This is a genomic window from Nonomuraea sp. NPDC052116, assembly GCF_040680035.1.
In the GTDB taxonomy this organism is placed as follows: Bacteria; Actinomycetota; Actinomycetes; order Streptosporangiales; family Streptosporangiaceae; genus Nonomuraea; species Nonomuraea angiospora_A.
This window is the reverse complement of record NZ_JBFAWA010000033.1, coordinates 1-55328: the sequence shown is the minus strand read 5'-3', so window position 1 is coordinate 55328 and position 55328 is coordinate 1. Positions and strand designations below refer to the sequence as shown.

Below are 55328 nucleotides of genomic sequence, written 5' to 3'. Positions count from 1 at the left end.
CGAAAACGTAACTATCCAATCACCGCCCGCAAAGATCTCTGACAGATAACAGCACGGTAACGGCGGTAGGGGCGCCTACCGGATCGTCCGAAGCGGGTTCCACCTGCGGAGATCACCACGCTATGTTCCTTGCTATCCCTTTACTGACGCATGGGACGCATGTTGCGACCCACGACAGAGCAAGGAGCAGTTCCCTTGAAGCGCATCCTCATCCCCGCCGGTGGTGCCATCGTGGCTACCGGCCTTCTGGCCGCCGGTCTGGCCGGCACCGCCCAGGCCGAAAGCGACGTCGCATCTGACCCGATGGCGACGAGTGCGGCGAACGCCAAGGCCATTGCAGAGTTCTGGGCCGACAACAACGGCGCCGCCCTCCGGGCCGCCAAGGAGTCGAACGTCTGGGACAAGGGCGACGTCGCGAAGCTGCAGAGCAAGGGCGGCTACAGCGCCGACACCAAGCCCGGCTCGACGGCTCCGATCGGCCAGGAAAAGAAGACGACCGTCAAGGTCCAGAACGTCAACATGCCGAAGACCATCGGCAAGGTGTTCTTCGTCAACAGCAAGGGCGAGAAGAAGTGGTGCTCCGCCACTTCGATCCAGTCCCAGTACCGCAACCTGGTCGCCACGGCCGGTCACTGCGTGTACGACACGGCGACCAACTCGGACGTCCTGTCCAAGTGGGTCTTCGTCCCCGGTTACTACCAGGGCAAGTCCCCTTGGGGCATCTACGTGGGTAAGCAGGCCTTCACCCACTACGACTTCGACGTGTACGAGGACTACGACCGCGACTACGCGTTCGTGACCGTGTACAACGGTGTCAAGCTCGGTGGCGGCACTCCCAAGCAGGTCTCCAAGGCCGACTGGGACAAGTACACCGGCATCAAGGACGCCAAGGACGTCGAGATCAGCCGCGAGGAGTTCCTGAAGGGTCAGCTTGACCCGACGAGGACCGAGGCGTACTGGGTCAAGGAGGGCACGGCGCCTGAGGCGACCGGTCCCGACTACCCCGGTGCCGCGGTGGGCAAGGTCGAGACCACCGAGGGCGTCTACAATGACGCCAAGGTCGGCAAGGGCAACGGTTTCAAGTTCGGTGAGCCTGTCACCGAGATCGTTACCGACGCCGAGGCCGCTGCCTACAAGGCGAAGCAGGGCGACAAGCCCACCGACAAGTACCCCGCCAAGGTCGTCAAGGACGAGCGCGGCAACTGGACGATCACGCACTACTACGTCCAGCAGTGGTACAAGGCGGGCTCGGAGGCCAAGTACTACAAGACCGTCTTCTTCACCGTCGAGGGCTTCGCCAAGGACGCGGGCCGTCTCGGTGACAACGTCGGCGGTCAGGGCTTCGCCTGGAACCAGCCCACCGGTAAGCCCGTCCGCGTGTTCGGCTACCCGGCCGCCGCGCACCCCGACGGCAACAAGAACTACACCGGCGTGACTCCGAAGTGGTGCTACGGCACCACGACGAAGAAGCTGCAGGGTTCTGCTGCCAAGAAGATCGAGGAGCACGTGGCCCTCAAGTGCGCCTTCACCGAGGGTGCCGACGGTGGCCCGTGGCTGTACAAGTACAGCAACTCCAAGCGTCTCGGTTACCTGAACGGTGTCGTGAGCACCTTCAACGACCAGGACGGCAACGGTCGCGTGGACTACATCTCCTCGCCGTACTTCGACGGTGAGACCAACGTGGTCTACAAGTCCGCTGCGGCCTCGTGGTCCGGCAAGATTGTCTAAGGTGACGGACAGCGACCGGTCTTAGACCGTTCGTATAACCGTTTCCTGCGAAGGGCCCGGCATCCTGCCGGGCCCTTCGGCGTTCCCGCCGAAAGTGAAGGGCGGTTGGACGCATGGGACGCCCAGACGGTGCCATCAATCCAATGTGATCTGCATCACATAGCCTCTTCGACCGCGATCGAAGGGACACGCGGACCCCGGGAACCGCACTGACAAGTCCCTTATGTTGATCAGGGCAAACGGTCCCGAAGCGAGCCTTCCTCGACTCCTGCGCATCAGCCGTTTAAACATCACAGAACGGTCACGCCCGTCTTGTCGCCTCTTTTCCTGTCAAAGCGGCTACCCGCGAGCAAGATCCACACTGTATGTTCCTGGCTATCCCTTTACTGACGCATGGGACGCAAGAGGCGTTCCACGACAGCGCAAGGAGTTACCGTGAAGCGCATCCTCCTCCCCGCCGGTGGCGCCATTCTGGCCACTGGCCTCCTGGCCGCCGGCCTGGCCACCACGGCTCAGGCTGACGACACCGTTTCCGCCGACGTGCTGGCGAACCAGCAGAAGGCGGCCGAGACCCTGGACTTCTGGACCAAGTCCAACAACCAGGCGCTCAAGAACGCTGTTGCCTTCAACCCCGACGCGCTCGAGGTTCAGAAGATCTCCTCCGGTGGCGGCTATACCTCGGACACCAAGCCGGGTTCCACCGCCCCCATCGGCGAGGAGAAGAAGGCGGCCGTCAAGGTTCAGAACGTGAACCTGCCGAAGACCATCGGTAAGGTTTTCTTCGAGGGCCGCGACGGCAAGCTGTACTGGTGCTCCGGCACCTCGATCCAGTCGCAGTACCGCAACCTGGTCGCCACGGCCGGTCACTGCGTGTACGACATCGCCGGCAACGACGAGGTCGTGTCCCGCTGGGTCTTCGTCCCCGGTTACTACCAGGGCAAGGCTCCTTGGGGCGTGTACGTGGGTAAGCAGGCCTTCACCCACTACGACTTCGACGTCTACGAGGACTTCGACCGCGACTACGCCTTCGTCACCGTCTACGACGGCATCGGCGGCACGCTGAACAAGCCCAAGCTGGTGGACTGGGCGACCTACAAGGCGTACCAGGGCGAGAAGTTTGTCAAGGACGTCACCGTCTCCAAGGACGAGTACGACAAGGGCAAGCTCGACCCCAAGACCACGGACTACTACGACGTGGACCCGGGCAAGGCCGACGAGGCCACTGGTCCGGACTACCCCGGCGCAGTCGTGGACCGTGTCGAGGTTTCCGAGGGCACCTACAAGGACGCCACTGTCGGCCAGGGGAACGGCAAGAAGTTCGGTGAGCCCGTCACCGAGATCGTGACCGACGCCGAGGCCGCCGACTACAAGGCGAACGCTGCGAAGGACGCGGCCAAGTACCCGGCCACGGTCGTTCAGGACCCTCGCGGCAACTGGACGATCACGCACTTCTACGTCCAGAAGTGGTACAAGAAGGGCAACGTCGCTCGTTACATCCGTCTCGAGCCGTACACCGTCGTCCACGAGGTCAAGAGCGTTGGTCGCCTCGGCGACAACGTTGGCGGCCAGGGCTTCGCCTGGAACCAGCCGGCTGGTGGCTACGTCCGCACCTTCGGCTACCCCTACGGCCCGCACCTGGACGGCAACAAGCCGTTCACCGGTGTGACGCCGAAGTGGTGCTATGGCAAGACCGCGAAGAAGGCCCTGCTCATCCCCTCGAAGAAGGTCGAGGAGCAGGTGTCGCTGAAGTGCACCGTTACCGCTGGCTACGACGGTGGCCCCTGGCTGTACAAGTACAGCAACGCCAAGCGTCTCGGCTACGTCAACGGTGTCACCAGCCTCATCGCGGACACCGACGGCAACAAGCGCTACGACACGATCACCTCGGCTTACTTCGACGGTGAGACCAACGTCGTCTACAAGGCCGCTGCGGCTGCGTGGAGCGGCAAGCTCATCCCGTAGTTCGCTGCGGATCGGAACGAAGACTTGTTCGTCGTTCTCTAGCAATACCGAAGGGCTCGGCATCCTGCCGGGCCCTTCGGCCTTTTTGCTGAGAAATCTGGCAACCACCCTTACCAGAGGGACTAAAGGGTCGATAGTGTCTTTACACCCTTTTTGACAACTGTGGAGCCTCCCGTGAAGCGCCTGCTCGTCCCCCTAGCCGCCGCCTGCCTGAGTGCCGCTGCCCTCGCCGTCCCAGCCACCGCCGCACCGAGCTGGGCCACCGATAATCTCCAGCCGAAGCCGGCCGACGCGTACGGCGACGCCTTCTTCTGGCTCGACTCCAACGGAGCCGCCCTGCGCAAGGCCACCCAGTACAACCTGGACGTCAAGAAAGTCTCCAAGCTGGTGTCGGCCGGCAGCAACGGCGCCACTGACGGCAAGCCGGGCATGACCGGCCCGAGCACCACCGCCAAGGCGACGGTGTCCAAGAACGTCAACCTGCCCAAGACCATCGGCAAGGTGTTCTTCCTCGACAAGGCCGGCAACTACCGCTGGTGCTCGGCGACGTCCATCCAGTCCAGGAACCGCAACCTGGTCGCCACCGCGGGCCACTGCGTCTTCGCGAACGGCAAGGACGACGTCTACGACAAGTGGATCTTCGTGCCCGGCTACTACCAGGGCAAGGCCCCCTGGGGCGTGTATGTCGGCGCCTACGCCTTCACGGCGTACGACCTGGACACCTACGACGACTACGACGGCGACTTCGCGTTCGTCGCGGTGCACAACGGATTCTCGCTGGCCGGCGAGAAGGAAGTCTCTCGCAACGACTTCAAGGCGTGGGCCGGCGACAAGTGGGTCAAGCCGCGCGAGATCAGCTCCGTGGAGTTCCTCAAGTGCCAGCTGACCCTCGGCGACTGCTGGTCGGAGGGCGAGGACAAGCCGGCCGACCTCGTGGGCCCCGACTACCCCGGCGCCGTCCTGGAGAAGGTCGAAGTCAGCGGGGACGCGTACAAGGACGCGAAGGTGGGCAAGGGCCAGGGCTTCAAGTTCGGCGAGCCCATCGTGGAGCAGGTCACCAAGCCTCAGCAGGACGCCTACCAGGGCCCCGGCGTCAAGGGCACCGACAAGCTGGGCAACTACACCATCACCCACTACTACACGCAGAAGTGGGTCAAGCCCGGCACGTCGCGTAAGTACTACGAGGCCCGCTACGTCCTCGGGATCGCCAAGGACATGGGCCGGCTCGGTGACGTCGTCGGCGGGCAGGGTGTGGCCTGGAACCAGCCCCTCGGCCAGCCGGTGACCGTCTTCGGCTACCCCTCCGCCCCGCACCCCGACGGCGACCGCCCGTTCACCGGCGTGACGCCGAAGTGGTGCTCCGGCAAGACCGCCACCAAGAGCTACCAGGTCAACACGTTCAAGGTCGAGACCCACCAGCTGCTCAAGTGCTCCATGACCGCCGGCGCCGACGGCGGCCCCTGGCTCATGAAGTACGACAACAACAAGCGCACCGGCTACGTCAACGGCGTGACCAGCCTGTTCCACGACAACGACGGCAACGGCCGGGTCGACTACATCAGCTCGGCGATCTTCGACGGTGAGGTGGCCGACGTGTACAACAAGGCCAACTACGCGGAGACCAAGAAGATCGTCGGCCCGAACGGCGAGCTTCTCCAGTAGACACGACAGCATGTAGACGGCAGCACGAAGAACGGCCCGGGTGACAAGCACCCGGGCCGTTTTCGCGTCATACCGGCGTGAGCTCCCGCGTCCGTGCGCGCAGCGCCAGCACGGCCCGCTCGTTCTTGTACGGCTCCAACCGCCGCCGCAGGTCAGCTGCGTACGACCGCGACCGGGTCGACTGCAGCTCCCCCGCCAGCGCGAAGGCGGTGCCCGCGACCGAGCACGCCTCCTCCAGCTCCCCGCACTGCAACAGCCCGGCGGCCAGCAGCGACAGGTTGAACATCCGCCCGCGGACATAGCGGGAGTCCATGTCAAGGGAACGCCGGGCCTGTCGCACGGCCCGCTCCCCCTCCCCCAGGTCACGGAAGCAGTGGGCGAACTTCGCCGACAGGTAGGCCTCGTCGAAGTAGCTGAGCCAGACGGGCTCGTCGTCGGGCTTACGGGCGTCGAAGGCGGACTCCGCCTCGTGCAGGGAGACCCCGCAGGAGCGGGCGTCGCCCAGGCCGGCGTGGGCGTGGGCCTCCAGGACGTGCGCGGAGGCCAGCAGCGTGTGCACGCCGGCGCGGCGGGCCGCCATCTGGGCGGAGCGGGCCAGGTCGAGGGCGTGGGAGGGCTGGCCCATGTAGATGGCCTGGTGGGCCATTCCGGCCAGGATCTCGCCGCCCAGGGTGTGGTCGTCGGCGCTCCTGGCCAGGCGGAGCGCCTGGATGAGGTAGCGCTGGGCGAGACCGTGCTGCTCCATGTCGTACGCCATCCAGCCGGCCAGGCGGGTCAGCTCGGCGGCCGCGGCGGCCAGGCGGCGGCCGGTGGACTCGCCGTACAGGCCGTCCTTGAGCAGTGGCGAGACGGCGGTGTCCAGATATTTGACCACGGACGAGCGGACCCGGCCGCTGCCGAAACGGTTGTCGAGCTCACCGAACGATCGGGTGACCTCATGGATGGCGGCGATGTCGGCGCGGCCCACCCGCCGCCCGCCCGTACCGCTCAGCTGTCCCCCGGGTGGGGACGTCAGCCAGCGGATGGCTCCCACGGAGCCCGCTCCTATCGCGAAGGTCGAGTCGATCAGGAACCTCCGTCTCTCCACGTCGGCCCGCCATAGCGCAGTCACGGTCGCGACCCCCTCCTGCCACGTGTGCGTGAACTCCTGCCCGAGATCGAGGGGTGTGAGGATCGCCGGCATGCCCAGGTCCTCCGAGGTAACCGGTCGGCCCAGCCGCATCGCGAAGATCTCCGCGAGCAGGTAGGGCACCGGGTCACGTGGCCTCTGACCACCGATCCAGCGCAACACGGAGCTGTGGTCGTATTTGAGGCCCGGAGTGCCACGGGCGGCTCCCCAATCGTTCAGGCACCTGGCCAGTCCTTTGTGGGAGAAGCCCGCTTCCGCGATGAGCTGCTGAAGCAGTCGGTTCGGCTCGCGTTCCATCGCTCTCCTCGTCACAGGAGTTGGGCGCCCACACCTTACAGAGAGCTACTGTTATAGCACCTTGAGTAAAGGTTTCAGGGCGGTTCTCAAAGAGACCACCAACTCCACGACGAAAACGGGAGCCTCCCTGATCCAAGGAGGCCCCCGTACGAGGAGGTCAGACGCGGGCGACGCCGTCCGCGCGGGCCTGGGCCGCGACCGCGGCGGTCACGGCGGGCGCGACGCGCTCGTCGAACGGGCTCGGGATGACGTACGTCGGCGAGAGGTCGTCGCCGACGACGCCGGCCAGCGCGTTGGCGGCGGCCACCTTCATGTTCTCGGTGATGGCGGACGCGCGCACGTCGAGGGCGCCCCTGAAGACGCCGGGGAAGGCCAGCACGTTGTTGATCTGGTTGGGGAAGTCGGAGCGGCCGGTGGCCACGACCTTGGCGTGCCGGGCGGCCACCTCGGGGTGGACCTCGGGGGTGGGGTTGGACAGGGCGAAGACGATGGCGTCGGGCGCCATGGAGGCGATGGCCGCCTCGGACACGGTGGACCCGGACAGCCCGACGAACACGTCGGCGCCCGCCAGCGCGTCCTCCGTCGAGCCGGTGTGGCCGGCGCGGTTGGTGTCGCGCGCGAGGGCCTCCTTGACGGGGTTGAGTCCCTCACGGCCCGCGTAGATCATGCCCTTGGAGTCGGCGACCGCGATGTCGCCGATGCCCGCCTCCAGGAGGATGCGGGAGACCGCGACGCCGGACGCGCCCGCGCCAGCCACGACGGCGCGCAGGTCGCCGAGCGAGCGCCCGGTCAGGCGGGCGGCGTTCTGGAGCGCGGCGAGCACCACGATGGCGGTGCCGTGCTGGTCGTCGTGGAAGACGGGGATGTCGAGCAGCTCCCGGAGCCGGTCCTCGACCTCGAAGCAGCGCGGGGCGCTGATGTCCTCGAGGTTGATGCCGCCGAACGACGGCGCGAGGCGCACGACGGTCTCGACGAGCGCGTCGACGTCGGTGCAGTCGAGGCAGATGGGGACGGCGTCGACGTTCGCGAACTGCTTGAACAGCAGCGCCTTGCCCTCCATGACCGGCATGGCGGCCGAGGGCCCGATGTCGCCCAGGCCGAGCACGGCGGTGCCGTCGGAGACGACGGCGACCACGTTGGAGACCCAGGTGTAGTCGTTGACCAGCGCGGGCGTCTCGGCGATGGCGGTGCAGACCCGGGCGACGCCGGGCGTGTAGGCGAGGGAGAGATCGTCCGCGTCGCGGACGGGAACGGTGGAGCGGACCTCGAGCTTGCCTCCGCGGTGCAGCGCGAAGGCCGGATCGAGATCGAGTTGCTCGACGGGAACGGAAGCAGAAGCGGGCGTGACAGCCACAGCGACCCCTGTAGTCATCGGGAGCGGAAGAAACCTTCGGCGGGCGAGCGCGAGCGGGCTGGCCTCGGTAGCTGCCAGGATCCCCTCGTCGGTCGTCTCAGAGGGGTACGGGGGTCACCCGTCTCCCTATCGTGCCACATGGTGAGATGGACTCGGTGTCAGTGCCGACGCCGTTCCGTTGACGCATCGTTAAATGTCTGATGGCTGACCGGTGCAAAACCCCATTTAAACTGCACAAAACGCAAGTTTCCTGGCTTTTCACATCGAGGAGGCCGTACATGGCCCTCAGCCCCAAGGGCCGCCGTGGCTATGCCGCCGGCGTGCTCGCGTTGACCGCCGCACTGGCGCTGACCGCGTGCGGGAGCGGCGGCAACAGCTCGAGCTCCGCCACGACCGGCGCGAGCGCCTCCGCAGCCGGCGGTGTTCAGCTGGTGCAGCCCGGCAAGCTCACAGTCTGTACGAACATCCCGTACGAGCCGTTCCAGTTCAAGGACGCGAGCGGCAAGATCGTCGGTTTCGACGTCGACATCGTCGACCTGGTCGCGAAGAAACTGGGCGTGACCCAGGAGATCGTGGACATCGACTTCGCGGTGATCAAGAGCGGCGCCGCCATGGCGGCCAAGAAGTGCGACCTGGCCGCCGCCGGCATGACGATCACGCCGGAGCGCAAGGCGAACATCGACTTCTCCGACCCGTACTTCGACGCCACCCAGGCGCTGCTCGCCAAGAAGGGCACCGGGGCGACGTCGCTGGCCGACGTCAAGGCCAAGAACCTCAAACTGGGCGCCCAGGCCAGCACCACGGGCCTCGACTACGTCAAGAAGCAGGGCTTCGACCCGACCGAGTACGCCGACTCCGCCAAGGAGCTGCTGGCCCTGCAGGCCGGCCAGGCCGACGTGATCGTCCAGGACCTCCCCGTGGTCCTCACCTGGCTGAAGAAGCCGGAGGTCGCCGCGAAGTTCGAGCTGATCGGCAGCCTGGACACCGGCGAGCAGTACGGCCTCGGCCTGAAGAAGAACGCCGACCCGGTGCTGCTCAAGACGATCAATGAAGAGATCGCCAAGGCCAAGCAAGACGGCACCTACGAGAAGATCTACGTGAAGTGGTTCGGCAAGAAGCCCGGCGAGCTGGGCTGATCCATGGCCGACCAGCCGAAGACGGCTGAGCCCGCGCGCGCCGGGCTCAGCCCTCGGAAGAAGCAGCAGATCAGCCGCGGCATCCAATATGCCGTCCTGGTCATCGTGCTCGGCCTCCTCGTCCTGTACGCGGACTGGGGCAGCCTCGCACAGAACTTCGCCAAGCCCGAGGTGGCGAAGGAGACGCTGCCGGAACTGTTCACCATCGCGCTGCGGAACACGGTCATCTACACAGTCACCGGATTCGTCCTCGCCTTCTTTGTGGGACTGCTGCTCGCGCTCATGCGGCTGTCGCCGGTCCGGCCCTACCGGTGGATCGCGATCGTCTACATCGAGATCTTCCGTGGCCTGCCCGCGCTGCTGATCTTCATCATGATCACCTTCTTGCCGCTGGCGCTGCCGGGCTTCCAGGTGCCTTTCGGCACATACGGCCAGGTCGCCCTCGGGCTCGGGGCGATCGGCGCGGCCTACCAGGCGGAGGTGTTCCGCGCGGGGCTGCAGGCCGTCCCCAAGGGGCAGGTCGAGGCCGCAAGATCGCTGGGCATGTCCGCCACCCGCGCCCAGTTCACCGTGGTGATCCCGCAGGCCCTCCGCATGGTCATCCCGCCGACCACCAACCAGTTCGTGGCCCTGCTCAAGGACTCCTCGCTGGTGCTGTTCCTCGGCGTGTCCAGCGAGTATGTCGAGCTCGCCAAGTTCGGCAACGACCTGGCCTCCCAGCACTCCAATGCCACGCCCATCATGGTCTCCGGCCTGACGTACCTGATCGTCACGATCCCGCTGGGATATCTGGCGACCCGGCTGGAGGGACGTAAGGGGAGGAACCGATGACGCACGCGATCGAGCTCGCGGACCTGCACAAGTACTTCGGCAACAACGAGGTACTCAAGGGCATCCGCATGACCGTCGATCCCGGGCAGGTGGTCTGCGTCATCGGGCCGTCGGGCTCCGGCAAGTCCACCCTGCTGCGCTGCGTGAACCTGCTGGAGGCGCCCACCAAGGGCAAGGTGTTCGTGGAGGGCGTCGAGCTCACCGACCCCGACGTGGACATCGACGCCGTACGCCGCCGCATCGGCATGGTCTTCCAGCAGTTCAACCTGTTCCCGCACATGACCGCGCTGCAGAACGTGATGATCGCTCAGCAGCGGGTGCTCAAGCGGGGCAAGAAGGAAGCCGAAGTCGTCGCCAGGGAGAACCTGGACAAGGTCGGCGTCGGCGCCAAGTGCGACGCCTACCCGGCGCAGCTGTCGGGCGGCCAGCAGCAGCGGGTGGCGATCGCCCGGGCGCTGGCCATGAACCCGGACCTGATGCTGTTCGACGAGCCCACCTCGGCGCTCGACCCCGAGCTGGTGGGAGACGTGCTCACCGTCATGCGGAAGCTGGCGGAGGAGGGCATGACCATGCTCGTGGTCACCCATGAGATGGGGTTCGCGCGGCAGGTGGCCGACCGGGTGGTGTTCATGGACGGCGGCGTGATCGTCGAGGACGGCGAGCCGGCGCAGGTGATCGGCGACCCGCAGCAGGAACGCACGCGCGCCTTCCTCCACCGGGTCCTGCACCCCGAGGAGTAGGCCCGGCAGGCACGGCGGGGCGCATCCGCCCGTACCACCGTACGGAGCGCCCCGCCCACCGGGACTCAACGCGCCATATACGCCTCGAAGCGCCGCCCAGGGCTCTCTTTACCCGGCGGCGCGCACGGCCCCTGAAACGCCTTCTCAGCCGCGCCTGAGCGCACTCCCCGCCGGAAGAACCGGCCCCGATCGGCGTGGCCCGTGATGTAATACACCCGCATGGACCTCACCTCTTACGCCGAGTGGGCCGTCCGGCTGGTCAACGAGCCCGACCCGCCGCCGGAGCTGAGGCCGCTGCGCGACGAGCTGGCCGCCGCCTTCGACGAGGCCGACGACGAACGGGCCGTGGCCGCGCGGCTCAACGCCCTGCTCGTGCGCTATCCCGTACGCCCCCAGCTCACCGACCACGACGGCGGGGGCTGGCACCTCCACCTGGCCGAGGACTCCGCCGCCTGCGCCGTGATGGGCCTGGCCGCGGTCGTGGCGGAGCTGGGCGCGGACCGGCTCGGCCGGTGCCAGGAGCCGCGCTGCGGCAAGGCGTTCCTGGACACCTCGTCCAACCGTTCGCGCCGCTACTGCTCCTCCCGCTGCGCCAGCCGCGCGAACGTCGCCGCCTTCCGCGCCCGCCGGCGCAACGGCTCCTAACGCCGCCGCAGGAGGGGCCAGTAACGCAGCACGACCCGTCCCACGATGTCCTGGACCGGCCCGAAGTCCCAGCTGTCACGCCGACCGCTGGCCCGCTGGTTGTCGCTCTCCAGCCACCATCCGTCCTGTCCGTGCCACTGCGCCCGTTTCACGATGAGCTGCTCGGGATCACCGGGAAGTCTCGCCACCACGAGATCTCCCGGGTGGACGGTGGCGCCCCGGCGTACGAGGAGCCAGTCGCCGGGAACCAGCGCGGGGCGCATCGAATCGCCCTCGACACGCACTCTCATGGGCTGTGACCCCCTACTCCGCAGGCGTTGGGACCCGAGTAAGGTCGGTTGTGGACCAAGCTGATTCAGCATCAAGGAAGGACTTTCTGATGCTCGCACGACTGCTACGACCCAAGCATGTCGCTTCCGCACACTGCGACCTGCCCTGCGGGGTCTACGACCCCGCTCAGGCCCGCATCGAGGCCGAGTCGGTCAAGGCGATCATGGAAAAGTACGCGGCCAACGAGGACGCGGTCTTCCGCGCCCGCGCGCTGTCCATCAAGGAGGAGCGGGCCGAGCTGGTCAAGCACCACCTGTGGGTGCTCTGGACCGACTACTTCAAGCCGCCGCACCTGGAGCAGTACCCTCAGCTTCACCAGCTCTTCTGGGACGCCACCAAGCTCGCGGGCGCCGCCGGCGCCAAGGGCACGGTCGACGTCGCCAAGGCCGAGGACCTGCTGGGCAAGATCGACGAGATCTCCAAGATCTTCTGGGAGACCAAGGCCGCCTAAAACGGCACATAAGGCTCTGTACGGCAGCAGCCGTACAGAGCCTTTTCCGTTGATGGCGAGTCTGAATCGTCCAAGCACCTCCCAGGGGCGGTAAGTTGCAGTTGGCGTCGGAAACGCGAGGAGGAACGTGACCGAGGAAACCGAGACGCGCGCGGAGGGCGTGGCCGGCATCCGCGACGTGGTGAGCATCAGGCTCCCCGCCGCCAGTGCCTACCTGTCTGTGCTGCGTACGGCTACCGCCGGGCTGGCGGCGCGGCTGGACTTCACGCTCGACGAGATCGAGGATCTACGGATCGCGGTCGACGAGGCGTGCGCCATGCTGCTGAGCGAGGCGGTGCCCGGCACCGACCTCACCGCCGAGTTCGAGCTGACCGGGCATGAGATGCAGGTCAGGGTCGAAGTGGCCACGGTCGGAAGCTCCGCGCCCAAACGCGATGACTTCGCCTGGATGGTGCTGACCGCCTTGGCCGACGACGTCGACGCGGTGACCGACTCCCCAGATCGCATGGCTATCGTCCTGCGTAAGCGCCGAGGCGCAGCGAGGCCGGCGTGACGGAAAGGACTGGAGCCATGGCCACCAGCGAACACGCCGTGCCCGACCGGGTGCGTGCCCGCATGCTCTTCGCCGAGCTGGCCGAGCTGGGCCCCGAGGAGCCGCGCCGCCAGCGCATCAGAGACGAGCTGGTCGAGCTTCACCTTCCCCTGGTCGAATACCTGGCCCGCCGCTTTCGGAACAGGGGCGAGTGGCTCGACGACCTGACCCAGGTCGCCACCATCGGCCTGATCAAGTCCATCGACCGGTTCGACCTCAACCGCGGCGTGGAGTTCTCCACGTACGCCACGCCCACGATCGTCGGCGAGATCAAGCGCCATTTCCGCGACAAGGGCTGGGCGGTCCGCGTCCCGCGCCGGTTGCAGGAGCTGAAGCTCTCGCTGACCAAGGCGATAAGCGATCTCTCGCAGCGCGAGGGCCGCGCGCCGACGGTCGCCGAGCTGGCCTCCTACCTCAAGATGACCGAGGAGGAGGTGCTCGAGGGCCTCGAGTCGGCCAACGCCTACTCGACCGTGTCGCTCGACGCGCCCGACTCCGGCGACGACGACGCCCCCGCGGTGTCCGACTCGCTCGGCATCGTGGACGAGTCGCTCGAGGGCGTCGAATACCGCGAGTCGCTGAAACCGCTGCTCGAACGGCTGCCGCCGCGGGAGAAGCGCATCCTGTTGTTGCGCTTCTTCGGCAATATGACGCAGTCGCAGATCGCCACCGAGCTGGGCATCTCGCAGATGCACGTCTCGCGCCTGCTGGCCCGCACCCTCGCGCAGCTGCGCGAGGGTCTGACCGCCGAAGACTAGCCGTCTCCGTAGAGGGCGTGCGTGGTGGGCGGCGCCAGCAGCGTCGCCAACCCCGCCACCGCGATCACGATCAGCGGGATCCCGAGCTGGGGCTGGCCTGACTGGATGAGCGTGACGGAGATCGGCACCATGAAGATCTGCGTCAGGACGCCGGGCGACCGCCCCCACCGCTCCATCCTGAACAGCCCGCCCCACGCCACCCAGAGCAGCCCCGCTCCGACCAGCACGCCGAACGCCGACTCGGCGATGGCGGTGGTCAGGTTGCCCGGGGTGCTGACCAGGGTCTCCACGGCCACGTAGATGCCGAGGCCGAGCGCCACCAGGCCTTCCAGGGCGACGATGGCGGCGGCGATGACGAGGGTGACCGGACGACGACTCACGCCCGTACCCTACCCCTCGGGTCACCCGGTCCGAGAAATAGGACGTTCGGCCGATAACGCCCACAAGTCCAGCGGATACGCTGGCGATATGCGCGCCATGCTCTTGGTGAATCCCAAGGCCACCACCACGAACGCCCGTACGCGTGACGTGCTGATCCGCGCGCTCGGCGCGGCCGTGGAGCTGGCGGTGGAGGAGACCCGCTACCGCGGGCACGCCGCGGCGCTGGCCGCCACCGCGCGGGCCAAGGGATACGACGTCGTGGCGGTGCTCGGCGGCGACGGGACGATCAACGAGACCGTGAACGGCCTGCTCAACCCGGTGAACGGCGGCGACGTCCCGCCCGGCAGCGAGGGCCGGCCCGCGCTCGTCGTCATCCCCGGGGGCAGCGCGAACGTGTTCGCCCGCGCGCTGGGGCTGCCGAACGACCCGGTGGAGTCCACGGGGGCGGTGCTGGAGGCGCTCAGGGACGGCCGGCGCAGGACCGTGGGTTTGGGGCAGGCCCTATGGGAAGGCCAGAGCCGCTACTTCACCTTCTGCTCCGGCATGGGGTACGACGCAGAGGTTGTACGGGCTGTGGAAGGCCTCAGGGGAACGGGCCGTAAAGCCACGCCTACACGGTACGTGAACACCGCTCTACGGCACTATCTGGCCACGGACAAACGGCATCCGGCGATGACCCTGACCGGCCCGGGGATACCGACGGCCCGCGGGCTGTTCATGGCGATCATCTCCAACACCTCTCCATGGACGTACGTCGGCACCAGGCCCGTGCACCCGACCCCGTGGGCGAGCTTCGAGACCGGGCTCGACCTTCTCGGGCTGCGCCGGATGGGACCGATGTCCATGGCGTCAGTGATCCGACAGATTCTCACGGAGAGTGACGCCCTTCCGGGCGGCCGGCACCTCGTACAGCTGCACGACGAGGCCGAGTTCACGCTCACCGCGGAACGCCCCGTGGCCTTCCAGCTGGACGGGGACTACCTGGGCGAATACGAAACCGTAACATTCCGGTCTACACCGAACGCGTTACAAGTTTTGGTCTAGGTGGTTACATTCGGTCATTGTGTGACGCATCCGACAGCCATAACACCCAAAACTTCCCGTCAACCCTCTTGCGTGCACTCAGCGTGGCTGACAGTCTCAACATTGACGTCGGAACGTAGGACCTTTAACAACCCCAAGGTTCTCCGAGTGTCAGCGAGCGATCCCGGTCCTCACAGGTCCGGGTCTTGTTCGCGCGAGTTAGTGAAACTCTTCACAAAGTAGTAGCCGCACGGAGCCGACCAGAGGCTCCATCTACTAAGGAGTGGACGCATGGACTGGCGCCACCGAGCTGCCTGCCGTGACGTGGACCCCGAGCTGTTCTTCCCGATCGGCAACACCGGCCCGGCACTCATGCAGATCGAAGAAGCCAAGCAGGTCTGCCGTTCCTGCTCGGCCGTCGAAGCCTGCCTGAAGTGGGCGCTGGAGTCCGGGCAGGACGCCGGCGTCTGGGGTGGCCTCAGCGAGGACGAGCGCCGCGCTCTCAAGCGCCGCACCGCTCGCCACCGCGCCCGCCTCACCGCCTGACCCGCCACCGTCATCTGATCTCCACCGTCTGACCCCGCGTCGCCCGAGCCCCGATCGGCTCGCGCGCCGCCGCACCCTCCTCGCCCCGATGCGTCGCCGCCCGGCCGCCGCGCCACCCGCCGGACGCGCCACCGCCCAGCCGTCACCCCGGCCGACGCACCGCCGCCGTTCGACATGCCCGCACCCGACGCGCCGAGCCCTCGTACTCCCGTCGAACCCCGACGGACGCGTACGAACCGGGATCAGGCCGCCGGGAGCGGGATCGACAGCGTGACCTCCGTACCCCCTTCGAGCCGCGGCTCGATGGACAGCCGGCCGGAAAGCTCCCCTTCGACCAGCGTGCGGACGATCTGCAGCCCCAGGCTGGTGGAGGTGTCGAGGTCGAAGCCGGCCGGAAGCCCGCGGCCGTCGTCCCACACCGTGACGTTCAGCCTGTCGGGCTCGGGCTCGACCACCACTTCGAGCCGCTTGGGCCGCCCGTGCTGCATCGCGTTCTGCAACAGCTCGGTCAGCGCCATGGCCAGCGGCGTGGCGATGAGCGAAGGCAGCACGCCGAAGCCCCCGACGCGGCGCGGCGTGACGGCCACCTCCGCGGCCGAGACCTCCCCCGCCATCGCGAACACCCGGTCGGCGATCTCGTCGAAGTCCACGAACTCCTCGGGCGCGTGGGACAGCGTCTCGTGCACGATCGCGATCGACCCGACCCGGCGCACCGCCTCCTCCAGCGCCTCCCGGCCCTCCGGCACCTGCAGCCGCCTGGCCTGCAGGCGGAGCAGCGCGGCCACGGTCTGCAGGTTGTTCTTCACCCGGTGGTGGATCTCGCGGATCGTGGCGTCCTTGGTCATCAGCTCGCGCTCGCGGCGCCGCAGCTCGGTCACGTCCCTGATGAGCACGAGCGCGCCGATGCGGCCGCCGCCGACGATCAGCGGGATGGCCCTGAGCTGCACGATCGTGCCGCCCGACTCGACCTCGGTCTCCTTGGCCGCGCGCCCGCTGGCCACGATCATGAGATCTTCGTTGATCGGCTCGTCGGAGTAGCAGAGCGTCGCGGTGACCCGGCCCAGCTCAGCCCCGACCAGGTCGGCGTGCAGGCCGAGCCGCCGGTAGGCGGACAGGGCGTTCGGCGAGGCGTACGTGACGCGCCCGGCCCGGTCGAGCCGCAGCAGGCCGTCGCCGACGCGCGGCGAGCGTACCAGGATCGGCTCCTCTCCCGAGAACGGGAACCGGCCCTCGGCCACCATCTGCGCCAGGTCGGAGGCGCTCTGGAGGTAGGTCAGCTCCAGGCGCGACGGGGTGCGGGCGGAGGAGAGGTTCGTGGAGCGCTGGATCACCGCCAGGAACCGGCCCTCGCCGCCCTCGACGGTCCGCCGCACAGGGATGGTCTCCTCGCGCACCGGGACGCCCGTGGACCAGTCGGGGTCGCCCTCGCGGCAGATGCGCCGCTCGTTCCAGGCGGTGTCGATGAGGTGGCGCTCTCCCTTGGCGGCGACGCTGCCGACGATGTCGTCGTGGTAGACGGTGGGGCCGGTGGTCGGGCGCATCTGCGCGATCGCGATCCAGCCGCTCTCCCCCAGCAGCGGCGCCCACAGGATGAGATCGGCGAACGACAGGTCGGCCAGCAGCTGCCAGTCGGAGACCAGCGAGTGCAGCCAGTCGAGATCCGCCTCGTCGAGGGCGGTGTGGCGGGCTACGAGGTCGCTGAGAGTCGGCACAGGTGCATCATGCGTGCTTTTCCCCGCAACAACCAAACCGGCTCCCTGGCTGAATGCGCGCCCGGATACGCGGGCAGGACTCCGCATGGCACGGCCGCACACCCGCCCATTCGCACAGTGACGGCATATACGGCATCGTGCACCCAACTCGACATATCGGGAATCTCATATTGTGAGAACCGTCACACCATGAGAGCTGCTCGAACCGCAGACGGGACGAGTCGGAGGTGATCGGCACGGGCAGGTGGCTCCACCCCGACACGGATCACGGACCGGCCTCGGTTGCGATCGCGCTCACCGCTGTGGATATCCTTCACAATCAGCCTGAGCTGCCCGGATCCGTGCGAGCCGGCTACCGTGCCCGCCCGGTGCCGGTCGGCCGCCACAGCCCGCGGTTGACCGCTCGGGCTGATGTGAGTTCCGATGATCTCGCGGTGATCAGACACGCCTTCACCGCCGTGGCAGAAGTGAAGGTGAGAGCGTGACAGACGACAGCCCCCGCGTGCCCAAGTACTACGACGTCAAACGCAGCCTGCTCGAGCTCACGAAGACCCTGCCCGCCGGCGCGGCACTGCCGCCGGAGCGCACGCTCGCCGTACGGTTCGAGACCTCCCGCACCACGGTCAGGCAGGCGCTGACCGAGCTCGTGGTGGAGGGCCGGCTGCTGCGCATCCAGGGCAAGGGCACCTTCGTGGCCCAGCCGAAGGTGGCGCAGGTGCTGCAGCTCACCTCGTACATCGGCGACCTGCGCACGGCGGGCCTGGAGCCGGACACCAAAATACTCGAGATCGGCTACATCACCGCCGACGAGGCCCTGGCCAGGCGCCTGGCCATCAACCCGGGCGGCCGCGTGCTGCGCATCCACCGCCTCCGGCTGGCCAACGGCGAGCCGGTCTCCATCGACACCACCCACCTGTCCGCGCGCCGCTTCCCCCGGCTGCGGCGGGAGCTCGAGGTGCACGCGTCCCTGTACGAGACGCTGCACAACGCCTACAACGTCCGGCTTACGGACGCCGAGGAGATCATCGAGACCGTCCTGGCCACCCCGTACGACGCCAAGGCCCTCGGCGTCGACGTCGGACTCCCCATGCTCCTCCTCACCCGCCACGCCTTCGACGCCGACGGCAACCCCGTCGAGTGGGCCCAATCCCTCTACCGCGGCGACCGGTACAAGTTCGTCACCCGCCTGCGGCGCCCCTGAGCACGCCGGTCCGGCCGTGATCAGCCGTGATCTCTTACGGTGCTGCTCATAGGCTGGTGACATGAGCGTCATCGTCATCACCGGCACCGATACCGGCGTGGGCAAGACCGTCGTGACGGCGGCGCTGGCGGTGCTGGCCAGACGGCGGGGGGCCTCCGTGGCCGTGGTGAAGGTCGCGCAGACCGGGGTCGCGCCCGAAGAGGCCGGGGACGTGGATCAGGTGATCCGGATGTCCGGGGTCGGCACGACCTTCGAGGTGCGGCGGTTCGCCGAGCCGCTGCCGCCCGCCGCCGCCGCCCGCGTCGCCGGGGTGCCGCCCGTGTCGCTTGCCGAGGTGGGGCGGCTCGTACGGGAGCTCGCCGAGAACAACCGGATGGTGGTCGTGGAGGGCACCGGAGGGTTGCTGGAGCGGTTCGACGAGGACGGCGGGACCATCGGGGACCTCGCCCGGGCCCTGAGCGCGCAGGTGCTCGTCGTGGTCCGGCCCGGCCGGGGGGCGGTGAACCACACCGCGCTCACCCTGGAGGCGATGGCGAACCGGGGGCTCGAGCCGACGGGGATCGTCATCGGGCGCTGGCCAGGTGAGCCCGGGATCGTCGAGCGGAGCTGCGTGTGCGACCTGGAGATGCTGGCCGCGCGGCCGCTGGCCGGGGTGCTGCCCGAAGGGGCCGGGGGGATGGGCGGGGAGGAGTTCGCCGAGGTGGCGCGGAGAGGGTTGGGTGCGATGTTGGGGGGCTCGTTCGATCCCGCCGGATTCAAGGCGACGCTCTGAGGGTGGGGAAAACCCCACCATTCATCAGCACACCAGGGCTATTTCGCGTCTCACCCGCTGCTCAATACCGTTGAGCCATGAAAGTCCCCCGTCCGTGGTCGGCGCGGGCGTGGCTCGACACGGCCCACGTGATGATCGGTCTCCCGGTCGCCGTGCTGCTCGGCGGGCTGACGCTCGTCCTCGCCGTGTGGCCACCCCTGCTGATGCGGAGCGTGCCGCGGTTCACGCGGGTGCAGCGGTCCAGGTTCGAGGCGTTCCTGGGCGCGCACATCCCGCCCGTACGCTCCCCGAGCAGCTGGCGCAGCCCGGCCACGTGGCGGCAGATCAGTTATCACCTGCTGTCGCCGTTCGTGGGGTTCGCGGCCGCGGTGCTGGTGGCGATGGCATGGGGAGGGGCGATCGTGGGGTTGCTGTCGTTCCTGCCGCAGAGGTTGCAGCCGCCGCCGATGGAGTTCGAGGAGTTCGACCTCAGGGACGGCAGGGTCGTAGCGATCTACCTGGTGATCGGGCTCGTGCTCCTGCTGCTCGCGCCGGTGCTGGCGCGCGGCATGGCGGCGCTGGACCTGTCGGTGGCGCGTACGCTGCTCGGACCCAGCCGTTCGGAGCTCGGCCAGCGGATCGAGACGCTGACGGAGAGCCGGGCCGGGGTGATCGACGCGGCCGACGCCGAGCGCCGCCGGATCGAGCGCGACCTGCACGACGGCGCCCAGCAGCGGCTCGTCTCCCTCGCCATGAACCTCGGCCTGGCCAGGGCCACCCTGACCGACCTGCCCGAACCGGCCCGCGAGGCCATCGCGCAGGCGCACGAGGAGGCCAAGCAGGCGCTCAAGGAGCTGCGCGACTTCGTACGGGGCCTGCATCCGGCCGTCCTGAACGACCAGGGCCTGGACGCGGCGCTGTCCGGCGTGGCCGCCCGCGCGCCGTTCCCCGTGAAACTCCACGTCGACATCGAACGGCGTGCCACTCCGACCATCGAGGCGGTGGCGTTCTTCATCGTGTCCGAAGCACTGACCAACATCGCCAAGCACGCGGCGGCGACTAAGGCCGAGGTGAGCGTGCGGCGCGAGCGCGAGCGCCTGTACGTGCTCGTGTACGACGACGGCTGCGGCGGAGCCCGGCCGGACGGCGGCACGGGGCTGCGCGGCCTGGCCCAGCGGGTCGACGCGGTGGACGGGTCGCTCCGGCTGTCCAGCCCGCTGGGCGGCCCTACGACGATCGAGGTGGACCTGCCGTGCGAGTAGTGCTCGCGGAGGATTCCGTGCTGCTGCGCGAGGGGCTGATCAGGCTCCTGGACGCCTCCGGCATGGAGGTGGTGGCGGCCGTGGACGAGGCCGAGGGGCTGCTGCGGGCCGCCGCGGAGCACAAGCCCGAGCTGGTCATCACGGACGTCAGGATGCCGCCCACGCACACCGACGAGGGCCTGCGGGCCGCGCTCGTGCTGCGCCGCCAGCAGCCGGGCCTGGCCGTCCTGGTGCTCTCGCAGTACGTCGAGGAGCGCTACGCCGCCCAGCTCCTCGCCTCGGCCGCGACGGGCGGGGTCGGCTACCTGCTCAAGGACCGGGTGGCGGACGTGGCGGAGTTCATCGACGCGCTGCGCAGGGTGGCCGCCGGCGGCACCGCGCTCGACCCCGAGGTCGTGGCCCAGCTCCTGCTGCGCGGCAACAGCGACCCGCTCGAACGGCTCACGCCCAGGGAGCACGAGGTGCTCCAGCTGATGGCCGAGGGCCGTTCCAACGCCGGCATCGGCCAGTCCCTGGTGCTCAGCGAAGGGGCGGTCGGCAAGCACATCGGCAACATCTTCAGCAAGCTCGACCTGTCGCCGGCCGAGGGCGACCACCGGCGCGTGCTGGCAGTCCTGCAGTTCCTCAAGATCAGGAGCCTGCCGTGAGAGCCGCCTGGCTGGCGGCGGGAGCTGTGGCGACCGCGATCGCCCTGCTGCTCTCCGTCGGGGGGCTCTGGCGCGGGGTCGCGCGGGCCAGGATGCCGGAGGAGCACACGCAGAGGTCCATCGCCTTCGAGCACAAGAACGTACGCATCAAGGCGGGCAAGGGCACCCAGGTCGACCTGAGAATCCTGCCGGGCAGGGCGGGCGAGCTGCTCATCGCGAGGTCGCTGCGCTGGTCGAGGAGCCGGCCGACCATCAGCGAGGACTGGGACGCCCGTTCCAGCACCCTGCGGCTCGACGCCGTCTGCCCCGGCGGGGAGCAGCCGAACGGCCCCGTCTGCTGGACCGACTACGTGATCTACGTGCCGCCGGAGACCGACGTCGAGGCCGGCACGGGCAACGGCCGGCTCAGCGTCACCGATCTCTTCGGCAAGGTCCGCCTGTCCTCCGTCGCCGGCGACGTCCAGGTCGACAACCTCTCCGGCACCCTCTGGGCCAGGAGCGGCACGGGCAACGTCAACGCCACGGATCTCGACGTCGAGGCGGCCGACGTGGAGATCGGCTCGGGGGACGTCAACCTGTCCTTCGTCAGCGCCCCCACGACCGTCAACGCGGTGGTGCGGACGGCGGGCGACGTCAGCCTGGACCTGCCGAAGACGGCCTACGACGTGACGGCGGAAGGGATCGACACCAACGTCGACGTCGATCGGAACTCCACCTCACCGCGGAAGATCGTCGTGCGGGCGCCGAAGGGCAGGCTGTCCGTCTGCTGCGACTGAAGATCCTTAAGATCTGTTTACTCTGGTGACTGGTTGGTAAGTTCCCGGCATGGAGTCTGCGAAGCACGCCGGTGACGCCGCTGTCGCCGTTTCCAAGGCCTACGGCGTCGAGACCATGTTCACGCTGTCGGGAGGGCACGTCTTCCCCCTTTACGACGGCGCCGTACACGAGGACATGCGCATCCTCGACGTACGCCACGAGCAGAGCGCGGTCTTCGCCGCCGAGGCGACCGCCCGGCTGACCAGAAGACCGGGCCTGGCCGTGCTGACCGCGGGCCCCGGCATCACCAACGGCGTCAGCGGCGTCGCGACCGCCCACTTCAACGGCTCCCCCGTCGTCGTCATGGGCGGCCGGGCGCCCCAGTCGCGCTGGGGCAGCGGCGCCCTCCAGGAGCTGGACCACCCGCCGCTGCTCAAGCCGATCACCAAGCTGTCGTTCACCGCGACCGACGCCGAGTCCATCGGCCAGGACGTCGAGATGGCCTTCCGCACCGCGGTCGCACCCCACCGCGGCCCGGTCTTCCTCGACTTCTACATGGACCACCTGTTCTCCCCCTCGCCCGCGCACGAGGTGCGGACGCAGACGCCGTCGCCGCTCGAGCCCGATCCCGACGACCTGGCCGCCATCGCGCGGCTGCTGGCCGAGGCCGAGCGGCCCGTGCTGGTCTACGGGTCCGACGTGTGGATGGACCGGGCCGAGGAGGCCGCCCGCGACTTCGCCGAGACGTGGCGGCTGCCGGTCATCCCCAACGGCCAGGGCCGCGGCGTCCTGCCCTCGGGCCACGAGCTGCTGGTCACGCGGGCCCGCGGCCTGGCCCTCAAGCAGGCCGACCTGGTCATCGTGATCGGCACGCCACTCGACTTCCGCTTGGGCTACGGCTGGTTCGGCACCAAGGACGCGCTGGCCCGGGTCGTGCACATCGCCGACGCCCCCTCGCAGCTGGCCACCCACATGCAGCCGGCCGCGTCCGCCGCGGGCGACCTGTCCGTGGTGCTCTGGAGCCTCGGCACCGCCTGCGGCGACGCCGGGGTCAAACCCGACGCGTACGCCTCCTGGGTGTCGAAGCTGGCCGACACGGCCGCCGCGGCCATCGCGGGCGACGCCGAGCTGCTGGCCTCCGACTCCGACCCGATCCACCCCATGCGCGTGTACGGCGAGCTGGGCAAGGTCCTGGCCGACGACGCCGTGGTGATCGGCGACGGCGGCGACTTCGTCTCCTACGCGGGCAAGTACGTCGAGCCGAAGCAGCCGGGCAACTGGCTCGACCCCGGCCCGTACGGCTGCCTCGGCACCGGCCTGGGCTACTCCGTGGCCGCCCGCCTGGCCAGGCCGTCCTCGCAGGTGGTGCTGCTGCTGGGCGACGGCGCCGCCGGGTTCTCGCTCATGGACGTCGACACCCTCGTCCGCCACAGGCTGCCCGTCGTCATGATCTGCGGCAACAACGGCATCTGGGGCCTGGAGAAGCACCCCATGCAGCTCCTGTACGGCTACGACGTGGCCGCCGAGCTCCAGCCGCAGTGCCGCTACGACCAGGTCGTGACCGCGCTGGGCGGAGGCGGCGAGCTGGTCACCAAGCCGTCGGAGATCGGGCCGGCGCTGCGCAGGGCGTTCGACTCCGGCATCCCGTACATGGTGAACATCGCCACCGACCCGCAGGTCGCCTACCCCCGCAGCACCACGGGGGTGTGAGAGCTACGGCTTCGGCGTGGCGCTGGGCGAGGGGCTGCCGGTGCTGTCCTCCGGGCAGACGCCGTCGACGATGACCAGCGTGACCGGTTTGGTCACCTCCTGCACCGTCCCGGCCCCCGGCGCGGTCCGGAGGACCCTGCCGCAGCGCATGCCGTTGGAGGTGGAGGTCCGGTCATCGGGGATGATCTCCTCGAAGCCCGCCGCCTCGACCATCTCCTGCGCCTGCAGGAACGCCATCCCGACCACCTTGGGCACGCGAGCCCTCTTGACGTCCGACGTCGGGGTGCTCGTGGGCGTCTTGGTCGGCGTCTTGGTGACGCTCGGCGTGCTGGAGGGCGTCTTGGTCGGCGTCTTCGTCGGCGGCTTGGCGTCCTCGGTCTCCGCGGGCCTCGGCCTCTGGGTCGTCGGCTCGGGGTCCGGAGTCGGCTCCTCCACGTGGGTCTTCGGGGGCTTGGTCTTGGGGGGCTTGGGACTGCTCAGGTTGGCCACTGACGAGGCGGTGCTCGTCGGGGCAGGCCCGCTGGGGGTCATGCCCGTCAGCGCGACCGCGGTGGCGCCCGCGCCGAGCACCGCCGCGACGGCGATGCCCGCGATGAGCCCGGTCCTGCGCGGCGCCTTGGCCGCGCGGCGGCCGCCCGGACGCCGGTCGGCCATGGTCGTCGTCTCTTCGGCGGGACGCGCCTGATGGGCACCCGTCTGGTACGCCTCCACCGGCGGCGCCATGGTGGCCCCGGTGGCCGGCGCCGGCTGTTCGGGAGCCGGGGCGGGAGTCTGCCCGCTCGCGATGGCCTTGGCCGCCTCGGCCATGGCCCTGGCGGTCGGGAAGCGCCTGGCCGGGTCCTTCGACAGCGCGACCTCGACCAGCGTGCGCACGGCCTGGGGAATGTCGGCGGGCAGCGGCGGCGGGGCCTCGCGGATGTGCTTGAGCGCGATCGTGACCGCGCTGTCGCCGTCGAACGGCCGCTGCCCCACCAGGCACTCGTACGCGACCACGCCGAGCGCGTAAATGTCGACCGCGGGCGTGACAGGGGCGCCTTCGGCCTGCTCGGGGGCGCAGTAGGCGGCCGTGCCGAGCACCATGCCGGCGTCCGTCAGTCGGTTGGCCAGGTCGGAGCGGGCGATGCCGAAGTCGGTCAGCACCAGCGTGCCGTCGCGCTGCACGAGCAGGTTGCCCGGCTTGACGTCGCGGTGCACGATCCCCTGATCATGCACGGCCTGCAGCGCCGACGCGGCCTGCGCGATCAGCTCCATGGCCGCCTGCGGCGGGATCCTCCCCAGCCTGGCCAGCAACCGGTCGAGCGGCTCGCCGTCGACGAACTTCATCACCAGGTAGACGGTGTCGCCGCTGATGCCGTAGTCGTAGACGTCGACGACGCCGCCATGGTTGATCGTGGCCATCGCCCGTGCTTCCCCCTGAAAGCGAGCGACGAACCCGGGGTCCTGCGTACGACCGGGAAGCAGCACCTTGACGGCGACGGTGCGGGCCAGGACGATGTCCTCTCCGCGCCACACCTCGCCCATGCCGCCGGCGCCGATGCGGGTGTCCAGCCGATACCGCCCCGCCAGCGTCGTTCCTTGGGCCACCATGACTCCCCCGTTACCCCCCTAAACCAGTAACCTCTTGCACCCCGCGGCTCTCCAACAAAGCGAACTTTCGTCGCGGACAGGTCACACAGTGGTCACGGAACTCAGAGAGTGTACGACCCACCTGTTTCACATGCCACTCAAATGTCTTAAGCCGTACCACACCCTATCCTGGGGCCTTATGCCCGCACTTGTCCGCGTTTCCGGGAAGTCAGCTGACCCGTTGGACAGGTGCGACCGCCGTAGGCTGACCCCATGACGCTCGCTCCGGGTCTGCGCGCCCAGTTGCTCATCATGGTCGAGGTGGAGGACACCGCGAAGAAGGTCGGCAGCGGGGACGTGCCGGTGCTCGCGACGCCGCGACTGCTCGCGCTGGCCGAAGCGGCGACCGTACAGGCTCTGGACAAGCACCTCGCGCCGGGCGAGACGTCGGTCGGCACCAGGGTCGAGCTCGAACACCTGGCCGCCAGCCCGCTGGGCACGCACGTGCAGATCGGCGTCGAGCTCACCGAGGTCGACGGGCGGCGGCTGGTCTTCGCCTTCGAGGCCCACGACAAACACGCCGTCGTGGGCCGCGGCACCATCGAACGCATCGTCGTCGACCGCGCCAAGTTCTTGGCTCGGTCGCGCCGCCGCCTGGACTGAGGAGCGGCGGGAGCGAAGCGACCAGAGCGACGAAGGAAGGCGGCGGCGCCCCAGCGACCGAGCCCGCCTCCACGGAGTGGAGGCCATGAACACGACCTACTCGATGACGGCGATCAGGTCGCCTTCCTGGATCACGTCGCCCTCGGCCACCTTGAGCTGCGCCACGACGCCGTCTTCCTCGGCGAGCACCGGGATCTCCATCTTCATGGACTCGAGGATGACCAGCGTGTCGCCGTCGGAGACGGTGTCGCCCTCCTTGACGACGACCTTCCAGACGTTCGCGACCATCTCAGCGCGTACCTCAGCCACCGGAACTCCCCTCTGTCATCAATGTACTCACCTTAGGCCCGCATCCGCCCAACCAGACCAGTGTCGTAGACACCAGTGACAAACTCCGCGTTGTCCAGCAGCTCCGCGCAGAACGGCAGATTGTTCTTGGGCCCTTCGACGACGAACGCGTCCACCGCCTTGCGCCCCTTCTCCAGCGCGTCGGCGCGGGTCTCGCCGTGGACGCAGAGCTTGGCCAGCAGCGGGTCGTAGAACGGGGTGACCGTGTTGCCCGCCGCGTAACCGGAGTCGACGCGTACGCCCGCTCCGTCCGGCTCCACCCATGCGGTGATCGTGCCAGGTCCGGGGAAGAACCGCTGGGGATCCTCCGCGTAGACCCTGAACTCGATCGCGTGCCCGGTGGGCGCGGGCCGCACCTCGGGGCTCTCGCCGGCCGCGACGCGCAGCTGCAGCTCGACCAGGTCGAGCCCGGTGACCAGCTCCGTGACCGGGTGCTCCACCTGCAGCCGGGTGTTCATCTCCAGGAACACGAAGTCCTGCCTGTCGGAGTCGACCAGGCACTCGACGGTGCCCGCGCCGAGGTAGCCGACGGCCTCGCCGGCGCGCACGGCGGCGGCCAGCATGCGCTCGCGCAGCTCGGGGGTGATGCCCGGGGACGGCGACTCCTCGACGACCTTCTGGTGGCGGCGCTGCACCGAGCAGTCGCGCTCGCCCAGGGCCACGACCCGGCCGTCGGGCAGGCCGAGGATCTGCACCTCGACGTGGCGGGCCCGCTCGATGTAGCGCTCGAGCAGCACGGCCGGCCCGTCGAGCGCGTCGCCCGAGAACCTGGCGGCCGCCCTGGCCGCCTGCTCGAACGCCTTGGCCAGGCCCTCGTCGTCGTGGGCCACGCTCATGCCGATGCCACCGCCGCCGCCCGCGGTCTTGACCATGACCGGGTAGCCGATGGCGTCGGCGGCCTTGAGCGCCAGCGACAGGTCGGTGACCGGCTCGCGGGTGCCCGCGGCGACCGGCACGCCGGCCTTCTCCATGAGGTTCCGGGCGTTGATCTTGTCGCCCATCTTGTCGATGGCCTCGGGCGCGGGACCGATCCACACCAGCCCGGCGTCGATCACGGCCCTGGCGAACGCGACGTTCTCCGCGAGGAACCCGTAACCCGGGTGAATCGCCTTGGCGCCGGTCGCGCGGGCCGCCGCCAGCACCTTGTCGGCGTCGAGGTAGCTCTGCGCGGGGTCGGCCGGACCGATCAGCACGGCCTCGTCGGCCTCCCGTACGAACGGCAGGTCGCCGTCGGCCTCCGAGTGGACGGCGATGGCACGCAGCCCCAGCCGCTGGACCGTGCGGATGACCCGCCGCGCGATCTCCCCTCGGTTGGCGACCAGAACGGGTCCGAGCGTCTCAATTAACACGCCGACCACACTAAAGCCGCGACCGCCGCGACTCCTTCCCCCTAAACCACCGATCCGGCGATCATGATCTGTAGGAACCCCACAATTCCGTACGGGCTAGACCCGCCCGCGGTCGATCACCCGGGTGAGCGCCTCGATCGCGTGGGGATCGTACGCGCTGCCCGACGACAGCCGGATGCGCTCCAGCGCGGCCCCCGCGCGGTCGCGGTCGGTCGAGGGCCCCACCAGGTCGTCGTAGGCGTTGGCGACCTTGATGATGCGGCTCGACAGGGGCGGGTCGTCGGTGATCGGATCGCACTGGCGCCGCACCACGTCGGCCACCCGGTCGAGCACGCCGGTCTGCCTGATCACCTCGGCGCCCAGCTCGGCGATGCGCCGCGCCTGGTCGGGCTCGGTGAGGACGGTGGCGCCGCCGGGGATCGGGTCGCGCAGCGAGAGCTGGCCGATGTCGTGCATCAGCGAGGCGTACTCCAGCTCCAGCAGCTCGGGCTCGGACATGCCCAGCTCTCTGCCGATCGCCACGGCCAGGCGGCTCACCCGGCGCGAATGGCCGGGCTCGACGTAGCCGCCGACCTCCGTGACCCGCGACAGCGCGCGTACGGTCTGCAGGTAGGTGGCGCGGATCCCGGCGTACTTCCTGAAGGCCACCTGCGTGACCAGCAGCGGCGCCGCGAACACCAGCAGCGCCACCAGGTCCATGCTGTGGGTGGCCAGCGCGAGCAGCACGCCCGACGAGGCGACGGCCGCGCCCAGCGGGAAGGCCATGTTGACCTCGTCGCGCACGGCCACCCGGAACGAGGTGCGCAGCCGCTCGGCCCGCAGCAGCGCGGCGATCAGCACGTCGATCAGCAAGGTGATCGCGATGAGCGTGACCATCACCGCGAGCGCCGGCCACCAGGTGCTGGTCGGCGGTTTGGTCAGCAGGTAGAGCGGGTCGGCCAGCGGCCGGAACGCGAAGGCCAGCAGCGCGCCGGTGAGCAGCCGCCGTGCCATCGCGTCCAGCCGCGGCGGGCGGCCGACCGCCAGGTGCGGGAGCGCGCCGGCCGCCATGCCGACCGCGATCACGGCGACGACCTGCAGGGCCGAGTGGCGCAGCGGGTTTTGGCTGAGGTCGAGCAGCAGCGTGTAGCCCAGCGCGGCGGCGGCGCCGATGGGCGCGACCTCCCTGTTGCCCGGCATGGTGAGCCTGGCCAGCTCGCCGACCGCGATCAGCGCCCCGAACCCGACCGCGATCTCCGTGCGATCGAGCCCGACGGCCGCGGTGTGGGCGACGCCAGCGATCGCGACCAGCCCCGCCGCGCAGATGAGCAGCAGCTGGCCGGAGTCGAGCCGGCGGAAGACCGTGTTCGCAGAGCGTTCTGCGCGCCTCGGGCGCTCCGTGGTGATCATTGGCCGGTCACGACCTCGATGGGCATGGTCGGGTCGTCGTGGTCCTTGATCGGGGTCTCGTCGGGCGGCGGCGCCTCGACCTTGCGCGGCGGCTGCCACGGCTCCCGGTCGAGCACCCGGATGAAGGCCGCGACCATGACGGGGTCGAAGTGGGTGCCCGCGGTCTTGCGCAGCTCCTCGAGCGCCTCCGGGACGGGCCTGGCGCCCCGGTAGGAGCGGTCGGAGGTCATCGAGTCGAACGCGTCGGCCACCGCGATGACCTTGGCGAACTCGGGGATCTCGTCACCGGCCAGCCCCATCGGGTAGCCGGTGCCGTCGTGGCGCTCGTGGTGGTGCATGATCCCGGCGTAGGCCTCGTCGAGGAAGCCGATGCCGCGTACGATCTCCAGGCCCCGCATGGGGTGGAGCTGGATCGCGGCGAACTCCTCCTCGGTGAGCGGCCCGTCCTTCTGCAGCACCTTGGTGGGCACTCCGAGCTTGCCCACGTCGTGCAGCATGCCCGCGTAGCGGATGGCCCGTACGCGCTCGGGGCCCATGCCGATCTCCTGGGCGATCATGGAGGAGGCGAGCGAGACCCGCGTGCAGTGGCCCCGCGTGTAGTAGTCCTTGGTCTCGACGGCCTGGCAGAGCGCGGCGATCGTGGCGTCGTACGAGCGCTGCTGCGCGTGATACTGGCCGAACGCCCACCGCGCCACGAACAGCGGCAGCAGCACCAGCACCGCCGAGATCGACTGCACGGTCGCCCAGAGCCCGGCCACCAGCAGCCCGAACGTGCCGTACCCGAGATAGGACAGCAGGAACTGGGCCATGCCGCGCAGCGGCACCTCCGTGGCCCGCACCCGCGTGGCCAGCCCGATCATGGTCAGCGTGAGCACGATGTTGAGCGGCACGAAGACCGCCATGGCGGCGGCGTAGGGGCCGATGAGATCGTCGAAGGCGTTGACCTGGGGCACGCCGACCTGACCGTGGAGCGCCTCATACACCCACCCGGACACGTAGCCGCAGATGGCGAACTGCGCCCCGTTGAACAGCCGCTTGATCAGCGGCAGCCCGGGCCGCACGCTCACCATCGCGGTCAGCCCCACCAGCGCCGCGCCGTCGGGCCCGATCAGCACCACCGCCGCCAGCGAGGCGGAGAAGCTGACCGACACCGCGAACTGCTCCACGTTGAGCAGCGTCGGCATCGACTCGCACACCAGGAACAGCAGGGCGAGCACGAGAAGGACGTCGAGGTCCTCCGGGGCCACGGGAGCCCCGGAGACCATGACGCTGCGCACCATGAGAGCGACCGCCGCGCCGATCACGGCGACCAGATAGACCCTTGCAGGCCACGGCAGATCACGCATTGCGGCCCCCTACGGACATCAGGTCCAGGACACCCCTGGGGGAAGCACTCCCCCAGCGATCAGCATGACCACAGGAGTGAGCATGACGACGGCCGTGAGCAGTCGGGCGACCATAGACTTGAACATCCACATGCCTCCACGTCGAGTTCTGGGGTTCAACGCTACAGAAGACGACGTCGCCGCATGGGCGGAGTCGGAAATCGCAAGCAAAGCGTAATCAAGCCACTACTTCACGCGACGATTTCGGGCCCATTCGACGGTTTTCTTCACACCTGTCGGCAGGTCCGTACGCGGCTGCCAGCCGAGCCCTTCGTGGGCCGGCACCGGATCGACCGCCATCGCGGGCAGGTCGCCCACGCGCGGCGGCGCGAATCCGGGCTTGTCCTGAGCGCCCGCCGCGTCGGCGATGAGCGAGTGGAGGCGGCGGTCGGTGGTCTGGATGCCGGTGCCGAGGTTGAACCTTTGGCCGTCGCCGCGCTGCCCGAGCGCCTGGACGAAGCCGTCGACCACGTCCTCGACGTAGATGTAGTCGCGGGTCTGGGTGCCGTCGCCGTAGACGACCGTGGGCGTGCCGCTGAGCAGCGCGTCGGTGAAGATCGACACCACGCCCGCCTCGCCCTCGGGCGACTGGCGCGGGCCATAGACGTTGGAGAGCACCAGAGTGGTGTATTCGATGCCGTGGAGCGCGCGGAAAGCGGCGAGGTACGTCTCGCCGCTCAGCTTCGAGGCGGCGTACGGCGAGCGCGGGTCGGTGGGCGCGTCGCCGGGCACGGGGATCGTGCCGGGCCTGCCGTAGACGGCCACGGACGAGGCGAACAGCACCTTGCGGGCCCGCCCTTCGTGGGCCGCGGCGAGCACGGACGCGGTGCCCTCGACGTTGATCCGGGCGTCGCGCCTGGGCTCGGCCACGCTCTTGCGCACGCTGATCTGCGCGGCCAGATGGCAGACGACCTCCGGCTGCAGCTCCGCGACCAGGCCGGTCAGCGCGGGGTCGAGCACGTCGAGCACGTGCAGCCGGAAGTGATCGCTGGAGGCGGCCCCTGCCAGGTTTTCCCTGGACCCCGATGACAGGTCGTCGACCACGTCGACCTCATGCCCCTCAGCGAGGAGGCGATCGACGAGATTGGACCCGATGAACCCGGCACCCCCGGTGACCAACACGCGCATGGGGGAATCCTAGTCGGCCAGCTCCGCTCTCACCTGTGCGATGCGGGCGAGCACTTTGGAGCGCAGATCGCCGGGGACCGGGTCACAGCCGCAGTGCTTGTGCACGAGCGCCTTGATCGCCTTGTCCAGGTCGTATTCCTGGAGGCACGGGCCGCATTCGTCGAGATGCACGCGGATCTCGACGATGTCGGTCTCGGTCAGCTCGCCGTCGAGATAGGCGTAGACCTTGTCGAGCACTTCGCGACAGTCGGTGTCATGCGGGTTGCCACAGCTCATTTCGATCCCTCCGCCGGGACCAGACCCCGCTCACGAGCATAGTCCTCAAGGAGGCCCCGGAGCTGCCTGCGTCCTCTGTGCAGCCTCGACATCACGGTGCCGATCGGAGTGCCCATGATGTCGGCGATCTCTTTATAGGGGAAGCCCTCGACGTCGGCCAGGTAGACCGCGATCCTGAACTCCTCCGGCAGCGCCGCCAGCGCCTGCTTGATGTCGCCGTCGGGCAGATGCTCGAGTGCCTCGACCTCGGCCGACTTCAGCCCGCTCGAGGTGTGCGACTCCGCCCGCGCGAGCTGCCAGTCCTCGATCTCCTCCGTGCCGGACTGCTTCGGCTCACGCTGCTTCTTGCGGTAGCTGTTGATGAACGTGTTCGTCAGGATCCGGTAGAGCCACGCCTTGAGGTTGGTGCCCTCCTGGAACTGGTGGAACGACGCGAACGCCTTGGCGAAGGTCTCCTGCAGCAGGTCCTCCGCGTCCGCGGGATTCCGGGTCATCCGGAGCGCGGCGGAGTAGAGCTGTTCGAGATACGGCATGACATCGCGCTCGAATCGCTCGCTTCGCTGCTCCAGCGTCTCCGCGCCTGTCGCGGGCACCGGACCCACCCCCCTAAGATCACCGGTGGCCGGCTGTTGCGGAACACCGTACTCAGGGGAGGATACCCGCTGGCCGGTGCCTTGCCGGTCAGTGGGGAGGGGTCTTGCCATAGTGAGCATGCTCGTCGCAACACGCCCGCGCACTTGTCTGTTCCCGCAAGATAGAAGGTACGAAGGACCCGGTGCGGGGAACGTCCATACGTACCGGCTGGTAGCCCTTTACCCGGAACTCAGGAGTCGCGTGTGCTGCCCATTCCGGCCGAGGAACTGAACGGCTCAGGGACGCTTGGGCCGTACTGGACCTTCTACCGCGCCGTCGCCGCCGAACAACTCAACCGCTGGCTCCCCGGCCAACCCTCCGTCGTCCTCGATCTCTCCGGCGGCCGCGGGCGTTGGTCCGGCCAGGTGGCCAGGGCAGGGCACAAGGTGATCGAGGTGCTCGACTTCCGCCGCACCGTCGACGGGCGGTCCGGCCTGCGGGACGCCGACCGGGTCCGGCACGTACGCGCCGACGATCTGGCGTTCCTGCCGGACGCGAGCGTGGACGCCGTGCTCGCGGAAGAACGCGTGATGTCGATCGAGCTGATGGCCGAGTCGGCGATGAGCGACGTGGCCAGGGTTCTGCGGCCCGGCGGGCGGGCGCTGGTGTGCGTCGACTCGCTGGTGCTGGGCATGGCGATCCTGGCCGAGCAGGAGCAGTGGCAGCACCTGCGGCAGACCGGCGAGGTCATGCTCGTGCCGTGGCCGGACGGCAGCATCACGCGGTGCTTCAGCAGCGGGCAGCTGCGCGAGCTGCTGATGGGCGCCGGGCTCGAGGTGGAGTGGATGCGGCCGCGCACGGTGCTGTCCCCGTCCACGGTCGATCACGTGCTCGGGGCCGACGCACGCGCGCTCAACTACCTGGTCCGTACGGAGCTGGAGGCCCATCCGGACGACGACGACACGGTCGGCATCCATCTGGTCGCCAGCTGCCGCAAAAGCTGACTCCGCCTGGCTGTAGAGAGGTGTGCCGCCGTTCTTCGTGTCCGGCGGCATCCCGGCTCGCTCAGCGGCGCCGCTCCCGCTTGCCCTGGCACTGCACGCACCGCGCGGCCTCCGGACGGGCCTCCAGCCGCCCTTCCGGCACCGGCTTGGCGCAGTCGAGGCACCGGCCGTACACGCCTTGTTCCAGGCGCTTGATGGCCTCGACCACGGCGCGCCGCTGAGATGTGGCCACGGTCAGCATGGCCTGGGCCCGATCGGCGTCGGTCAGGTCAGAACCCGCGTCGGCCGCCGAGTGCTCGCGCACGGCGACGGGGTCGCCCTGGAGGACCCCGATCGATCGGTCCAGTTCCGCGAGCATGTCTTCCAGCCGCTCACGAGCGGTCGTGACGTCCACGAATCCGCACCTCCGGGTGAATCACGGCAACCCGCGGCTAGGACTCCCCGGTTGTCCCGCCCGGTGCAATTAGGGGCATTTATGGCGGTGACACCGAGTAAACGGATGCATCGCTTTCCTCACCGGATGCCCACTTACCGTGCTTCTTACACCTTTAGAAAAGTGCGGTTTCCTCCTCTTCCGGTAGAGGTTTGATGAGGTCCGGGCCATTGTTTCTGACGTTGTTGACGTCCGTGGAGACCGGATACGCCGTGAGCCGCCCCTGCTCGGCGGGCACCAGCAGCCGCGTGGCCTGCCCGACGTCGGTGACCTTGGGGTCGAGCCACTCGGCCCAGCGTTCGCGCTCGATCATCATGGGCATCCTGTCGTGGATGCGGCCGAGCTCGTCCTCGGCGTCCGTGGTGATGACGGTGCAGGTCACCAGCCATTTGAGGGGATCGTCATCGGCCCGGGACGGGTCTTTCCAGAACTCGTACAGGCCCGCCATCGCCAACACCCCGCCGTCCTCGGGATGGATGAAGTACGGCTGTTTCTTTTTCTTCTCGCCTTCGACCGGCATCCACTCGAAATAGCCGTCGGCCGGAAGCAGGCACCTGCGCTTGGCGAACGCCTGGCGGAACGACGGCTTCTCGGCCACCGTCTCGATCCTGGCGTTGATCAGCCGTGACCCGATCGACGGATCCTTCGCCCAGGTGGGCACCAGGCCCCACTTCACGACCCTGAGCTGCCGCACCGCCCGCTGGGCCTCCTTGGGCACCCGGCTCAGCACGGCGTAGACGTTCTTGGTCGGCGCGACGTTGTAGTCGGCCCCGAGTTCCGTGTCGGGGTCGCCGTCCTGTTCGACCTCGAACTCCTCGAGCAACTCGTGTTTCTTGCGCGCCGACGCGTATCTACCGCACATAACCCCACACTGCCACGTACGGTACGGCTTTCGCTCGCCTGCCCGCCTCGGGGCGTCTATGGAAACAGGAAGCCCACCCCCGCCGGCACACCTGATGACCGACGTTGTCCACAGGCGCGACGGCACGCTCGCCGCCATCCACAGGCTGTGACCCTCGCCCTACCACTCCCAGTACTCTTTGACCATGCCCGCTCCGACCACGCCCACGCCGCACTGGCCCGCGCCCACGGCGACCTCTCCGGTCACCGCCACCGTCCCGCTGCCCGGCTCCAAGTCGGTGACCAACCGCGCGCTCGTCCTGGCCGCGCTCGCCGACGGCCCCGGCGTCGTGCGCCGGGCGCTGCGCAGCCGCGACGCGGACCTGATGGCGTCGGCCCTGCGGGCCCTGGGCGCCACGCTGGAGCCCGCCGGCGAGAGCGCCGCGGGGGTCGACTGGCACGTGACGCCGGGCCCGATCCGGGGCGGCGCGAGCATCGACGCGGGCCTGGCCGGCACGGTCATGCGGTTCGTCCCACCGGTGGCCGCCCTGGCCGACGGCCCGGTCGCCTTCGACGGCGACCCGCACGCCCGCAAGCGCCCGATGGGTCCCATCCTCGACGCCCTACGCTCGCTGGGCGCCAGGATCGACAACGACGCGCTGCCGTTCACGATCAGCGGGCCGCTGGCGGGCGGCGAGGTCACGCTGGACGCGTCGGGCTCGTCGCAGTTCGTGTCGGGGCTGCTGCTGACGGCGGCGCGGTTCGAGAAGGGCATCACGATCCGCCACGTCGGCCCGCCGGTGCCCTCGCAGCCGCACATCGAGATGACCGTGGAGATGCTCAGGGCGGTGGACGTCACGGTCGACGACAGCGAGTCCGACGTGTGGCGCGTCGAGCCCGGCCCGATCGCGGCCAGAGACATGACGGTGGAGCCCGACCTGTCCAACGCGGCCCCGTTCCTGGCCGCCGCCCTGGTCACGGGCGGCACCGTGACGATCCCCACCTGGCCGGAGCGCACCACGCAGCCCGGCGACGCCCTGCGCGGCCTCCTCACCGCGATGGGCGCCACCGTGACCCGCTCCCCCGACGGAGCCGACCTGGTGGTCACGGGGCGGCCCACGGGCGAGATCACCGGCATCGACGCCGACCTCCACGAGGTGGGCGAGCTGACGCCCACGATCGCCGCCCTCGCCGCGCTCGCGACCACGCCGAGCCGCATCCGGGGCATCGCCCACCTGCGCGGCCACGAGACCGACCGGCTGGCCGCGCTCGCCACCGAGATCAACCGGCTGGGCGGCGACGCCGAGGAGACCGCCGACGGCCTGATCATCCGCCCCCGCCCGCTGCACGGCGGCACCTTCCACAGCTACGACGACCACCGCATGGCCACGGCCGGAGCCGTGATCGGCCTCAGGGTGCCCGGCGTGGAGGTGGAGAACATCGCGACGACCGCCAAGACCCTGCCGGAGTTCGTCCGGATGTGGGCCGGCATGTTGGAGGCCCGGTGACCCGGCGGTACCTGCCCTCGGGCGCGGGTTTCGCACCGGAAACGCCGGGCACGTCGGAAAAGGGCGGTCCGTGAGGGTCCGCCGCCTGTACGGCGAGGAAATGATCCACCGACACGACGCCACCCCGGCCTGCCCGCGGCGGCGTCAGATCCCCCATCAGCACCGGCCGGCCGACGACGCGTCTCCGGCCTGACCGGGGGCGACCGCGCAGGTCATCGAGCGAAAGCGAGCGAGGACATGGGAGCAGACCGCTGAAGAAGCGGGAGTACGACGAGGACGACGTACGGGTCAGGCCGGGCAAGGGCTCCAGGCCGCGGACCCGGATCCGTCCTGCGCACGAGGACGCCGTCCAAGGCTTCGTGGTGGCCGTGGACCGCGGCCGCTACACGACGCTGGTCGAGCCCGAACGCCCGAAGGGGTCCGCGCAGAAACGCAAGCAGCAGCCGCAGCGGCGCCTGGTGGTGGCCATGAAGGCCCGCGAGCTGGGCCGCAAGGGCATCGTGGTGGGTGACCGGGTGGCCCTCGTCGGCGACGTCTCGGGCCGCCCCGACACGCTGGCCAGGGTCGTCCGCGTGGAGCCCCGCACGTCGATGCTGCGCCGCTCGGCCGACGACACCGAAGACACCGACGGCATCGAGCGGCCTGTCGTGGCCAACGCCGACCAGCTCGTCATCGTCACCGCCCTGGCCGACCCGCCGCCCCGGCCCCGCATGATCGACCGCATCCTGGTGGCCGCGTTCGACGCCGAGATCGACACCCTGCTCTGCCTCACCAAGTCCGACCTCGCCCCGCCCGACGAGCTGGTGGCCCTCTACGAGCCGCTGGGCGTCCCGCACGTCGTCGTGCACAAGGGCGGCTCCCTGGAGGAGCTCCGCGACCACCTGAAGGGCCGCGTCAGCGTCCTGGTCGGCCACTCGGGCGTCGGCAAGTCCACCCTGGTCAACGCCCTGGTCCCGGACGCCAACCGCGCCGTCTCCCAGGTCAACGCCGTAACGGGCCGCGGCCGCCACACCTCCACCTCGGCCGTGGCGCTGGAGCTGCCGGAGAGCGGCTGGATCATCGACACCCCGGGCGTACGCAGCTTCGGCCTGGCCCACGTGTCCATGGAAACGGTCCTGGCCGCGTTCCCGGACCTGGTGGAGGGCACGGTCGACTGCCCGAAGGGCTGCACGCACCTGGGCCCGGAGTGCGCCCTGGACGCCTGGGTCGCCGCCGGCAACGCCGACCCCACCCGCCTCAAATCCCTCCGCCGCCTCCTCTCCAGCCGCGAAGGCACACTCGACGACACTCCCTAACGCGCGCAGACGCGCCCGGCGACGCCACACGGACCTCCGCGCACCGACCAGGACCCGCCCGCCGACGCCGCAGACGCCCTCTGCACACCGGCCACGGCGCTCCCGAAGGCGCCGCCGCCGTCCCGCCACCCCGCACCCACCACCGAGCACCCCGGCCGGTGAAACGCCGTGCAGCGGCGCACAACGCGACGCACCCGCCGACGCCCCCTTGTGCGCCGGCCACGGCGCTCCCTGAGACGTTGCCTGACCGCCACTCGCACGGCTCGCGCCCGACCGCCAAGCGAAGCGCCCTGGGGGTGACGCAGTGCACCGCGGTCGGCGGTCGAAGGGCTGCGTTGCCATCGTCGCCGGCCCCGCCGTTCGCCGAGAGAGGGCCCGGTAGCAATCGCGGACAATCCAACGAACCCATCTCTGTGTGCTGAAGGCGCGAGAGGGTGCGATGGCCCTGAGCGGTTCGTCATCAGTGGATCGCTTGGTCACGGCGTCGGCGACCTTGTCGTCCAGCAGCGCGTAGAGACGAGGGCAGAGCCGCAGAGGGCTGCTCTTCCTGAGCTGGAGCGAGGGTGGTACCCCTACCGAAAACCGAGACTTCCACAGCGGACAGACGGGCGTGGGTCAGCCTCCGCTTCGGCGGCGGAGCGCCGGGCCGAGCGCCTGCTGGGCGGCGAAGAGAGCGATCCCGGTGATCGCGCACGCCGCTGCCAGAGCCGTTCGTCCGGCATGGTCGAGCAGTACGGTGCCGGCCAGCGGGCCGAACACGGCACCGACGCTCCAGGTGGCGGAGGCGATGCCCATGTACCTGCCGCGCAGGTCCGCCGGTGCGAGGTCGGCGAAGGTGGCGCCGAACATCACGGCGATGCCGATCTGGCCGAGGGTCCAAACCAGGACCGATCCCGCGTAGCCGACACCACTCTCTACGAGGGCGCCCAAGCCGACGCCGGCACCGGCCAGGAGCATGGACACGGCCAGCACCGAGCTGGGGTCGCGACCGGCAAGCAGCCGTACCGCCAGTGGTTGGCCTACCACGATGACGATCCCGTTCAGAGCCAGCACGGCGCCGTAGGTCGCGGGGCCGTGACCGTCTGCCGTCATGACGAGCGGTAGCGTCGCGAAGGTCTGCAGGAACAGGGTGAAATAGGCGACGTAGACCAACACCATGACGATCATCAGCCGGTCGCGCAGGAGCACCGGCAGCAGCGCTCGGCGGGGCTGATTCGGTGTCGCCGGCCGGGTCTCGGGAATCCGGCGCCAGACGATCAGCGCCGCGATGATCAAGGCCGTGGCATTGATCCAGAACAAGAGTCCATACCCATACCGGGCCAGGACCCCCGCGGCGATCGTGGCGATGGAGAAGCCGAGGTTGGCCGCCCAGAACAGCAACCCGAAGGCCCGGACCCGCTGGCTCGGATGGAGGTCCGCCACCACAGCCGACCCAACCGGGCGGAACAGGTCCGCCATCAGCCCGACACCGAGTGCCGCCGCCCAGATCACCGGCACCGTGTCGGCCGAGCCGAGCGCGACAAGCGTCACGGCGGTTCCCAGGAACCCCACCAGCATGGTGTGGCGTCGTCCGATCCGGTCGCCCAGCCAGCCGCCGAGCACCTGGGATCCGATGCCTCCGGCTCCCGTCGCCGCCACCACCGCGCCGGCGGTCGTCGGCGTCAGCCCTTGCTCCTGCGTCAGATAGAGCACGAGGAACGACTGCGCGACTCCGCCGGCGCGGCTCACGAAATGAGTCGCCGCCAGGGACCAGACCAGGCTGGGCAGGTCCGATCGCAGGCGGGACAGTCGGCGGCCGAGCGGTATCGCGGTCGGAGCGGGCGTGTCGTAGGTCGTCATGCCGATGACACTAAGATCACCTAGGACATCAAGAAAAGCGATTACTTTCGATCAAATCAATCGCGATTCACGATAGTCTGACGTTATGGCTGACGTTGAGCTGCGCCACCTGAGGACGATGGCCGCTATCGCCGAGGAGGGAACGTTCGGCCGAGCGGCGGTTCGCCTCGGCTACACCCAGTCGTCGGTGAGCCAGCAGATCGCCGCGCTGGAGAAGGCCGTCGGTGGCGCCGTCTTCGACCGGCCCGGAGGTCCCAGGCCGGTACGGACCACTCCTCTTGGCGAGGTGGTCCTGGCCCACGGGCGCGATCTGCTCACGAAGTCGGAGGCGCTGGCCGACGCCGTCGATCGCTTCAAGGCGGGCAACGGCCGGATCGACATCGGCACCTTCCAGGGCGCGACCAAGCTGATCCTGCCGGCCGTCGTGCGCCGGCTGCTGAGCGAGCACCCCGGCTGCGACATCCGGCTGTCGGAGGTGGGACCGGAGGATCCGAGGATCGGAGATCTTGACCTGCTGTTCCACTACGATCGGATCGACGGCGACGTCGAGCACGTCGAGCTGCTCGACGAGCCGTACCTCCTGGTGGCCGGCGCAGGTGCGTTCCCCGATGGTCCGGTACCGGTGAAGCTGCTCGACGACGCTCCCATGGTCGCCTGGCCGCCCAACGTCCACCAAAGATGGCTGGAACGGGAGCTCGCCGGCGCGGGCGCCCGGCCGCGGATCGTGTTCCGAACGGCCGGTCACGACACCGTCGTGTCGATGGTGCGGGTGGGCCTGGGCTCAGCGGTGTTGCCCTGGCTCGCCCTCCAGGGATCCGATGTCTGGTCCGACGACCGGCTCAGCATCCATCGACTGCGACCGTCGCCCGCCTGCACGTGGTACCTGTACTGGCCGGCCGGACGCACCCAGTCGCCCCTCGCGGCCCGAGCCATCGACATCGCCGTCGAAGCCGCCACTGAGCTGGCCGGCCAGATGTGACATCGGACGAGTCGCGGGAGTGCGCGACTCTCGCCGCGTGGAAGGGCTCAGCGACAGCGCATATATCGCTGCAAGCGATTGATTCAATCGAAAATCATGGCTTTTCGCGATGGGTCCGCGAGGCTTAGCGTGCCGGACATGAACGGTCATCAAGATCGCCCCGAGCAACTCCTCAAAATCAACGGCGTAGAGCTCTGCGCTCAGACATTCGGCGACCCTGCCGCACCCGCCCTGCTGCTCATCGGCGGCGCCGAGGCGTCGATGGACTGGTGGGACGATGAGTTCTGCGAGCGCCTCGCCGCCGGCGGGCGGCACGTCATCCGGTACGACACCCGGGACACCGGCCGCTCCACGACCTTCCCGCCCGGCGCACCGCCGTACGGAAGCGACGCCCTGCTCGACGACGCCGTCGGCCTGCTCGATGAACTCGGCATCGCGGCCGTCCACATAGTCGGCGTCTCCATGGGCGGCGGCATCGCCCAGCACCTGGCGGTGCACCACCCCGGCCGGGTCGCCTCCCTGACGCTCATCGCCACCAGCCCGGGCGGGCCCGGCCACCCCGATCGCCCTGACCTGCCGCCGATGAGCGCCGAGCTGGCGAAGCGGTTCGCCGAGGGCGGTGACGAGGCGCCCGACTGGTCCGACCGCGAGGCCGTCATCGCGTACTACATCGAGGGTGAGCGCACCTTCGCGGGCGCCATCCCCGTCGAGGAGGAGCGGCTGCGCCGCGTCGTCGGCCGTGTCTGGGACCGCAGCCCGTCCCCGGCGTCGGCGCAGAACCACTGGCAGCTCGCCGGCGGCGAGCCCGTCCGCGCCCGCCTCGGTGAGATCGCGGTGCCCACGCTGGTATTGCACGGCACCGCGGACCCGCTGCTCCCATACGGGCACGGCGAGGCGCTGGCACGGGAGATCCCGCAAGCACGGCTCGTCCCGCTCGAAGGCATGGGGCACCAGATGCCGCCGCCGGAGCTCTGGGACATCGCGATTGCAGAGATCCTTTCGGTCTCCGAAGGAGAGCACCCGTGAACCGGCTGCGCTCGGCACTCTGGCTGCCGCTCTTCGACGAGCTCGCCGACCCGCGGGCGGTGGCGAACCTGGCCGCCGAAGCGGAGGAAGCCGGGTGGGATGGCTGCTTCGTGTGGGATCACCTGTCCTGGCGGGCGCCGGTCCAGCAGGTCGCCGACTCGTGGATCGCGCTGGCGGCGATCGCGACCGCGACCGAGCGGCTGCGGCTCGGCCCGATGGTGTCGACGCTCGCCCGCCGGCGGCCGGCCAAAGTGGCGCGGGAGACCGCGACACTGGATCAGCTGAGCGACGGCCGTCTCACCCTCGGTGTCGGTCTCGGAAGCGACCGGTTCGGCGGCGAGCTGTCCAAGACCGGGGAGCAGCTCGACGACCGGCAGCGGGGGCGGATGCTCGACGAGTCCTTGGCGATCCTGGCCGCCGCCTGGTCCGGCGAGCCGGTGCGCCATCGCGGCGAGCACTACACCGTCGACGACATCACGTTCCTGCCGCGGCCGGTTCAGCGGCCCGGTGTGCCGGTGTGGGCCGCCGGATTCCCCGGCAACGTCAAGCCGATCCGCCGGGCCGCCCGGCTAGACGGCTTCTTTCCGATCAATCTGGAGCACCCGGACCAGCTCGCCGAGGTCGTCGGCACCCTCACCGAACTGCGACATGGCGAGATGGCCTCGTACGACATCGCCATCAGCCTGCCCTCCGACGTCGACCCACTGCCGTATGCCGCCGCCGGCGCGACCTGGTGGCTGACGGAGTTCGACCCGGGTGTACGGCTCGACACGGTGCGCGGTGTACTCCGCGACGGCCCAGCGAATCCGGGCGCGTAGCTGCCTATCCGCCATGGGACGGCCACGCCGTTCGCCAAGAGTGCGCCACCGCCCCGCACCGCATCATCGCGCTCCACACCGCCGCGCCATCGCCACCGTCCTGCCGCACGCCGCCGCACCGCGTCGCACCGCCACACCGCACCCCCGTCGCCGCGCCGTCGCCGCGCCCCCACACTGCGCCGTGGCCCCACCACCCACCGCCAGCCAGCCCCGCCCCAGCCCGGCGGGCGCCTCACCCCGCGCCGTTCCGCCGTACGGGGTGGTGGCGACACGCGCGAGATGGACACCGTTACCAGAAAAGGGGTGTTGGTGACTGATGTTCTGTATGGCGGACACGGTAGCGTGGGCGACCGTGCAGGGTTACAACGATGATCTCCGGCTGGCCCACGTCATGGCGGACGCCGCCGATGACCTGACCATGCGGCGGTTCAAGGCGGTCGATCTCAAGGTCGACACCAAGCCCGATCTGACGCCGGTCAGCGACGCCGACCGCACCGTGGAGGAGGCCATCCGGGGCACGCTGCGCCGCGCCAGGCCGCGCGACGCCGTGGTGGGCGAGGAGTTCGGGAAGACCGGCTGGGGCGCCCGTTCCTGGATCATCGACCCCATCGACGGCACGAAGAACTACGTGCGCGGCGTCCCCGTCTGGGCGACCCTGATCGCGCTCATGGAGTACGGCAGGGTCGTCGTCGGCCTGGTGTCGGCCCCCGCGCTGGGCCGCCGGTGGTGGGCGGCGACCGAGGGCGGCGCGTGGACCGGCAAGAGCCTGACGAAGGCGTCCCGGATGCGGGTGTCCTCCGTGTCGAGCCTGGAGGACGCGTCGTTCTCGTACTCCAGCTTCGGCGGATGGGAGAAGACGGGCAAGCTCGACAACTTCCTCGACCTCAGCCGAGCCTGCTGGCGCACCCGGGCCTACGGGGACTTCTGGTCGCACATGATGGTCGCCGAGGGATCGGTGGACCTGTCGGCCGAGCCCGAGCTGTCGCCGTGGGACATGGCGGCGCTCACCGTGATCGTCGAGGAGGCCGGCGGCAAGTGGACCGACGTCTCCGGCGTGAAGGGCCTGGAGGGCGGCAGCCTGGTCTGCACGAACGGCATCCTGCACACCGAGGTGATCGACCGCCTCAACGGCACCTCGATCATCTCCTGAGTCCCGCCCGGGACTGGATGGCGGCGGTGGCGGCGTCCAGCGCGGCGCCGTCCTTGATCGTCACGTTGTCCTCGTAGCGGACCCCGCTCGGCGGGTTGTCGTGGCCGATGGGGTCGGCGTCCCAGAAGTTGCCCCGGTAGATCACGTTCTCCAGCGGCGGCCCGACCTCCAGGACGGAGGTGTTGTCGGCCCGCATGACGACGTTCCCCTCGACCGTCACCCACGAGGCGCCGTAGTCGGTGTAGAGCCCGAAGTTGTACGGCGTCCGCGTGTCCTTGATGACGTTCCCCTGGACCAGGGCCTGGTTGTCAGCCGAGTCACCCTGCACCCCGGACAGGTAGATGCCGCCCCCGTCGGCCAGCGTCCCCATGGTGTCCACGGTGAGGTTGCGCAGGACCTGGATCCCCTCCCCGGGGCCGACGGTGATGCCGCAGTGCGGGACGTCCGTGACCTCGTTGTTGGCGACGACGCATCCGTACGTGCCCATCACGCCGATTCCCGGTGAGCCGCTGTATTCGAGCCCGATGTGGTGAACCTTGTTGTCCTCGACAGCGGCGTTCCGCGTTCCGGACATCACGATGCCGCCGCCCGACAGGGTGTCGAAGTCGCAGGTCCGCACCACGACCTCGGCGCCGCCGGAAACCCCCAGCCCCGTCGCCCCGAGCCGGGTGAACCGGCAGCCCTCGACCTCCGCCCCGACCGCGTCCTCGAACGTCACGCACGCGGGAATCGTCACGGACGCGGTCGGATACGTCACGGACGCACCCTCGCCGAGCACCGCCGTCTCGACACCGCCGCCCTCGTAGTAGCCGTTCCCGTGATAGTGCAGGAACCCCTCCGGGCGGCTCGGCCGCAGCCACGTCGCGTCCGCGAACACCAGCCCCCTGAACGCCACGTCCCGCGCCCCCGCCACGCTCACCAGCGTCTCCAGGACCGGCGCCACCACCCACGTACGAGCGGGATCCTCGTCGGGGAGGGGCAGGTAGAGCAGCACGTGGCGCCCGGGCCGCGAGCGGTCGAGCACGAAGGTCCCGGGCTCGCGCAGGAAGCTCGGGTCGTTCTCGATCCTGGTCGGCAGCCCCGGACCGCTCGACGTCTGCCCCGCCCAGACCGAGTTGTACAGCTCGGCGGCCCACCCGAACGCCGGCTGCGCCATCGTGACCACCGTGTCCCCGGACACCGACGCCACCCCGCAGCGCGCCTCGGTCCACGGATAGACGCCCCGGTGGACGAACTCGACGTCCCCCGGGCTCCGCCACCCGAGCGGCTCGTCCGTGACGTAACCGGTGGCGGTCGCCCGAGCGTCGCCGGGCAGGCCGGCGATCCAGGCGCGCTCGGCCCGGCGGCCGTCCACGTAGAGCTGGCGGGTGTCGAGGTCGCCGACCTCCGCCGTCCAGACGCCGTCCCGCACCTGCCAGCCCGTGATCGGCCGGCCGCCGCTCACCACCGCCTCCTCCTGCTCGGGAGCGCCGTAGCCGTACGCCTGGTAGACCGTCCCGGAGTCGGCCTCGCCGAGCGAGAACGGCTCCGTCAGCACGTGGGTCCCGCCCCGGAGGTGGACGACGGCGCCGCCGGCCGCCTCCCGGGCCGCGGAGCGCGCGCGTTCGAGGGTGGCGAACGGGTGGTCGGCCGAGCCGGGACCCGAGTCGTCGCCGGAGGGTGCGACGTGGAAGTGGAACATCACAGACCGCCTTTGCTGTTTATGCCGTACACGTAGTAGACACCATAAACAGGAGGAGGCGACATGACAACCGACCCCGAAGTCGAACTGCTCTGGCGGGAGGAGGATCGCGAGCCGCGACCCGGCCTGAGCCTGGGCAGGATCGTGCGCGCCGCCATCGAGATCGCCGACGCGGAGGGCCTGGAGGGCCTGTCGATGCGCAAGGTCGCCGACCGGCTCGGCTTCACGACCATGTCCCTCTACCGCCACGTCCCCGGCCGCGACCAGCTCGTGGACCTGATGGTCGACGAGGCCTACAGCGAACAGGCGAGCACCCCCGAAGAGCCCGGGACAGGGCAGGGATGGCGGGTGCGACTGGAGACCGCGGCCAGGCAGGGCTGGCAACTGCGCCGGCGGCACCCCTGGGTGGCCGAGGTACGCGGCACCCGCCACCTCCCCGGCCCCAACGCCATCGCCTACTACGAGCACACGCTGAGCACCCTCACCGGCACCGGCCTGCGCCCTTCCGAGGTGATCGCCGTCGTGGGCATGCTGGGCCGGTTCGTGGACGCCGAGGCGCTTACCCTGGTCGAGACCCGGCGCGAGGAGCGCCGCAGCGGCGTGTCCGAGCAGGACTGGTGGGGCAGCCGCGACGCCCTCTACGAGCGCCTCAACAGTTTCCCCACCCTTTCCCGCCTCTGGATGGAGGGCGGTTGGGACCACCCCGAGGACTCGTTCGAGTTCGGCCTGCGCCGCCAGCTCGACGGCGTCGAGGCCCTCATCCGAGAGCGTGACGAAAGTCGTGATGAAAGCTCAGGATGCCCCGAGTGCGGCACCCCGCTGGAGCCGGCGCCGTCCGGCCGCCCCCGCGTCTACTGCTCCCGCGCCTGCCAGCAACGCGCCTACCGCAGGCGCAAGAACGGCTAGAGCGCGAGCACGGCCCGGACCGCGTTCATCAGCCCGTCACGATAGGACCCGCCGAACAACACCACATGAACGAGCAGCGGATGCAGCTGGTGCAGCGGCACCCGCCCCCGCCACCCCTCCGCCAACGGAAACTCCTCCTGGTAGGCCCCCAGCACCCGATCGAGGTACGGCAGCCCGAACAGCGCCAGCATGGCCAGATCGGTCTCCCGATGCCCGCCATGGGCCGCCGGATCGATCAGCACGCCCGACCCGCCCGACCACAGCACGTTCCCGTTCCACAGGTCCCCATGGATCCGCGCCGGCGGCTCCGCAGGCCCCGCGACCTCGGCGAACCTCTCCATCGCCCGCTCGACCAGCGCCGCGTCAGAAGCAGGCAGCCGCGCCTGCCGCAGGAAAGGCAGCACCCGCCGGGAGGCATAGAAGCCTGGCCAGTCCGGGCAGGGCGAGTTGTCCATCGGCAGGTCGGCGATGAACCCCGGCCACGGCGCGCCGAAGCCGGCCGCCCCCGCCCGGTGCAGCCGGGCCAGCGAACGCCCGAACCGCTCGGCCGCCGCCGCGCTGGGCGCCTCCTCCCGTACCCAGGACAACACCAGCCGATCGGGCCCCACCTCCACGACCTCGGGCACCACGGTGGCCTCCCCCAGCCACCGCAGCCCGGCCGCCTCCGAGGCGAACACCTCGGAGGCGGCCCCGGTCTTGGCGAACACCTCGCGCCCGTCGTCCAGCACGCCCTTCAGCAGCCGCCGGCCGTGCGACGAGCCGAGCTCTTCAGCTGATCTCATCGGCGATGTGCTTGGCCAGCCCCTCGGAGGCCGACTCGACCAGCGCGAGCACCTCCTCGAACCCCTCGGGGCCCCCGTAGTACGGATCGGGCACCTCGGCGCCCTCCTCCGCCGCGGGATCGAACGACCGGAACAGCCGCACCTCCGCCCCCACCGGCGCCATCCGCCGCAGATTGGCGAGGTTGTCCTGGTCCATGGCCAGCACCAGGTCATACCGGTCGAACCAGTCCTTGGTGAACTGCCGGGCCCGGTGCGCCGAGCCGTCATAGCCGTGCTGTCCGAGGATGGCCAGCGCCCGCTCGTCCATGGGGTCCCCGGCGTGCCAGCCGCCCGTTCCGGCGCTCTCCACGGTGACGCGGTCGCCCAGCCCGCGCTCGGCGAGCGTCTGGCGGAGCACCACCTCCGCCATGGGGGATCGGCAGATGTTGCCCATGCACACCAGGCATACGCGATAAGTCATAACTCCCATCATGGGGGCGACCGGGCCCGTTCACCGAACGTTCACCCTTGTCAGGGGGCTGCGGTCACCTTCGGTGCATAGCTTTCTTAGCGACTAAGGACCAAGTGGGAGGAAACCCAACCGTGAAGTATGCAGGCCGGCTCGCCGCCGTAGCCGTTGTCGGCGCGCTCTCCCTCGCTGCGTGCGGCACAGACAACAATGCCCCCGCTGGCAGCACGACTTCCGCCAGTGCACCCGCCGCGGGCAATGACAATGGTCTGAGCGGTACGATCAACGCCGCGGGCTCCTCTGCCCAGGCCAACGCGATCACCGAGTGGACGAAGAACTTCACGGCCACGAACCCCGGTGTCACCCTCAACTACCAGCCCAGCGGCTCCGGCGCGGGTGTGCAGGCGTTCATCCAGGGCACCGTGGCCTTCGCCGGCTCCGACTCGGCGCTGAAGGATGACCAGCCCGCGCAGGCCGACGCCCGCTGCAAGACCGGCAAGGCCATCAACATCCCGATGGTGACCGGCCCCATCGCGGTGGTCTACAACCTGCCCGGCGTCGAAGGCCTGCAGCTGTCGCCGAAGACCCTCGGCGGCATCTTCGACAGCAAGATCACCAAGTGGGACGACGCCGCGATCAAGGCCGACAACCCCAGCGCCAAGCTGCCCTCCACCCCGATCCAGGCGTTCCACCGCTCGGACGAGTCGGGCACCAGCGACAACTTCACCAAGTTCCTCAAGGCCACCGCCGGCTGGGCCTACGAGCCCGCCAAGGCGTGGCCCGCCGAGGCCAAGGGCCAGGGCGCGAAGGGCTCCGACGGCATCGCCTCCTCCGTGAAGGACACCGAGGGCGCGATCAGCTACGTCGAGCTCTCCTACGCCGAGAACTCGTCGCTGCAGAAGGCCAAGGTCTCCAACGGCGCCAACGAGTTCGTCGAGCTCACCCCCGAGAGCGCGGCGAAGACGATCGAGACCGCCACGATCAAGGGCACCGGCAACGACCTCGCCCTGTCGATCGACTACGCCACCAAGACCCCGGGCGCCTACCCGATCGTCCTGGTGACCTACGAGATCACCTGCGAGAAGGGCCTGTCGGCGGAGGAGACGAAGCTGGTCAAGGGCTTCCTCACCTACACCGCCAGTGACGAGGGTCAGGCGGCCCTGAAGGAGCTGGGTTACGCCCCGCTGGCCGGCGACCTGCTCACCAAGGTCCGCACCGCTGTCGAGGCGATCTCCTAGCCACCGATGGCCAACGATCTGAAGACCCGTGACGGCGGACCGGCCATGAGCCGGTCCGCCTCGCGGCGCAGCCATGGTGAAGGCCCCTTCCGCTTCCTCTCCACGGCGGCGGGCGTCCTCCTGCTGGCGATCATGGCGGCCATCGCCGTGTTCCTCATCAGCGAGGCGATCCCCGCCCTGCAGGCGAACAAGGCGTCCTTCTTCACCGAGCTGACCTGGGACCCCAACGGCCAGAAGGTGTTCGGCATCGCCGCCCTGGCGTTCGGGACCGTCCTCAGCTCGACACTCGCGCTCGTCATCGCCACCCCGATCGCGGTCGGCGTCGCGCTGTTCATCTCCCACTACGCGCCCCGCCGCCTGGCCTCGGGGCTCGGCTACCTGGTCGACCTCCTCGCCGCCGTGCCCAGTGTGGTCTACGGCCTGTGGGGCCTGGCGTTCCTGGTGCCGCTGATCCGAGAGCCGTCCCAGTGGCTCAACGAGACCTTCGGCTGGTTCCCGCTGTTCGCCGGAGAGGGCGCCATCGGCGGCAAGACCATGCTCGCGGGCTCGATCGTGCTGGCGATCATGATCCTGCCGATCATCGCGGCGATCTCGCGTGAGGTGTTCCTCCAGGCGCCGAAGATGAACGAAGAGGCGGCATTGGCGCTCGGCGCCACCCGCTGGGAGATGATCAGGATGGCCGTGCTGCCGTTCGGCCGCCCGGGCGTCATCAGCGCCGCCATGCTCGGCCTCGGCCGCGCCATGGGTGAGACCATCGCGGTCGCGCTGATCTTCCCCGCGACCTTCGACATCACTTTCGAGATCCTCACGCCCCACGCCAACAGCATCGCGGCGAACATCGCCAACGGCTTCGGCGAGGCGACCCAGATCGGCCGCGGGGCGCTGATCGCCTCCGGTCTGGTGCTGTTCGTCATCACCCTGCTGGTGAACATGGGAGCGCGCCTGATCATCAACCGCCGCAAGGAGTACTCGAGGGCCGGCGCATGACAGCAATCCAGCACATCTCGACCAGCCGCCGGGTCAAGGACAAGATCGTCCAGGGCCTGGTCTACCTGGCGTTCGGGCTTGCCGTCGTGCCGCTCATCTCGGTGCTCTGGCTGGTCATCTCCAACGGCCTGGCCCGCTTCGACCTCGAGTTCCTGACCCACTCGATGCGCGGCATCGGCGCCCGTGACGCGGGCGGCGGCGCGTACCACGCGATCATCGGAACGCTGGAGCAGGTCCTGCTCGCCTCGGCCGTCTCGGTCCCCATCGGCCTGCTCACCGCGATCTACCTGGTCGAGTACGGCAACGGCGGCCGGCTGAGCCGGTCGATCAGCTTCTTCGTGGACGTCATGACCGGCATCCCCTCGGTCGTATCCGGTCTGTTCGTCTTCGCGTTCTGGATCCTCGTCCTGGGCTTCCAGTTCTCCGGCTGGGCCGGCGCGCTCGCGCTGTCGATCCTGATGATGCCGACCGTGGTCAGATCGGCCGAGGAAATGCTCCGGCTGGTGCCCAACGACCTGCGAGAGGCCTCGTACGCGCTGGGTGTGGCCAAGTGGCGCACGATCATGAAGGTCGTGCTGCCGACGGCGCTCACCGGCATCGTGACCGGCGTCATGCTGGCCGTGGCCCGCGTCGCCGGCGAGACCGCGCCGCTGCTGATGACGGTGTTCTTCACCAACTCCATCAACAGCGATCCGTTCACCGGACCGCAGATGGGCCTGCCGCTCTTCGTGTTCGACCAGGCGGCCCGCCCGAACGACACCGCCATCGACCGGGCGTGGACCGGCGCCCTCACGCTCATCCTGATCGTCATGCTGCTCAACCTGGTGGCGCGCCTGATCGCCTGGTGGCGTGCGCCCGCCAGGGGCCGATAGGGGGTAACCGCCGCAATGTCCAAGCAGATCCAGGTCTCGGGTCTCGACGCGTACTACGGGTCGCACAAGGCGATCGAGGACGTGTCGATGACCATCGAACCCCGTTCGATCACCGCGTTCATCGGCCCGTCCGGGTGCGGCAAGTCGACGTTCCTGCGCACGCTCAACCGCATGCACGAAGTGATCCCGGGCGCCCGGGTGGATGGCAAGGTCCTGCTCGACGGCGAGGACCTGTACGCCCCCACCGTCGAGCCCGTCTCGGTACGCCGGATGATCGGCATGGTCTTCCAGCGCCCCAACCCGTTCCCGACGATGTCGATCTACGAGAACGTGGCCGCCGGGCTCAAGCTCAACGGCCGGGTCGGCAAGTCGCAGCTCGACCAGGTCGTGGAAGAGTCGCTCAAGGGTGCCAACCTCTGGAACGAGGTCAAGGACCGCCTGAACAAGCCGGGCGCCGGCCTGTCGGGCGGTCAGCAGCAGCGTCTCTGCATCGCCCGGGCCATTGCGGTCAAGCCGCAGGTCCTGCTGATGGACGAGCCGTGCTCGGCGCTCGACCCGATCTCCACGCTGGCCATCGAGGACCTGATGGCCAAGCTCAAGGACGAGTACACGATCGTCATCGTCACCCACAACATGCAGCAGGCCGCCCGGGTCAGCGACAGGACCGCGTTCTTCAACCTCGCCGAGCAGGGCAAGCCCGGCAAGGTGATCGAGATGGACGAGACGTCCCGCATGTTCACCAACCCGTCCCAGAAGGCAACAGAGGATTACATCACGGGGCGCTTCGGCTGATGACCCAACAGCAGGCGGCATCCACGGTGTTCGGGGACGCGCGGACGAAGCCCGTACTGCTCATCGCCGACCCCGACGGCGCGGTCGTGGAAGACCTCACCACGGCGCTCGAACGGGAGGGCGTGTCCGTCACAGGCACGCCCGACGGGGCTCAGGGCCTTCTCCAGGCGGGAGCCCTGCAGCCTGACGTGGTGCTCGTCTCGGCCACGCTGCCGGTCATAGACGCGGTGGAGTTCGTCCGCGCGGTACGGCTGGCGCGCGCCGTACCCGTCCTGCTCGGCGTCGGCGAGGGCCACGCCGAGCAGGCGGTACGCGCGCTCGCCGCCGGCGCGGCCGCCTGCGTGGCCCGGCCCTACCGGGTGGCGGAGCTGCTGCCGTTCATCCAGGCGGCCTCGCCCGGCGCGCGCCAGGTGCTCGCCGTCGGCGGGGTCGAGTTGGACGTGCAGGCCTATCAGGTACGGGTGGGCGGCCGAGCGGTCCACCTGCCCCTGAGGGAGTTCGAATTACTGCAGTACCTGATGCGCAACGCCGATCGCACGGTGACCCGCGAGCAGATCATGCGCCACGTGTGGCACGCCGCGGCCAACACCTCGACGAACACGATCGCGGTGCACGTCAAACGCCTGCGCGCCCGGCTGGGCGACGAGGACGACCAGCTCATCCAGACCGTCCGGGGCGTCGGCTACCGTCTGGTCACGCCGGGCACTTCCGGAAATCCTGCATAATCCGCTTCGTCACGCCTTCGACCGTCGCTATGCCGTACCCCACCTCGGGACTTCCCTCGGTGAGTACGGCAACGGCGTAGGCGTGGCCGTCGCCCCTGATCAGGCCCACGCTGACCGTGGCCCAGAGCTTGTTCGAGACGTGCTTGAGCCAGCCGTTCTTCAGCGCCACGCGGTCGCCCGCGCACGCGGCGGCGCTGATGCCCCAGTTCTGGCCCGCCACGACGTGACCCATGAGCTTCAGCACCTGATCGCGGTCCTTGGCCTTCAGCGGGCTCTTGCCGGATACCAGGGCCCGCATGAGGCGGATCTGGTCGTCCACCGACGTTCGGGTGATTCCCCAGCAATACAGGTCAACACACTCGCCTGGGACGCCCTGGGTATGTTTGAGGCCCAGCTTCCTGCCGGCCTTGGTGAAGCCGGGCGCGCCGCCGATGCGTGACCAGAGGCGGTCGGCGGCGTGGTTGTCGCTGTGGCGGATCATGATGTCGGCGTCGTGCCGGACGGCCGCCGGCAGCTTCTTCCACGAGGTCCGCAGCAGCAGCACCATGAGGATCTGCACCTTGGCCGTGCTGGCGGTGATCAGGCGCTCGCCCGGGTGGTAGCGGTAGAGCCGGCCGGTCGTCAGGTCCTTGATCATGGCGGTGACCTGCCCGGACCGGCCCGCGAGGTAGCGGTCGAGCCGCTTGCCGATCCGCTCGGCCGGGATCGGCGCCAGGTTCTCCTCGGCCGAGACCCGCTCCAGCCGCGCCCCGAGGGCCGCCTCGCGTACGCCCAGGACCGCTTCCCGCCGGGCGGGCGCGGGCGGCTGTGCCCGGACCCGGCCAGGCATCGGTAAGAGAGCTGTGAGCAGGGCGAGGGCGATGACCACTCGTGGTATCGCCTGGCCGCGGCCCGCGATCATTGACGCATTATCACGAAAAATCGTGACCGGCCGCTAGATGTCCGCGGCGATCAATTTCGCGATCGAATCGTCGTCGCACGTGGCCCAGAAGTCCCCCACGACATCCTCCAGGTGCTGGAGGGACTCGGCCCGGAACAGCACGTCCTGATATTTCGTGATGTCGTAGTGCGTCGTCCCCATGGCGGACAGGTCCAGCGGCCTGACGTCCATGCCACGGAACTCCTCGATCTCCCCGTACGACGAGAGGATCCCCGCGCCGTACGCCCTGAGCTCGCCCCCCTCCGCCATGACCCCGAACTCCATAGTGAACCAGAAGACCTTCGACACGAACTCCAGCGCCTCCTCGGACTCCACCCGCCGCGCGGCCTGCCCCGCCAGGTGATACAGGGCGGCGTACCGGGGGACGGCCAGCGCGTTGGCATGGCCGATCACCTCGTGGACGACGTCGGGCTCCGGCGTGTAGAACGGCACGGAGTGGTGCCGGATGTACTGCGTCGAGTGGAAGAACCCCTCGGCCAGCACCCCGTAGAAGTCGCGCAGCGGCACCAGCCCCGCGGCGGGCAGATACCGGAACCCGGTCAGCGGCTCCAGCAACCGCGAGACCTCTTCGAGCTGCGGGATCCGCTCCTTCGGCAGCCCCAACTGCGCGGCGCCGTCCAGGTACTCGGCGGTGGCGTACTTGGCGTGCTTGACCGCCAGCTCCCTGGTGACCAGGGCCCAGACCTCGTGCTCCTCCTCGGAGTACTCGGCCGCCGGAATGGGTGTCCCCCGACGGTGGTTGACGGCCAGCCCCGCGATCGCGTTCCGCCGCGCCCGGTAGACCGTGTCCGCGAACCCCGGATGGGACGCGGCCAGCTCCACCACCACCGACCCGTCCTCTTGGGCTGCGACAGGGGCGAAGTACTGTGCTTCCTCGAACATGCACCAAATGACAGCAATTCCGCGTTCTCTTGACAATAGCGACCAGTTTTGCTGCGCGATATGCTTGATTTCGCCTCCCCAAACTCACATCTTCTGCTCGAGTCGCACAGTTCAGGGAGGGTCCGCCATGGACGATCTCGACGCCAGGTTGCTGGTGACCATGCGCGCCCATCCCCGCGTCGGCCTGACGGAGCTGGCCCGGCTGCTGGGGGTGGCGCGCGGCACCGTACAGGCCCGGGTGGAGAAGCTGACGGCGAGAGGCGTGATCGAGGACTTCGGCCCGACCGTGTCGCCGGCCGGCGCCGGCTACCCCATCCTGGCGTTCGTCTGGCTGCAGATCGCCCAGGGGCGGCTGTCGGAGGCGGTGGAGGCGCTGCGTGCCGTACCGCAGATCCTGGAGGTGCACGGCACGAGCGGCCAGCACGACCTGCTGTGCCGGGTGGTCGCGCACACCACCGAACACCTGCAGGAGATCATCGCCAGCATCCTGGCGTCCCCGGCGGTTCAGCGCACGGACACGACCATCGCCCTGTCCACCCAGATCCCGTATCGCATCGAGCCCCTCCTCGAAAACCGCTAGGACCTCGGCGGCATCCAACCTGATGGAGGGGTGCCATGAAGAAGCTCATAGTGATCGCCGCCGTGGTGGCGGCGGCCGGCGCGGCCCTGGTCCCGCTGTGGACCGCCGTCCGCGCGCCGGACCAGCGGCCCCGCCCGGCTCCTGGCGAGACCGCTGCCTACGCGTACCTGTGCGACAACGCCGAGGACGAGGGGCCGCACGACGAGTGCGCCCACTGGTCCGTGGTGACGTCCGGCGGGAGGACGTGGCAGCTCACGGACGCGGTGGAGCGGGGTTACGTGGACCTGACCGCGGACGGCCGCTACCTGGCCTACCAGCGGGCCGGCGACGGCCGCCTCGTGGTCCGGGACCTGGTGGGGGGAACCGTCCGTGCGGTCCAGGAGGCCGCGCCCGGAGTGGACGGGGACCGGCTCGCGTACCGGCCCGCGCTGCTGGGCAAGGGGCGCTGGCTGTACGTGGACTACGTGGCGGGCTGGGACGGCGTGGACGAGCCTCCGAGCTTCGTCGTGGACGTCGCCACCGGCCGCACGGTGTGGCGACTGCCTGGGGGCTCCTGGCTGGACCGGCTCGACGACGACGGATCGAGGCTCATGGTCGAGGACGACAAGTCGTTCTCGGTCATGGACGCCTCGGGGACCACCACAAGGCCGCTGCCGGCCCGCCTCCGCGCCGTCGAGGCGACGGGCACCCTGACCCCGGACGGGACGGGCCAGGCCGCCCAGGTCGTCTCCAGGAATTTCCCGGCGGGCGGCGCCGACATCCGCCCGGCCCGGCTGGTCACCATCGACACCGGGACCGGAAAGGCGCTCCATGACGTACGCCTCTCGCTCCCGTTGAAGGACAGGGCGAGCAGTTGCGAGGTCAGCCGGTGGGCCGGCTCTCGGGAGGTTCTGCTGAAATGCGGGACGGCCGAACTGTTCCACGAAATCATCTTCCGCGTGGACACCCGGACGGGGCAGCACACCAAGGTAGGAGAGACGCGGCCGCCCAGGTCACACCTGGTCGAGCTGGTGCGGGCGGCGGATTAGCCCGTAAAACAAGAAATGGCCCCACGCACCGGCGTGGGGCCATTTCTATAAAGATTGTCCGGCGGCGACCTACTCTCCCACACCCTCCCGAGTGCAGTACCATCGGCGCAGAGAAGCTTAACTTCCGGGTTCGGAATGTAACCGGGTGTTTCCTTCCCGCCATAACCGCCGTAACCCTCCGAAACACACAAGCACAACTGCTTGCTGTCTCAGAATCACATAATGGACGCGAGCAACGACTAGAAAAGTCTGCTTTGTGGTCAAGTCCTCGGCCTATTAGTACCGGTCAGCTCC

Annotated in this window: 55 protein-coding genes and 1 rRNA gene; 34 read left to right on the top strand and 22 right to left on the bottom strand. The window is 69.3% G+C overall.

Going from position 1 to position 55328, the window contains the following annotated elements; translation table 11 throughout:
* Positions 1–195: 195 nt before the first annotated feature.
* From AB0L65_RS45860 to AB0L65_RS45850, 3 genes are all read left to right on the top strand, one after another.
* The gene (locus AB0L65_RS45860; protein ID WP_364259783.1) at positions 196–1728 is read left to right on the top strand and encodes a hypothetical protein; all 1533 of its coding nucleotides are present in this window, start codon (positions 196–198) and stop codon (positions 1726–1728) included.
* Positions 1729–2163: 435 nt separating this feature from the next.
* Entirely contained in the window at positions 2164–3690 is a 1527-nt protein-coding gene (locus AB0L65_RS45855) for a hypothetical protein (RefSeq protein ID WP_364259780.1), read from the top strand.
* 174 nt (positions 3691–3864) lie between these two features.
* Positions 3865–5352, top strand: a complete 1488-nt coding sequence (locus AB0L65_RS45850; protein ID WP_364259778.1) for a hypothetical protein — start codon at positions 3865–3867, stop codon at positions 5350–5352.
* Between the two features lie 67 nt (positions 5353–5419).
* On the opposite strand, the gene AB0L65_RS45845 is transcribed toward AB0L65_RS45850, so the two are convergent.
* Together AB0L65_RS45845 and AB0L65_RS45840 are read right to left on the bottom strand one after the other, a co-directional pair.
* On the bottom strand, positions 5420–6778 hold the full coding sequence (locus AB0L65_RS45845; RefSeq protein ID WP_364259775.1) for a hypothetical protein: 1359 nt from the start codon (positions 6776–6778) through the stop codon (positions 5420–5422).
* A 157-nt stretch (positions 6779–6935) separates the two neighbouring features.
* A complete protein-coding gene (locus AB0L65_RS45840; protein ID WP_350729308.1) occupies positions 6936–8132 on the bottom strand; it encodes an NADP-dependent malic enzyme in 1197 nt (398 codons plus the stop codon).
* Positions 8133–8410: 278 nt separating this feature from the next.
* Between AB0L65_RS45840 and AB0L65_RS45835 the strand changes: the two genes are divergently transcribed.
* The 4 genes from AB0L65_RS45835 (at position 8411) to AB0L65_RS45820 (ending at position 11484) form a co-directional block, all read left to right on the top strand.
* On the top strand, positions 8411–9268 hold the full coding sequence (locus tag AB0L65_RS45835; protein ID WP_363976615.1) for an ABC transporter substrate-binding protein: 858 nt from the start codon (positions 8411–8413) through the stop codon (positions 9266–9268).
* A gap of 3 nt (positions 9269–9271) precedes the next feature.
* Complete coding sequence (locus tag AB0L65_RS45830; protein ID WP_364259772.1) at positions 9272–10099, top strand: amino acid ABC transporter permease; 828 nt, start codon at positions 9272–9274, stop codon at positions 10097–10099.
* A complete protein-coding gene (locus AB0L65_RS45825) occupies positions 10096–10839 on the top strand; it encodes an amino acid ABC transporter ATP-binding protein (RefSeq protein ID WP_364259769.1) in 744 nt (247 codons plus the stop codon). Before AB0L65_RS45830 ends, AB0L65_RS45825 begins: the two co-directional genes overlap by 4 nt.
* 219 nt (positions 10840–11058) lie before the next feature.
* Entirely contained in the window at positions 11059–11484 is a 426-nt protein-coding gene (locus AB0L65_RS45820; protein WP_364259766.1) for a CGNR zinc finger domain-containing protein, read from the top strand.
* Here the strand turns inward: AB0L65_RS45820 and AB0L65_RS45815 are convergent.
* Positions 11481–11846, bottom strand: coding sequence for a S24 family peptidase (locus AB0L65_RS45815; protein WP_364259763.1), 366 nt, complete (start codon positions 11844–11846; stop codon positions 11481–11483). The genes AB0L65_RS45820 and AB0L65_RS45815 overlap by 4 nt on opposite strands.
* A 17-nt stretch (positions 11847–11863) precedes the next feature.
* Here AB0L65_RS45815 and sodN point away from each other — a divergent pair, with 17 nt between their 5' ends.
* The 3 genes from sodN (at position 11864) to AB0L65_RS45800 (ending at position 13615) form a co-directional block, all read left to right on the top strand.
* A complete protein-coding gene (sodN, locus tag AB0L65_RS45810; protein WP_350729297.1) occupies positions 11864–12265 on the top strand; it encodes a superoxide dismutase, Ni in 402 nt (133 codons plus the stop codon).
* A 127-nt stretch (positions 12266–12392) separates the two neighbouring features.
* The gene (locus tag AB0L65_RS45805) at positions 12393–12818 is read left to right on the top strand and encodes an anti-sigma factor (protein ID WP_127936220.1); all 426 of its coding nucleotides are present in this window, start codon (positions 12393–12395) and stop codon (positions 12816–12818) included.
* Positions 12819–12835: 17 nt separating this feature from the next.
* On the top strand, positions 12836–13615 hold the full coding sequence (locus AB0L65_RS45800) for an RNA polymerase sigma factor SigF (protein ID WP_176573444.1): 780 nt from the start codon (positions 12836–12838) through the stop codon (positions 13613–13615).
* On the opposite strand, the gene AB0L65_RS45795 is transcribed toward AB0L65_RS45800, so the two are convergent.
* A complete protein-coding gene (locus AB0L65_RS45795; RefSeq protein WP_364259760.1) occupies positions 13612–13995 on the bottom strand; it encodes a hypothetical protein in 384 nt (127 codons plus the stop codon). The genes AB0L65_RS45800 and AB0L65_RS45795 overlap by 4 nt on opposite strands.
* An 88-nt stretch (positions 13996–14083) precedes the next feature.
* Here AB0L65_RS45795 and AB0L65_RS45790 point away from each other — a divergent pair, with 88 nt between their 5' ends.
* Positions 14084–15040, top strand: coding sequence for a diacylglycerol kinase family protein (locus AB0L65_RS45790; protein ID WP_350729293.1), 957 nt, complete (start codon positions 14084–14086; stop codon positions 15038–15040).
* A 270-nt stretch (positions 15041–15310) separates the two neighbouring features.
* Complete coding sequence (locus AB0L65_RS45785; RefSeq protein WP_185068358.1) at positions 15311–15565, top strand: WhiB family transcriptional regulator; 255 nt, start codon at positions 15311–15313, stop codon at positions 15563–15565.
* Positions 15566–15807: 242 nt separating this feature from the next.
* Here AB0L65_RS45785 and AB0L65_RS45780 read toward each other — a convergent pair whose 3' ends face one another.
* Positions 15808–17277, bottom strand: coding sequence for a histidine kinase N-terminal domain-containing protein (locus AB0L65_RS45780; protein ID WP_350729291.1), 1470 nt, complete (start codon positions 17275–17277; stop codon positions 15808–15810).
* Positions 17278–17758: 481 nt separating this feature from the next.
* Between AB0L65_RS45780 and AB0L65_RS45775 the strand changes: the two genes are divergently transcribed.
* From AB0L65_RS45775 to AB0L65_RS45750, 6 genes are all read left to right on the top strand, one after another.
* Positions 17759–18478, top strand: a complete 720-nt coding sequence (locus tag AB0L65_RS45775) for a GntR family transcriptional regulator (protein ID WP_350729287.1) — start codon at positions 17759–17761, stop codon at positions 18476–18478.
* Between the two features lie 61 nt (positions 18479–18539).
* Complete coding sequence (bioD, locus tag AB0L65_RS45770) at positions 18540–19250, top strand: dethiobiotin synthase (protein WP_364259756.1); 711 nt, start codon at positions 18540–18542, stop codon at positions 19248–19250.
* 77 nt (positions 19251–19327) lie between these two features.
* Positions 19328–20491, top strand: a complete 1164-nt coding sequence (locus AB0L65_RS45765) for a histidine kinase (RefSeq protein WP_364259753.1) — start codon at positions 19328–19330, stop codon at positions 20489–20491.
* Complete coding sequence (locus AB0L65_RS45760) at positions 20482–21138, top strand: response regulator transcription factor (protein WP_350729282.1); 657 nt, start codon at positions 20482–20484, stop codon at positions 21136–21138. Before AB0L65_RS45765 ends, AB0L65_RS45760 begins: the two co-directional genes overlap by 10 nt.
* Positions 21135–21914, top strand: coding sequence for a DUF4097 family beta strand repeat-containing protein (locus AB0L65_RS45755; RefSeq protein ID WP_364259750.1), 780 nt, complete (start codon positions 21135–21137; stop codon positions 21912–21914). Before AB0L65_RS45760 ends, AB0L65_RS45755 begins: the two co-directional genes overlap by 4 nt.
* Before the next feature lie 49 nt (positions 21915–21963).
* Positions 21964–23604, top strand: a complete 1641-nt coding sequence (locus tag AB0L65_RS45750; RefSeq protein ID WP_364259747.1) for an acetolactate synthase — start codon at positions 21964–21966, stop codon at positions 23602–23604.
* Between the two features lie 3 nt (positions 23605–23607).
* On the opposite strand, the gene AB0L65_RS45745 is transcribed toward AB0L65_RS45750, so the two are convergent.
* Positions 23608–25191, bottom strand: a complete 1584-nt coding sequence (locus AB0L65_RS45745; RefSeq protein WP_364259745.1) for a serine/threonine protein kinase — start codon at positions 25189–25191, stop codon at positions 23608–23610.
* 252 nt (positions 25192–25443) lie between these two features.
* Between AB0L65_RS45745 and AB0L65_RS45740 the strand changes: the two genes are divergently transcribed.
* Positions 25444–25833, top strand: a complete 390-nt coding sequence (locus tag AB0L65_RS45740) for a thioesterase family protein (RefSeq protein ID WP_364259742.1) — start codon at positions 25444–25446, stop codon at positions 25831–25833.
* Between the two features lie 96 nt (positions 25834–25929).
* On the opposite strand, the gene AB0L65_RS45735 is transcribed toward AB0L65_RS45740, so the two are convergent.
* The 7 genes from AB0L65_RS45735 to AB0L65_RS45705 all read right to left on the bottom strand — a co-directional run bounded on the left by AB0L65_RS45735 (position 25930) and on the right by AB0L65_RS45705 (position 32310).
* Positions 25930–26142 carry a biotin/lipoyl-binding carrier protein gene (locus tag AB0L65_RS45735; RefSeq protein WP_364259739.1) on the bottom strand — a complete coding sequence of 71 codons (213 nt, stop codon included), beginning with the start codon at positions 26140–26142 and terminating at the stop codon, positions 25930–25932.
* A gap of 32 nt (positions 26143–26174) precedes the next feature.
* Positions 26175–27530 carry a biotin carboxylase N-terminal domain-containing protein gene (locus tag AB0L65_RS45730; protein ID WP_364259737.1) on the bottom strand — a complete coding sequence of 452 codons (1356 nt, stop codon included), beginning with the start codon at positions 27528–27530 and terminating at the stop codon, positions 26175–26177.
* Positions 27531–27626: 96 nt separating this feature from the next.
* The gene (locus AB0L65_RS45725; protein ID WP_350729270.1) at positions 27627–28919 is read right to left on the bottom strand and encodes an HD domain-containing phosphohydrolase; all 1293 of its coding nucleotides are present in this window, start codon (positions 28917–28919) and stop codon (positions 27627–27629) included.
* On the bottom strand, positions 28916–30265 hold the full coding sequence (locus AB0L65_RS45720) for an HD-GYP domain-containing protein (protein WP_363976654.1): 1350 nt from the start codon (positions 30263–30265) through the stop codon (positions 28916–28918). The genes AB0L65_RS45725 and AB0L65_RS45720 overlap by 4 nt, the downstream gene beginning before the upstream one ends.
* 225 nt (positions 30266–30490) lie before the next feature.
* Positions 30491–31432: an NAD-dependent epimerase/dehydratase family protein gene (locus tag AB0L65_RS45715; protein WP_364259734.1), complete on the bottom strand. Its 942-nt coding sequence runs from the start codon at positions 31430–31432 to the stop codon at positions 30491–30493.
* A gap of 9 nt (positions 31433–31441) precedes the next feature.
* Positions 31442–31708: a mycothiol system anti-sigma-R factor gene (rsrA, locus tag AB0L65_RS45710; RefSeq protein WP_350729266.1), complete on the bottom strand. Its 267-nt coding sequence runs from the start codon at positions 31706–31708 to the stop codon at positions 31442–31444.
* Complete coding sequence (locus tag AB0L65_RS45705) at positions 31705–32310, bottom strand: sigma-70 family RNA polymerase sigma factor (protein ID WP_173526616.1); 606 nt, start codon at positions 32308–32310, stop codon at positions 31705–31707. The genes rsrA and AB0L65_RS45705 overlap by 4 nt, the downstream gene beginning before the upstream one ends.
* Before the next feature lie 234 nt (positions 32311–32544).
* Here AB0L65_RS45705 and AB0L65_RS45700 point away from each other — a divergent pair, with 234 nt between their 5' ends.
* Positions 32545–33285 (top strand): methyltransferase domain-containing protein, encoded by a 741-nt coding sequence (locus AB0L65_RS45700; RefSeq protein ID WP_357750681.1) that lies wholly within the window; start codon positions 32545–32547, stop codon positions 33283–33285.
* A gap of 61 nt (positions 33286–33346) precedes the next feature.
* On the opposite strand, the gene AB0L65_RS45695 is transcribed toward AB0L65_RS45700, so the two are convergent.
* Positions 33347–33679: a TraR/DksA C4-type zinc finger protein gene (locus AB0L65_RS45695; RefSeq protein WP_350729262.1), complete on the bottom strand. Its 333-nt coding sequence runs from the start codon at positions 33677–33679 to the stop codon at positions 33347–33349.
* Positions 33680–33833: 154 nt separating this feature from the next.
* A complete protein-coding gene (locus tag AB0L65_RS45690; protein WP_364259731.1) occupies positions 33834–34580 on the bottom strand; it encodes an SOS response-associated peptidase in 747 nt (248 codons plus the stop codon).
* Positions 34581–34764: 184 nt separating this feature from the next.
* Between AB0L65_RS45690 and aroA the strand changes: the two genes are divergently transcribed.
* Together aroA and rsgA are read left to right on the top strand one after the other, a co-directional pair.
* The gene (aroA, locus tag AB0L65_RS45685; RefSeq protein WP_364259728.1) at positions 34765–36066 is read left to right on the top strand and encodes a 3-phosphoshikimate 1-carboxyvinyltransferase; all 1302 of its coding nucleotides are present in this window, start codon (positions 34765–34767) and stop codon (positions 36064–36066) included.
* Positions 36067–36317: 251 nt separating this feature from the next.
* Positions 36318–37361: a ribosome small subunit-dependent GTPase A gene (gene rsgA / locus AB0L65_RS45680; RefSeq protein WP_364260048.1), complete on the top strand. Its 1044-nt coding sequence runs from the start codon at positions 36318–36320 to the stop codon at positions 37359–37361.
* A 615-nt stretch (positions 37362–37976) separates the two neighbouring features.
* Here the strand turns inward: rsgA and AB0L65_RS45675 are convergent.
* Positions 37977–39200: an MFS transporter gene (locus tag AB0L65_RS45675; protein ID WP_364259726.1), complete on the bottom strand. Its 1224-nt coding sequence runs from the start codon at positions 39198–39200 to the stop codon at positions 37977–37979.
* Between the two features lie 85 nt (positions 39201–39285).
* Between AB0L65_RS45675 and AB0L65_RS45670 the strand changes: the two genes are divergently transcribed.
* From AB0L65_RS45670 to hisN, 4 genes are all read left to right on the top strand, one after another.
* Positions 39286–40179, top strand: a complete 894-nt coding sequence (locus AB0L65_RS45670) for a LysR family transcriptional regulator (RefSeq protein WP_364259723.1) — start codon at positions 39286–39288, stop codon at positions 40177–40179.
* 138 nt (positions 40180–40317) lie between these two features.
* A complete protein-coding gene (locus AB0L65_RS45665; RefSeq protein WP_364259720.1) occupies positions 40318–41205 on the top strand; it encodes an alpha/beta hydrolase in 888 nt (295 codons plus the stop codon).
* The gene (locus AB0L65_RS45660) at positions 41202–42023 is read left to right on the top strand and encodes an LLM class flavin-dependent oxidoreductase (protein ID WP_364259717.1); all 822 of its coding nucleotides are present in this window, start codon (positions 41202–41204) and stop codon (positions 42021–42023) included. The genes AB0L65_RS45665 and AB0L65_RS45660 overlap by 4 nt, the downstream gene beginning before the upstream one ends.
* 352 nt (positions 42024–42375) lie before the next feature.
* Positions 42376–43173: a histidinol-phosphatase gene (gene hisN, locus AB0L65_RS45655; protein ID WP_364260045.1), complete on the top strand. Its 798-nt coding sequence runs from the start codon at positions 42376–42378 to the stop codon at positions 43171–43173.
* Here hisN and AB0L65_RS45650 read toward each other — a convergent pair.
* Positions 43163–44854, bottom strand: a complete 1692-nt coding sequence (locus AB0L65_RS45650) for a right-handed parallel beta-helix repeat-containing protein (RefSeq protein WP_364259714.1) — start codon at positions 44852–44854, stop codon at positions 43163–43165. The two genes, hisN and AB0L65_RS45650, sit on opposite strands and share 11 nt — an antisense overlap.
* Positions 44855–44917: 63 nt before the next feature.
* Here AB0L65_RS45650 and AB0L65_RS45645 point away from each other — a divergent pair, with 63 nt between their 5' ends.
* Positions 44918–45760: a TetR/AcrR family transcriptional regulator gene (locus tag AB0L65_RS45645; RefSeq protein ID WP_364259711.1), complete on the top strand. Its 843-nt coding sequence runs from the start codon at positions 44918–44920 to the stop codon at positions 45758–45760.
* On the opposite strand, the gene AB0L65_RS45640 is transcribed toward AB0L65_RS45645, so the two are convergent.
* Both AB0L65_RS45640 and AB0L65_RS45635 read right to left on the bottom strand, forming a co-directional pair.
* On the bottom strand, positions 45757–46542 hold the full coding sequence (locus AB0L65_RS45640) for a fructosamine kinase family protein (protein ID WP_364259708.1): 786 nt from the start codon (positions 46540–46542) through the stop codon (positions 45757–45759). The two genes, AB0L65_RS45645 and AB0L65_RS45640, sit on opposite strands and share 4 nt — an antisense overlap.
* On the bottom strand, positions 46529–47002 hold the full coding sequence (locus AB0L65_RS45635; RefSeq protein WP_364259705.1) for a low molecular weight protein-tyrosine-phosphatase: 474 nt from the start codon (positions 47000–47002) through the stop codon (positions 46529–46531). Before AB0L65_RS45635 ends, AB0L65_RS45640 begins: the two co-directional genes overlap by 14 nt.
* Before the next feature lie 122 nt (positions 47003–47124).
* On the opposite strand from AB0L65_RS45635, the gene pstS reads away from it, so the two are divergent.
* The 5 genes from pstS to AB0L65_RS45610 are packed head-to-tail and all read left to right on the top strand — an operon-like array spanning position 47125 to position 51604.
* The gene (gene pstS, locus AB0L65_RS45630; RefSeq protein ID WP_350729250.1) at positions 47125–48228 is read left to right on the top strand and encodes a phosphate ABC transporter substrate-binding protein PstS; all 1104 of its coding nucleotides are present in this window, start codon (positions 47125–47127) and stop codon (positions 48226–48228) included.
* Positions 48229–48234: 6 nt separating this feature from the next.
* Positions 48235–49215, top strand: a complete 981-nt coding sequence (gene pstC / locus AB0L65_RS45625; RefSeq protein WP_350729249.1) for a phosphate ABC transporter permease subunit PstC — start codon at positions 48235–48237, stop codon at positions 49213–49215.
* Complete coding sequence (gene pstA / locus AB0L65_RS45620) at positions 49212–50087, top strand: phosphate ABC transporter permease PstA (RefSeq protein ID WP_364259702.1); 876 nt, start codon at positions 49212–49214, stop codon at positions 50085–50087. The genes pstC and pstA overlap by 4 nt, the downstream gene beginning before the upstream one ends.
* Positions 50088–50102: 15 nt before the next feature.
* Positions 50103–50879: a phosphate ABC transporter ATP-binding protein PstB gene (pstB, locus tag AB0L65_RS45615; protein WP_364259699.1), complete on the top strand. Its 777-nt coding sequence runs from the start codon at positions 50103–50105 to the stop codon at positions 50877–50879.
* Entirely contained in the window at positions 50879–51604 is a 726-nt protein-coding gene (locus AB0L65_RS45610; protein WP_364259696.1) for a response regulator transcription factor, read from the top strand. Before pstB ends, AB0L65_RS45610 begins: the two co-directional genes overlap by 1 nt.
* Here AB0L65_RS45610 and AB0L65_RS45605 read toward each other — a convergent pair.
* Complete coding sequence (locus tag AB0L65_RS45605) at positions 51573–52505, bottom strand: serine hydrolase (RefSeq protein WP_364259693.1); 933 nt, start codon at positions 52503–52505, stop codon at positions 51573–51575. The genes AB0L65_RS45610 and AB0L65_RS45605 overlap by 32 nt on opposite strands.
* Before the next feature lie 33 nt (positions 52506–52538).
* Positions 52539–53426: a phenylalanine 4-monooxygenase gene (locus AB0L65_RS45600; RefSeq protein WP_364259690.1), complete on the bottom strand. Its 888-nt coding sequence runs from the start codon at positions 53424–53426 to the stop codon at positions 52539–52541.
* Positions 53427–53553: 127 nt separating this feature from the next.
* Here AB0L65_RS45600 and AB0L65_RS45595 point away from each other — a divergent pair, with 127 nt between their 5' ends.
* Both AB0L65_RS45595 and AB0L65_RS45590 read left to right on the top strand, forming a co-directional pair.
* Positions 53554–54006 (top strand): Lrp/AsnC family transcriptional regulator, encoded by a 453-nt coding sequence (locus tag AB0L65_RS45595; RefSeq protein WP_363976692.1) that lies wholly within the window; start codon positions 53554–53556, stop codon positions 54004–54006.
* 35 nt (positions 54007–54041) lie between these two features.
* Entirely contained in the window at positions 54042–55034 is a 993-nt protein-coding gene (locus AB0L65_RS45590; protein WP_364259687.1) for a hypothetical protein, read from the top strand.
* A 56-nt stretch (positions 55035–55090) separates the two neighbouring features.
* Here the strand turns inward: AB0L65_RS45590 and rrf are convergent.
* Positions 55091–55207, bottom strand: a 5S ribosomal RNA gene (gene rrf / locus AB0L65_RS45585).
* Positions 55208–55328 lie beyond the last annotated feature (121 nt).

What these genes read in the sequence shown, in the direction of transcription:
- sodN (WP_350729297.1), top strand. Translation starts at nt 11,864, where the DNA reads ATGCTCGCACGACTGCTACGACCCAAGCATGTCGCTTCCGCACACTGC.
- AB0L65_RS45690 (WP_364259731.1), bottom strand. Translation starts at nt 34,580, where the DNA reads ATGTGCGGTAGATACGCGTCGGCGCGCAAGAAACACGAGTTGCTCGAG.
- AB0L65_RS45845 (WP_364259775.1), bottom strand. Translation starts at nt 6,778, where the DNA reads ATGGAACGCGAGCCGAACCGACTGCTTCAGCAGCTCATCGCGGAAGCG.
- AB0L65_RS45590 (WP_364259687.1), top strand. Translation starts at nt 54,042, where the DNA reads ATGAAGAAGCTCATAGTGATCGCCGCCGTGGTGGCGGCGGCCGGCGCG.
- AB0L65_RS45640 (WP_364259708.1), bottom strand. Translation starts at nt 46,542, where the DNA reads ATGAGATCAGCTGAAGAGCTCGGCTCGTCGCACGGCCGGCGGCTGCTG.
- AB0L65_RS45765 (WP_364259753.1), top strand. Translation starts at nt 19,328, where the DNA reads ATGAAAGTCCCCCGTCCGTGGTCGGCGCGGGCGTGGCTCGACACGGCC.
- AB0L65_RS45800 (WP_176573444.1), top strand. Translation starts at nt 12,836, where the DNA reads ATGGCCACCAGCGAACACGCCGTGCCCGACCGGGTGCGTGCCCGCATG.
- AB0L65_RS45675 (WP_364259726.1), bottom strand. Translation starts at nt 39,200, where the DNA reads ATGACGACCTACGACACGCCCGCTCCGACCGCGATACCGCTCGGCCGC.
- AB0L65_RS45605 (WP_364259693.1), bottom strand. Translation starts at nt 52,505, where the DNA reads ATGATCGCGGGCCGCGGCCAGGCGATACCACGAGTGGTCATCGCCCTC.
- AB0L65_RS45790 (WP_350729293.1), top strand. Translation starts at nt 14,084, where the DNA reads ATGCGCGCCATGCTCTTGGTGAATCCCAAGGCCACCACCACGAACGCC.
- aroA (WP_364259728.1), top strand. Translation starts at nt 34,765, where the DNA reads ATGCCCGCTCCGACCACGCCCACGCCGCACTGGCCCGCGCCCACGGCG.
- pstA (WP_364259702.1), top strand. Translation starts at nt 49,212, where the DNA reads ATGACAGCAATCCAGCACATCTCGACCAGCCGCCGGGTCAAGGACAAG.
- AB0L65_RS45610 (WP_364259696.1), top strand. Translation starts at nt 50,879, where the DNA reads ATGACCCAACAGCAGGCGGCATCCACGGTGTTCGGGGACGCGCGGACG.
- rsrA (WP_350729266.1), bottom strand. Translation starts at nt 31,708, where the DNA reads ATGAGCTGTGGCAACCCGCATGACACCGACTGTCGCGAAGTGCTCGAC.
- pstC (WP_350729249.1), top strand. Translation starts at nt 48,235, where the DNA reads ATGGCCAACGATCTGAAGACCCGTGACGGCGGACCGGCCATGAGCCGG.
- AB0L65_RS45785 (WP_185068358.1), top strand. Translation starts at nt 15,311, where the DNA reads ATGGACTGGCGCCACCGAGCTGCCTGCCGTGACGTGGACCCCGAGCTG.
- AB0L65_RS45600 (WP_364259690.1), bottom strand. Translation starts at nt 53,426, where the DNA reads ATGTTCGAGGAAGCACAGTACTTCGCCCCTGTCGCAGCCCAAGAGGAC.
- AB0L65_RS45820 (WP_364259766.1), top strand. Translation starts at nt 11,059, where the DNA reads ATGGACCTCACCTCTTACGCCGAGTGGGCCGTCCGGCTGGTCAACGAG.
- AB0L65_RS45650 (WP_364259714.1), bottom strand. Translation starts at nt 44,854, where the DNA reads ATGTTCCACTTCCACGTCGCACCCTCCGGCGACGACTCGGGTCCCGGC.
- AB0L65_RS45835 (WP_363976615.1), top strand. Translation starts at nt 8,411, where the DNA reads ATGGCCCTCAGCCCCAAGGGCCGCCGTGGCTATGCCGCCGGCGTGCTC.
- AB0L65_RS45745 (WP_364259745.1), bottom strand. Translation starts at nt 25,191, where the DNA reads ATGGTGGCCCAAGGAACGACGCTGGCGGGGCGGTATCGGCTGGACACC.
- AB0L65_RS45825 (WP_364259769.1), top strand. Translation starts at nt 10,096, where the DNA reads ATGACGCACGCGATCGAGCTCGCGGACCTGCACAAGTACTTCGGCAAC.
- AB0L65_RS45815 (WP_364259763.1), bottom strand. Translation starts at nt 11,846, where the DNA reads ATGCTGAATCAGCTTGGTCCACAACCGACCTTACTCGGGTCCCAACGC.
- AB0L65_RS45725 (WP_350729270.1), bottom strand. Translation starts at nt 28,919, where the DNA reads ATGATCACCACGGAGCGCCCGAGGCGCGCAGAACGCTCTGCGAACACG.
- AB0L65_RS45750 (WP_364259747.1), top strand. Translation starts at nt 21,964, where the DNA reads ATGGAGTCTGCGAAGCACGCCGGTGACGCCGCTGTCGCCGTTTCCAAG.
- AB0L65_RS45595 (WP_363976692.1), top strand. Translation starts at nt 53,554, where the DNA reads ATGGACGATCTCGACGCCAGGTTGCTGGTGACCATGCGCGCCCATCCC.
- AB0L65_RS45830 (WP_364259772.1), top strand. Translation starts at nt 9,272, where the DNA reads ATGGCCGACCAGCCGAAGACGGCTGAGCCCGCGCGCGCCGGGCTCAGC.
- AB0L65_RS45720 (WP_363976654.1), bottom strand. Translation starts at nt 30,265, where the DNA reads ATGCGTGATCTGCCGTGGCCTGCAAGGGTCTATCTGGTCGCCGTGATC.
- AB0L65_RS45715 (WP_364259734.1), bottom strand. Translation starts at nt 31,432, where the DNA reads ATGCGCGTGTTGGTCACCGGGGGTGCCGGGTTCATCGGGTCCAATCTC.
- AB0L65_RS45740 (WP_364259742.1), top strand. Translation starts at nt 25,444, where the DNA reads ATGACGCTCGCTCCGGGTCTGCGCGCCCAGTTGCTCATCATGGTCGAG.
- AB0L65_RS45635 (WP_364259705.1), bottom strand. Translation starts at nt 47,002, where the DNA reads ATGACTTATCGCGTATGCCTGGTGTGCATGGGCAACATCTGCCGATCC.
- bioD (WP_364259756.1), top strand. Translation starts at nt 18,540, where the DNA reads ATGAGCGTCATCGTCATCACCGGCACCGATACCGGCGTGGGCAAGACC.
- AB0L65_RS45670 (WP_364259723.1), top strand. Translation starts at nt 39,286, where the DNA reads ATGGCTGACGTTGAGCTGCGCCACCTGAGGACGATGGCCGCTATCGCC.
- AB0L65_RS45665 (WP_364259720.1), top strand. Translation starts at nt 40,318, where the DNA reads ATGAACGGTCATCAAGATCGCCCCGAGCAACTCCTCAAAATCAACGGC.
- pstB (WP_364259699.1), top strand. Translation starts at nt 50,103, where the DNA reads ATGTCCAAGCAGATCCAGGTCTCGGGTCTCGACGCGTACTACGGGTCG.
- AB0L65_RS45645 (WP_364259711.1), top strand. Translation starts at nt 44,918, where the DNA reads ATGACAACCGACCCCGAAGTCGAACTGCTCTGGCGGGAGGAGGATCGC.